Genomic DNA, 56,143 nt, shown 5'->3' with positions numbered 1-56,143 from the left:
GCGCCGCGAGGTTGGCGTCGTTGTGCACCTCCAGCGGGATGCCCAGCTCCTCCCGCATCCGGTCGAACAGGCCCGTACGGCCCGACCCCGGCAGATGCATCGCGTACCGCACCCGCCGCTGCCGCTCGTCGTAGACGCCCGGTGTGCCCACCACCCCGTGGACCACCTCGGCCGGGTCCACCCCGGAGTTGGCGACGACCTGACGGGCCGTGCCGACCAGCAGGTCGGCCAGCGCGTCCGCGCCGCGGGCCCGGTTGCGCACGTCGGAGCGGGCGACCACGGAGCCGTCCAGGTCGACGACCGCGACCCGCAGCCAGCCCCGGCCCACGTCCACGCCCAGCGCGTGGCCGGCGGCCGGGTCGGGGGCGTACAGGACGGCCGTCCGGCCGCGCTCGGGCGCCTGGGTGCCGACCTCGCGGACCAGGCCCGCCGACTCCAGGAAGGCCAGCGCGCTGGACACGGTCGGCTTGGACAGGCCCGTCTCACGGGCCAGTTGGGCGCGGGAGGCCGCGCCGAGACCGCGCAGCCGGTCGAGCAGCAGCCGCTCGTTGGTGCTGCGCAGCCGCCGACGGCTCCAGGGCCGGTCCGGCTGCTCTACGACATCACTGACGGGCATCCGCTCATTCTCGTGCATTCCCGACGCACACTTGACGGGTCTAGTAAGGCTCCTTAACTTTATCCGCCACTCGGCCCTGTCGGGCGCACCCCTCCCTGCCCTGCGTCAGGAGTCCCCATGTCCGGTAGTCCGCCACCCGAGGGTGGCTTCGTCCGGCGCGTCGGCCCGTTCCAGGCGACCGCCATCAACATGAGCCAGATGTGCGGCATCGGTCCGTTCGTGACCATTCCGCTGATGGTCGCCGCGTTCGGCGGCCCCCAGGCGGTCATCGGGTTCGTCGCGGGCGCGCTGCTCGCCCTCTGCGACGGACTCGTATGGGCCGAACTCGGAGCCGCGATGCCCGGGTCCGGCGGCAGTTACGTCTATCTGCGCCAGGCGTTCCAGTACCGCACCGGCCGCCTCGTGCCGTTCCTCTTCGTGTGGACGGCGATGCTCTTCGTCCCGCTGATCATGTCCACCGGCGTGGTCGGCTTCGTCCAGTACCTGGGCTATCTGGCCCCGGGCCTCGGCCAGACCTCCGGCGACCTGATCGGACTCGGCGTCGTCGCCCTCGTCGTGCTGCTGCTGTGGCGCGGCATCGAGCACATCGCCCGGATCACCGCGGTGATGTGGACCGTGATGATCGCGTCCGTGCTGCTGGTGATCGTCGCCGCGGCCACGGACTTCAGCCCGCACCTCGCCTTCACCTATCCGGCGCACGCCTTCGACCTGGGCAGCGACCACTTCTGGCTGGGCTTCGCGGCCGGCCTGACCATCGGCATCTACGACTACCTCGGTTACAACACCACCGCCTACATGGGCGCCGAGATCAAGGACCCCGGCCGCACCCTGCCGCGCTCCATCATCTTCTCGATCGTCGGCATCATGACGATCTACCTGCTGCTCCAGATCGGGACGCTCGGGGTCGTCGACTGGCACCGCATGACCGATCCACACGACATCGCCTCGACCTCCGTCGCCTCCGCCGTCCTGGAGCGGACCTGGGGCAGGGGCGCCGCCGACACCGTGACCGTGCTCATCCTGATCACGGCGTTCGCCTCGGTGTTCACCGGACTGCTCGGCGGCTCGCGCGTGCCCTACGACGCGGCGCGCGACCGCGTCTTCTTCCGGCCCTACGGGAAGCTGCACCCCCGGCACCGCTTCCCGACGCTGGGCCTCGCCACCATGGGGGTGATCACCGCGATCGGCTTCCTCATCGGCCGCCACACGGACCTCGCCACCCTGATCCAACTGCTCACCACGGTCATGGTGATCGTCCAGGCGCTGGCCCAGATCGTCGCCCTCACGGTCCTGCGCCGGCGCCGGCCCACGCTGCGCCGCCCGTACCGGATGTGGCTGTATCCGGTGCCGAGCGTCGTCGCCCTGGTCGGCTGGTGCGTGATCTACGGGTACGCCGACCGCAACTCGCCGGGCCGTCACCCCATCGAGTGGTCCCTGGCCTGGCTCGCCCTGGGCTGCGCGGCGTTCCTGGTGTGGGCCCGCCTGGAGAAGGTGTGGCCGTTCGGGGAGCGCGAGATCAGCGAGGACTACCTCACCGCACAGCGGCAGGACACGGCGCCCACGGGGGTCTGACCTGTGCGAACGCGGTGTCGGGGCGCGCCGGGGCTCGGGCGGGCCTTGACATGCAGGTGATTGCCTGCATAACGTTCGGTGTGCGATCGGAGGACGACACCCGGATGGACAAGGTCTTCAAGGCGCTGGCCGACGAGACGCGCAGGCGGTTGCTGGACCGGCTGCACGAACACAACGGCCAGACGCTGGCGGAACTGTGCGCCCACATCGCCATGACGAGGCAGTCGGTGACCCAGCACCTGTCCGTCCTGGAGGCCGCGAACCTGGTCAGCACCGTGCGGCGGGGGCGGGAGAAGCTGCACTACCTCAACCCCGTGCCGCTCCACGAGATCCAGGAGCGGTGGATCGACAAGTTCGAGCGCCCGCGCCTGCGCGCGCTCGGCGACCTGAAGCGACGAGCCGAGGAAGCCATGAGCGACACACCCAGCTATGTGTACGTCACCTATATCCGCAGCACCCCCGAGAAGGTCTGGGAGGCGCTCACCAGCGCCGAACTGACCGCCGACTACTGGGGTCACAGCAACGTGTCGGACTGGCGCGAGGGCTCCCGCTGGGAACACCGGCGCATCGACGGCTCGGGCGTCGCCGACGTGATCGGCACCGTCGTGGAGAGCGAACCCCCGACCCGGCTCGTGACCACGTGGGCGGCACCGGAGAACGAGGGCCGGGAGGACAAGTACTCCCGGGTCACCTACGACATCAGGCCGCACGACGACATCGTGCGGCTGACCGTCACCCATGAGGATCTCAATGACGAGGGTGAGCTGTCCGACGTGTCCTACGGCTGGCCGGCGGTCCTGTCCAACCTCAAGTCGCTCCTGGAGACCGGGAGCACGCTGCCGCAGGCGCCGTGGGAGGTGCCGGGCAGGTGACGGCGGGCACCGCGGGCCGGTCCGCGCCCTTGCGGACCGGCCCGCGTCCTCCCTTCCAGGAGTGGGGTCCGCTCAGACCTTGGACGTGCTCTTCGCCGCCGTGCCGGCGCAGATCAGCCCGAGGATCACGGCCAGCGCCCCGATGATGACGTTGTTGAGCACGACTCCGGTGTCGGGGCTGCTGCCCACGACCCATGGGGCAATGATCATCCAGATGCCCAGCGCGCACATGGCCCAGCTGAGGCCGTACATCCGCTCGGGGGCCCGGGTGAACCCCAGGGCGAGCAGGCCTATAGCGATACCCATGATCAGGTTGTGGGTCACGAGCGCGGGCTGGCTCGTCGTGTAGTGGAGTATCCACGGGGACGCCGCGCAGTACAGACCGAGGAGGAACACCGGTCCGTCCACGAGCGCCACGTCGCGACCACCGAGTACGCGGGCGTAGCGTGCCCGCATTTCGGAGACATCGGGGTGGGTCGTCATGTCACCCCTGGAGTGCGAGACGTCGGACATGATTCGTCTCCTTCGACTGGCAGGCCCGATCGGCAGGCCCCACCGCGTCCCGTCTGTGCGGTGCGCGGTCGGCGCCGCGTACGCCCATTCTGCGCTTATTTCATCCTTATGTGTAGGGCTGGGGGCAGGTGCGGGGCGCTCCGGTGTGCCGGGTGCGATCCGGGGCAGCCGGACAGGGAGCCGAACTGTCCGTGAACACCCGGGAGGAGTCCGCGTCGATGAGCACGAAGGTCCTGGAACGATTCCCGGCCGGAGCACCGCGCGGGTCGTGGCCGGCGGAGGAGTACGCGGCACGCCGCCGCGCCGAGGGCGAACCGGCCACGGTCGTCATGGATCTGACGTCCGACGCCTTCCTGGTCGTGGTACGGAGCGGCGAGGAGGAAGCGGCGTAGAGCGGTTCGGCCGAGGGTGCGCCGGGCGGCGCCGGGACGAAGGGACCGCGGGGCGCCGCCGGACGGCGTGCCGGGTTGCGGTGGTCGAGCGGCCTGCCGGGCGCGTCGCCCGGACGGTGGGCCGACCGCGGCGCCCCGGGCGGCGGGCCCTGTGCACAAACGGTTTGTGCGGCCCGGACAGCGGGGTTGGCGCGCGAACGGCTCGGTGGCCCGGGTTGCGGGCCCTGCGCACGGACGGTTCGCGGGGGCTCCGCGTCGCCTGCGGCACCGACGCGGTACGGCGGCGCGCCCTGGCCGCGCGCCGGAGCGTTGACGGCATCCTCGTGCCCGGGCACCGGCGGACGGTCGGTGGACGACCGTCCCCGGAAGCCGTGGCGGATCACCGTGCCCAACCGCCGCGAACGGCCGTCCCGGTGGCATCCCCCTGCCGGAGCATCGACGAACGACCGGTGGACGACCGTTCCCGGCTGCCGCGGCGGACGACTGTGCCGGACCGCTGCGGCGGCGTCCCCGTGCCGGAGCGTCGGCGGCCGTCGGTGGACGGCCGTGCCCGGCTGTTGCGGTGTGTCGCCTTGCCCAACCGCCGCCGTGGGCAACCGCGCAGGATCGCCCCCCCCGGTGGATCACCCGTCGTGCCGAAGCCGGGCCGCGCCGTCGTCCCCGGTACCCGTGTGACCAGCGGCGCGTGTCCGTTTCGGCGTCGGGGTCCGCGATGCGAGATCGTGGACGGGTTCTCCTTGACCGGCGTCGACGGCGGCTGACACGATCGACGCCATGACGATGCGACTGGACCTCACGCGGCGACGCCATGTCGACCTCGCGCGCGTCTCCAGCGCCTCCTGTCGCCCCGCGGCCTGATCCCTCCCGGTCCGCCGCGCTCACCCGCGTCGCACGGCGCAGCCCCGGTCGGCCTTCCTGGCCGGTGCACCGCGTCCGCCCGCGCCGCCGCGGGCCCCGTCGCACACGGCGCCCCGAAGGACAACTCCGCGGCACGAGCCCCGTGTTGCACCGAGTGCCAGTGACCCGCACCCGTCGCACCTCACCCGCACCCGCCCGGCCCACCCGGACCGTCCGGGCCCCGGCTCCCAGAAGGGGGTATCCATGCCCGCCCATGTGATCGCCGACGACGCGGAGGCCCTGGCCGTCGCCGCCGCCCTCGCCGACGAGTTCCGGGCGGGCGCCACCGCCCGCGACGCCGAACGCCGGTTGCCCCGCGAGGAACTGGACCGTCTCTCGGCCTCCGGTCTGCTCGCGGTCACCGTACCCGCCGACCACGGCGGCGCCGACGTCACCGCGCTCACCCTCGCCGAGATCTTCCGCCTGCTCGGCTCCGCCGACGGCAGCCTCGCCCAGATCCCGCAGAGCCACTTCGCCTACGTCAACGTCATCCGCCGTCAGGGCACCCCCGCGCAACAGACCTTCTTCCACGCCGAACTGCTCGCCGGCCGCCGCTTCGGCAACGCCCAGTCCGAGGCGGGCACGAAGCACGTCCAGGACATCCGCACCCGCCTGGAGCCACGGCCCGACGGCTCCTTCCTGCTCACCGGCGTCAAGCACTACTCCACGGGCGCCCTCTTCGCCGACTGGATCCCGGTGCTCGCACGCGCCGAGGACGACCGACTGCACGTGGCCTACGTGCCCCGGGACGCCCCCGGCCTGACCGTCGTCGACGACTGGGACGGCATGGGCCAGCGCACCACCGCGAGCGGCACCGTCCGCCTCGACGCCGTACCGGTGCCCGCCGACCGGGTCCTGCCCCATCACCTCACCTTCGAGGGACCCCAACTCCACGGCGCCGTAGCCCAGTTGCTGCACGCCGCCATCGACACCGGGATCGCCGGGGGAGCGCTCGCGGAGGCCGTCGAGTTCGTCCGCACCAAGAGCCGGCCCTGGTTCGAGAGCGGCCACGAGACCGCCGCCGAGGACCCGCTGCTGATCCAGCGCTTCGGCGAACTCGACCTCCTGGTACGGGCGTCGAAGGCACTCCTGCACGAGGCGGCCCGCACCGTCGACACCGCCGCCGCGGACCTCACCGACGACTCGGCCGCCGAGGCGTCCCTCGCGGTCGCCGCCGCCAAGGTCCAGGCGGCGCAGGCGGCCGTCGAGGTGTCCGGCGCCCTGTTCGAGGTGTCCGGCACCCGCTCCGCCCTCAACTCCCTGAACCTGCACCGGTACTGGCGCGACGCCCGCACCCACACCCTGCACGACCCGACCCGCTGGAAGATCCAGCACCTCGGCCGGTTCGTCCTGGGCGGCACCCGCCCGCCCCGCCACGGCCTGCTCTGACGGACACTCGCGATCGGAGGCCCCGTGCCCCTCACCTTCCACTGGTTCCTGCCCACCAACGGCGACAGCCGGGACGTCGTCGGCGGCGGCCACGGCACCCCGGCCACCGCCTTCGGCCGGGAGCGGCCCCCGACCGTCGCCTATCTGAGCCAGATCGCCCGCGCCGCCGAGGACCTCGGCTTCGTCGGCGCGCTCACCCCGACCGGCGCCTGGTGCGAGGACGCCTGGCTGACCACCGCCATGGTGAGCCGGCACACCGAACGGCTGAAGTTCCTGGTCGCCTTCCGGCCCGGCTTCGTCTCGCCCACCCTCGCCGCGCAGATGGCGTCCACGTTCCAGCGGCAGAGCGGCGGCCGGCTGCTCCTCAACGTCGTCACGGGCGGCGAGAGCCACGAGCAGCGGGCCTACGGCGACTTCCTCGACAAGGACGACCGCTACCGCCGTACCGGCGAATTCCTGCGGATCGTACGGCAGTTGTGGGAGGGAAAGACCGTGGACCTGGAGGGGGAACACCTCCGGGTCGAGGACGCGCGGCTCGCCCGGCTGCCCGATCCGGTGCCCGAGGTGTACTTCGGCGGGTCGTCGCCGATCGCGGTGGAGATCGCGGCCCGGCACACCGACGTGTACCTCACCTGGGGCGAGCCGCCCGCCCAGGTCGCGGAGAAGATCACCCGGGTGCGGGAGTCGGCCGCGCGCGAGGGGCGCACCGTACGCTTCGGCATCCGGCTGCACGTCATCACCCGGGACACCGCCGCGCAGGCGTGGGCCGAGGCGGACCGGCTGCTCGCCGGGTTCGACCCGGAGACCGTACGGGCCGTGCAGGCGGGGCTCGCCCGCAGCGAGTCCGAGGGGCAGCGGCGGATGCTCGCCCTGCACGGCGGGGACCGGAACGGCCTGGAGATCCACCCCAACCTCTGGGCCGGCATCGGGCTCGTGCGCGGCGGGGCGGGAACGGCGCTCGTCGGCAGCCACGACGAGGTCGCCGAACGCATCAAGGAGTACGAGGCGCTCGGCATCGAGGAGTTCGTGCTGTCCGGGTATCCGCACCTGGAGGAGGCGTACTGGTTCGGCGAGGGTGTCCTGCCCCGGCTCGCCGCGGAAGGGCACTGGCAGCACCCGTTCCGCGCGCGGGCCGTGTCCTCGGCGCAGGTGCCGTTCGCGGGCTGACCGGGACCGTGCCGGCCGCGGTCCTCAGCCGGCGTCGGCCGCCAGCGCCCGCAGATGGGCCGCGCGCGACTCCGGTGTCTGGCCCTGGACCAGCAGGAACAGGGCCTCCCGGGCCAGGCGCTGGGCGCGGTGCGTCATCAACACACCGCGCCCGCCCGCGGCCACCACGGCCGCCGTGGTGGCGGTGCGCAGGAGGTCGTGGGCCCGCGCCCGCAGCGCCGGTCGCTCCCCGGCGCCGTCGTGCGGACCGGAGCGGTCGGCCGCCGCGTACGCCTCGTCGCGCAGCCGGGAGAGCCGGGCGCGCAGCGGGGCCGCGGTCTCCTCGTCCAGCAGGGACAGGGCCGCCGCGGCGACGCCGAACACCGCGGGGCTGGTGGCGAGGGTCTTGGGGCGGTCCGCGGCGGCCCACCGCTCGTACGGTGTGCGCAGCGCCACCGCCTCGTCGGGCAGCCACAGTCCCGACAGCTCCAGCGACACCGTGCGCGAGGCGGTGAGCGCCGCGAGCCGCATCGGCGGCGAGGCCGTCAGCCCCGGCTGCTCACGGGCCTCGGTGAACGCGAACAGCGCCTCGTCGGCGTCGGTGACCCCGGCCAGCAGCAGCACGTCGTTCAGGCCCCACCCGGTGTACCAGGGCACCCGCCCGTCGAACCGCCAGCCGCCCCGCTCCCGGGTGACCCGCACGGGGGTGCGCGGATGCGACCGCAGATGCGCGTACGCCACCCCGGACAGCACCTCGCCCCGCGCCATCGGCCCCAACAGCCGCTCCCGCACGGGGAGTCCGTCGGCGGCGACGAGGGTCTGCACCGGCGTGTGGTGCTGCGTCTGCACGAACCACGTCGAGCAGCACGCCCCGGCCAGGATCTCCGCCGTCTCCCGCACGACGGCCACGGGCGCCGCCGAGCCGCCGTACTCCACGGGCGCGTTCAGCCCGAGCAGCCCCGAACGCCGGACCGCGTCGATGTGACTCACGGGCACACCCTCCTGATCCACCCGCTCTGCCTCGGGCACGAGCAAGGTGTCGGCGAGCCACCGGGCCCGGCCGACCAGGGAATCCACGGAGAACGTCATGCCCGCGATTCTCCCGCCACCAGGGAAAGACCACCGATCAGGGTCCGCCGTTCGCGTGGGGCGCCGCCACCAGCCCCGCCTCGTAGGCGAGGATCACGAGTTGTACCCGGTCACGTGCGTCGAGCTTGGCGAGCAACCGGGTCAGATAGGTCTTGGCGGTGGCCACGCTGATGCTGAGCCGGTCGGCGATCTCGGTGTTGGACAGGCCCGTGCCGACCAGGGTGAGCACCTCATGTTCCCGGTCGGTGATGCCGTCGATTCGCCTTCGTGGCGGTGGTGTCGGGGGACGGTGCGCGAACTCCTGGATCAGTCTGCGGGTGACGCTCGGCGCGATCAGGGCGTCACCGGCGGCGACGACACGGACCGCGGAGAAAATGTCGTCCAGGGCCATGTCCTTGACCAGGAACCCGGACGCGCCGGCGCGCAGCGCTCCGTACACGTGGTCGTCCTCGTCGAAGGTGGTCAGGACGACGACGCGGGCGGAGCCGGCGCCCGTGGCGATCAGCCGGGTGGCCTCGATGCCGTCCATGCCGGGCATCCGGATGTCCATCACCACCACGTCGGGGGCGAGTTCCCCGGTCAGCCGCACCGCTTCGGCACCGTCCGCGGCCTCGCCCACGACTTGGACGTCCGCGGTGTCGGTGGCCACCATCCGCAGGGCGGCACGGACCAGGGGCTGGTCGTCGGCGAGCAGCACACGGATGGTCATCGCACTCCGGCCCTTGTGGCGGAACCGGTCTCCACCGCTGCCGGTACCGGCAGCCGCGCGACCACCTTGAAGCCGCCGCCCGGACGGGACCCGGCGGTGAAGCGGCCGTTCAGGAGTGCGACCCGCTCCCGCATACCGGCCAGGCCGAATCCGGTGTCCGTGCGCTTCGCGTCCGTATGGACGCCCTTGCCCCGGTCGGTGACCTCGACGACGAGCTCGTCCCCGCGGTGTTCGACGCTCACCCGACAGCGATCGGCGGCCGCGTGCCGTACGACGTTGGTCACAGCCTCCTGGACGATGCGGAACGCCGCTAGGTCGACGTCCGCGGGGAGCGGGCGGTGTTCGCCCCGCCACCGCACGTCCACGCGGACACCGGCGGCCGTGGTCGTCGCGGCGAGCCGTGCCAGATCCGCCAGACCCGCGGCCGGCCGGTCCTGTGCACGTTCCCGGTCGTGGCCGGCCGGTTCCCGGTCCCCGGGGGTGGGTTCCCGACCCTGGTCGGCCTGGCGCAGTGCGACCAGCATCCGCCGAAGCCCCGCCAGCGTCTCCCGTCCCACGTGCTCCACGACGGTCATCGCCTCGCGGGCCCTGGCCGGCTGTGTTTCGGCCACTCGGGCCGCGGCTCCGGCCTGGAGCGCGATGATGCCGATGCTGTGGGCGACCGTGTCGTGCATCTCGCGGGCGATGCGCAGCCGTTCGGTGGTGACCGCCTGGGCGGCGGCCCGTGCGTGCAGTTCCTCGGTGTGGGCACGGGCCTGGTGCACCGAGTTGCCGATGAGCCAGGCGATGACGACTGTCAGGGCGACGAACGGTTCGGCGGCGGTGCCGGATTTCCCGCCCGTGATCCACCGCAGGACGAGGTATCCGGCGAGCACGCCCAGCGCACCGGCGGCCGCGGTGACCGCCGCGCGCCGGGTCCGGGTGGCCGCGACGTGGCAGAGGGCGACATCGACTCCCAGGAACTGGAGAGGCATGACCTCGTCCTGCCGCCAGGCCACCGACGAGACGACCGTGCCGGCGATCACCAGTCCGTACGCCACCGCCGGCCGGCGCCGCAGCAGCGCGCCTCCGGTCAGCACCGCCACGAAGGCGAGGCCGAGCAGCGCCCGGGCCGTCGGTGAGTCGAGGCCGTCCCGGGGATAGCTGAGGGAGTACCCGTGCCGGGGCGGCATCAGGACGTACGCGACGATGGGCTGCACCGCTGCCGCGACCCACACCAGCGCCGTCCACAGACCCGGCGGTACGCGCTTGACCAGCGGCGACGGCGGGGGCGAGGAGGTGGGCATGCCGAGATCGTAAGGGCGCGCCCGCGACGGGGCATCGGTCTGCGGTCGTACAACCGGGGTCGACACCCGCGCCCGGTCATTGTCGGCCCCGGTGCGACGACGAGCGGGGACGGTGGGCGGCACCGTGGCTGACGTGATCGAAGTCGACGAACTCACGAAGCGATACGGCGCGACGACAGCCGTCAAGAACCTGACCTTCACCGTGCTCCCCGGCCGGGTGACCGGATTCCTCGGGCCGAACGGCGCCGGCAAGAGCACCACGCTGAGGGTGATCCTCGGTCTGCACGAGCCCTGTGGCGGCACGGTCAGCATCGCGGGCCGGCCCTTCCGCGACCGTCCTCGTGGCCTGCGTCATGTCGGGTCCCTCCTCGACGCGCACGAGGTGCACGACGGGCGCAGCGCGGAGGCGCATCTGAGGGCGCTGGCGCGCGGCAACCGCATCCCGCGGCGCCGGGTGGACGAGGTGCTGGCAGAGGTCGGTCTCGCCGAGGTCGCCCGGCGCCGCATCGGCGGATTCTCGCTCGGCATGAAACAGCGGCTCGGCATCGCATGCGCCCTGCTCGGTGACCCGCCGGTGCTGATCTTCGACGAGCCGCTCAACGGCCTGGACCCGGAAGGGGTGAAGTGGGTGCGCGAACTGTTCGGTCGGCTCGCCGCCGAGGGCCGTACCGTGTTCGTCTCCAGCCATTTGATGTCGGAGATGGAGCACACCGCCGACCAACTCATCGTGATCGGCGGTGGCGAGCTGATCGCGGCGGAGAGCCTCGCGGAGTTTTCGGCCCGGGGCACCCGGCGGAGCGTCACCGTGACCACGCCCGCCGCGACCACCCTCGAAGATCTGCTGACCGCCGAAGGCGCCGCCGTGCGCAGGGAGGGCGAACAGCTCACCGTGACCGGCCTGACCGCGGTGCGGATCGGCGAGATCGTCCGACGGTACGGTCTCCCGCTGCACGAACTCAGCACCCGGTCCGCCTCGCTGGAGGAAGCCTTCATGGAACTCACGGCCGCCCGGGTCCAGTTCCCCGGTGGAGAACCACGGTGACCGCCACGACGGACGTCTCCGGCGTCGAACGGCCCATCCATGAACCCCGCGCCCGTTTCCGTGATCTGGTCGCCGCCGAGTGGCTCAAGCACCGGTCGTTGCGGTCGACCTGGATCGCCCACGGGGCCACCGCCCTTGCCGTCGTCGGGCTCAACGTCGGCACCGCCTACGACACGTACGGCCACTGGACGTCGAGGGTGTCCGAGGACCGCGCCACCTTCGTCCGTGACGGGATCGCGCTGCGGGAGGCGTTCACCCCGAACGCGGCCCTGCTCATGGCCCTCGCCCTCGTTGCCATGGGCGCCCTGGTGATCGTCGGGGAGTACAGCACGGGAACCATTCGCACGACGTTCGCGGCCGTTCCCGCCCGCCGCTCGGTGATGGCGGCCAAGGCGGTGGTCGTCGCCGCGGTGACGACCGTGTTCGGCATGGTCGTCGCAGGGGTCTCGTTCGTCTCGACGCAGGCCGTTCTCGATCGCCGGGACGCGGGCGTCTCACTCGGCGACCCGGGAGCCCTCCGTGTCGTCCTGGCCTCCGCCCTGCTCGCGCCGGTGTGCGCGCTCACCGGCCTCGCGATCGGCGCCGTCGTCCGGCACTCGGCCCCGACCTTGATCACTTCGGTGGTGGTCGTCCTGGTGCTGCCGTTGTTCCTCACCGACGACCGCCGCTGGTCGGCAGTGGTAGGGCACACCCTGCCCTACCGCGCCTGGCTCCGGCTCGTCGAGGTAGGCCACGCCCCAGTCGCCTTCCCGTGGAGCACCGGCGGGGCCTGGACCGTCTACGCGGTGTGGGTGTGCGCCGCATGTGCCGTCGCCGTCGTCGGCGTCCACCGGCGCGACCAGTGAACGGCCGAGAACGCGGCCTTGACACAGGGACACTCGCCGTTCACTCGCCCAACCTCTTCGTTCCCGACCGCAATTGGACTGGTCCACGCTCTTGACTGGTACAGACCAAGGGAGTTGAGTGTGGCATCACACCCCCCACCACGGCCGCCCCCCACCGCCGTGACCGGGATTCCCGGTGCGTGCGTGCGAGGGTCCGCTCCCTATTGCCCTTGCGGGGAGCGGCCGTGATCCTCGAAGGAGTTGATCCTTTGATCAGGCGCCGTATCGCAGCGCTGCTGGCCTCACTCGCCCTCGGAGTCGCCGCACTGGTCTTCCAGTCGGCCCCCACCGCCTCCGCCGCGGGCTTCGTGGTCAGCGAATCGCAGTTCAACCAGATGTTCCCGAACCGGAATTCGTTCTACACCTACGGTGGTCTGACGGCCGCGCTGAGCGCCTATCCGGGCTTCTCGAACACCGGCAGTGACACGGTGAAGAAGCAGGAGGCGGCGGCGTTCCTGGCGAACGTCAACCACGAGACGGGTGGTCTGGTCCACGTGGTGGAGCAGAACACGGCCAATTACCCGCACTACTGCGACACGAGCCAGCCCTATGGCTGCCCGGCGGGGCAGGCGGCGTACTACGGGCGTGGTCCGATCCAGCTGAGCTGGAACTTCAACTACAAGGCGGCCGGTGACGCGTTGGGCATCAATCTGCTCAACAACCCGTGGCTGGTGCAGAACGACTCGTCCGTGGCCTGGAAGACGGGTCTGTGGTACTGGAACACGCAGTCCGGTCCCGGCACGATGACGCCGCACAACGCCATGGTCAACGGCGCGGGCTTCGGCCAGACGATCCGTTCGATCAACGGGTCGCTGGAGTGCGACGGCCGCAACCCGGCCCAGGTCCAGAGCCGGATCAGCGCCTACCAGCGGTTCACGCAGATCCTCGGGGTCGGCCCCGGCAACAACCTCTCCTGCTGATCCGGTGACCCGGTGGCCCGGTGACCGGAACGGCCGTGGGTACGGGCCTCGCACCCGTGCGAGACTCCGCCGATGACCCATGAAACGATCACTGCGGACGCCGCGGGCACCTGGAGACTCGGCGACCTGCCCGTCAACCGCCTCGGCTTCGGTGCGATGCGGCTGACGGGCAGCGCCGCCTTCCACCTCGGCGCACCCAGTGACCGCGAGCGCTCGATGTCCGTCCTGCGCAGGGCGGTCGAGCTCGGTGTCAACCACATCGACACCGCCGCCTTCTACTTCTCCTCCCTGCGCTCCGCCAACGAGATCATCAACAGCGCCCTGGGCCCGTACCCCGACGACCTGGTGATCGTCACGAAGGTCGGCCCGTTCCGGGGGTACGACGGGGAATGGGGCACCTCGGCCAGGCCCGACCAGCTCCGCGCGCACGTCGAGGAGAACCTGCGCCAGCTCGGCCGCGACCACCTCGACGTCGTTTACCTCCGCCGGATGCGCCAGGACTCCGTCGCCGAGCACTTCGGCGCCCTCGCCGAGCTGCGCGAGGCCGGCCTGATCCGGCACCTCGGCATCTCCGCCGTCGAGCCCCGCCACCTGACGGAGGCACTCGCGATCGCGCCGGTCGTGTGCGTGCAGAACCGCTACGCGCTCGACCGGCCCGACCCCGCCGACGACGAGATGCTGCGGATCTGCGGCGAACGGGGCATCGCGTTCGTGCCCTTCTACTCCGTCGCCCGGGACGGCGCCGAGCGCGGCGCCGTCGAACGGCACGACGCCGCGGTGCTCGACGTCGCCCGCGCGCACGGTGCGACCCCCGCCCAGGTCCGCATCGCCTGGACCCTGGCGCAGGGCCCGCACGTGCTGGCCATCCCCGGCACCGGCGACCCCGGCCACCTCGTCGAGAACGTCGCCGCGGGCGCGCTGCGGCTCACCGCGCGGGAGACGGCGCTCCTGGACGCCACGCACACCACGGCCGACCGAGGCCGCCTCCCGCTCCGGGGTGCGGTGGGGTGAGGTGCGGCGTGAGGTGCGGCGCACCGGGACGCGCTGGGCTGTCCTCGTGCGGGGACAGCCCGCCGTTGTCCACAGGGCCGCCGTCGCGACGGCCCGGCCTCCCATAATGGGCGTGCGGGCGTCGCCGCACGGCGCCCGCCCGGTTGACCACGATCGCGCGGACGGTCCGCCCGACGGCGGACGAAAACGGGGTGAGGAACGTTCCCATGACCGACTCGAAGGACGAACGCCGGCCGGCCGGCGAGCTCGAAGCGAGCGTCATGGCCGCGCTCTGGGCCGCCGGCCTGCCCCAGACGCCCGCACAGGTGCAGACGAGCCTCGGCACCGGGCTCGCGCGCACCACGGTCACCACGATCCTGACCCGGCTGCACGACAAGGGCGTGCTGGACCGGCGGCGCCAGGGCCGCGGCTTCGCCTACTTCCCCGTCCAGGACGCGCAGGGCCTCACCGCCCGCCGGATGCACACCGAGCTGGACCGCGACAGCGACCGCGAGACCGTGCTCGCCCGCTTCGTCGCCCAGCTCAGCCCCGACGACGAGCGGGTCCTGCGGGACCTGCTCGAACCGGGTGAGCGATGACGGCCGCGCTGCTCCCGCTCCTGACCCTGCTGGTGCCGTTCGCGCTCCCGGCCCTGGCCCGGCGCGCGCTGGAGCGGCTGGCACCCGTCACCGCGCTGTGGACCGTGACCGGGGCGGCGGTGGCCCTCGCGGGATGCTCCCTGGCCGCGCTCGGCGCGTTCGTCCTCACCGGACTGCTCACGCTGCCCGTCTTCGCCGCGCTCGGGGAGCTCGTCCATCCGCTGGACACCGCGTCCGGCACGCTCGTGCTGCCCGCCGCGGCCGTCTCCACCGGGGTGCTCGCCGTGTGCGCCGCCGGACTCGTCCGCTCCGTGCTGCGCCAGACCCGGGCCTTCCGGGCCGCCCGCACGGAGGCCGGGCGCGGACCCGCCGCGGGTGACCTGTGCGTGGTCGACTCGCCGCGCGCCGACGCGTACGCGCTGCCCGGCCGACCGCACCGGATCGTCGTCACGACCGGGATGCTGCGCAGCCTCGACGCCGGCGAGCGGGAGGTGCTGTTCGCGCACGAGCGCGCCCACAACGAGGGCGGCCACCACTACTTCCTCGCCGCCGCCGAGCTCGCCGCGCACTGCCATCCGGCGCTCAGGCGGGTACGGGACTGCGTACGGCTCGCCGCGGAGCGCGCCGCCGACGAGGCCGCCGCGAGCGCGGTGGGCGACCGCCGGCTCACCGCGCGGGCCATCGCCCGTGCCGCCCTCGCCGGACACGCCGACCGCTCCACGCGCCCGGATTTCGCCGCCGCCGCGACGACGGGCCCCGTCCCGCACCGCGTCCGCGCCCTCCTGACCGCGCCGGGGGCACCGCCCCGCGCCGCCCGCTGGATCGCCGCCCTCCTGATCATCTGCACCGCCGCCGCCTGCGCCACCTCCGCCACGGCCGTACTCGACTTCCACCACCGCGTGGAAGTGGCCCAGGGCGAACAGCAGGACTGAACCGGGACCGAACACCGTCCCCGACCCGGACAACCGTCCCCGACCCGGACAACCGTCCCCGACCCGGACAACCGGCTCCGCCCCGGACCGCACCCCCGGCACACCCCACCCACGCGACCTTCAGCCACGCCACCGTCACCGAGGCCGACGTCACCTCCCCCCGCCCCCGAAGCCGCTGGATCCATGCGCGTTTTACGTATAACCTCTGGCGTCATCCACCCCGCCGGAAGGTTTTCGATGAGACGTCTCGCGCTGGTCACCCTCGTTGTCGACGACTACGACGAGGCCGTCCGCTTCTACACCGACGCCCTCGGATTCCGGCTGGTCGAAGACGAGGCGCGGCCCGACGGCTCGCGGTGGATCGTCGTCGAACCCGGCGACGGCACCGGCACCGGCAGCGGCACCGGCACCGGCCTGCTCCTCGCCCGTGCCAAGGACGACGGCCAGCGCGCCCGGGTCGGGGACCAGACCGGCGGACGGGTCGGCTTCTTCCTGCACACCGACGACTTCGCCCGCGACCACGCCCGGATGCGCGCCGCCGGCGTGACCTTCCTGGAGGAGCCGCGCCACGAGCCGTACGGCACCGTCGCCGTCTTCCAGGACCTCTACGGCAACCGCTGGGACCTCCTCCAGCCCGCCGCCCCCTGAGCCCCACGCACCGCACCCCCGCCCCGTCCCCACCCGCCCGATCTGCCGAGGAACCACGCCCATGACCGCGCCCGCCCTCACCGCCGACACGCTCCGCCGGCTCCCCAAGGCCGTACTGCACGACCACCTCGACGGCGGCCTGCGCCCCGCCACCGTCGTGGAACTCGCCGCCGAGGTCGGCCACACCCTGCCCACCATCGACCCGGACGCGCTCGCCGCCTGGTACTTCGACGCCGCCAACTCCGGCGACCTGGTCCGGTACATAGCCACCTTCGAGCACACCCTCGCCGTGATGCAGACCCGCGAGGGCCTGCTGCGCACCGCCGAGGAGTACGTCCTCGACCTCGCCGCGGACGGCGTCGTCTACGCCGAGGTGCGCTACGCCCCCGAGCTGATGACCACGGGCGGGCTGACCCTGGACGAGGTCGTGGGAACCGTGCAGGAGGGCCTCGCGGCCGGCATGGCGAAGGCCGCCGCCGCGGGCAGCCCGGTCCGCGTCGGCACCCTGCTGTGCGGCATGCGCATGTTCGACCGGACCCGGGAGATCGCCGACCTCACGGTCGCCCACCGCGACGCGGGCGTCGTCGGCTTCGACATCGCGGGTGCCGAGGCCGGCTTCCCGGCCGCCGACCACCTCGCCGCCTTCCGCCACCTGCGCGACGAGAGCCTGCCGTTCACCGTCCACGCCGGCGAGGCCGACGGCCTGGCCAGCATCCACCAGGCCGTCCAGCTGTGCGGCGCCCAGCGCATCGGGCACGGCGTGCGCATCACCGAGGACATCGTGGACGGCAAGCTCGGCCGCCTCGCGGGCTGGGTCCGCGACCGCCGCATAGCCCTGGAGATGTGCCCCACGTCCAACCTCCAGACCGGGTGCGCGACCTCGATCGCCGAGCACCCGATCACCGCCCTGAAGGACCTGGGCTTCCGGGTCACCCTCAACACCGACAACCGGCTGGTCTCCGGCACGACGATGACCCGGGAGATGTCCCTGCTGGTCCAGGAGGCGGGCTGGACCCTGGAGGACCTGCGCACGGTCACGGTCAACGCGGTCAAGAGCGCGTTCATCCCGTTCGACGAGCGCAGGGCCCTCGTCGAGGACGTCGTCCTGCCCGGTTACGCGGCCGGGCTCTGACCGAGCCCCCGCAGGAACGCGGCCTGTCCGACGTGCTGGAGATCGTCGGACAGGACGCTGACCAGCCGCACGCCCAGGGTGACCGGCGGGTCCCAGCGCTCGTCCACCACCCGTTCGAGGTCCTTGGCGGCGAGCGGGCGCAGCGCGGCCAGCGACTGCTCGTGCACGGCGTCGTAGTACCCCGTCAGCAGGTCGCCCGAGTCGACCCGCACCTTGGCCACCTTCGCGGGAGTGTGCCCGTAGCCGGTGTCCTGGCGGGGCAGGTCGAGGCCGAACCGCTTCTGCCAGCCCTGGCCCGTCCACACCTGTTCGAGGCCGAAGGCGTCGGCGAGGTGGTCGTCCTGGACACGGGTGAGGTGCCAGATCAGCCACGCGATCGAATTGGCGTCGGGCGTGGGGCGGGCGTTCAGTCCGTCCGGTCCGAGCCCCTCGACGACGGCGTGGACTTCTTCCTGGATACGGCCGTAGCCGTCGATGAGGATGTCCTTTGCATGCATGCCGTCCACCCTCGCGCATCGACCGCGCTCACGCGTCCGCAATCCAGCTTCCGTGGAAACCGAGCGGTACCCGCCCCGGCAGGTGCACCCGTGCCACCGGCTCGCCCGTGAAGTCCTGCGCCGAGAGGATCAGCAGGTCGGCGGCGCCCCGGTCCGGATCGTGGACGTACGCGATCGCGTAGCCGTCGTCCTCCGCCGCCCGCCGGTCGGCCGGGTCGCGCGGCACGAACACCGCCTCGCCCGCCGCCGCGCCCCTCGGCAGCCGGTGCACCTGGGCCGAGCCGCGCAGCAGGTCGTGCTTGATGAGCGCGTTGGCGAAGGCGCGGTCGGGCGGGGCGCCGTCGGCGGCCAGATAGGCGAGCGACATCTCGGCGGCGGCCGCCGAGTAGCCGTACCGGTGCCGCCGGGAGACCAACTCCTCGTTGACGCGCGGGAATTCCTGCGGCCGGTCGTCCAGCGTGCGGCGGCGCACCCGCCCCTCGCGCAGGTCGACCGTCCACCGTTCGAGCTTCGGGGTGCCCGTCGCGGACGGCCCGTCGGTGCCGCGGCCGGCGACGAAGAAGGGCGCCGGATAGGTCGTGACGTCGACGACCACGGACGATCCCTCGTCGTACGCGTTGAGCGTGTGCGAGTAGAAGACGGGGTCCACCTCGAACCAGCGCACGGGGCCGCCCGTACGGGGCATGACGCCCACGCGCGCGGGATGCTCGCGGTTCCACACGTACGGCACCGGGGCGCCCCCCTCGGCGGCGGCGAGGTCGAAGGTGACGGGGATGTCGAAGACGACGACGTGCCGCTCGGTCAGCGCGAAGTCGTGCATCATCGGCGCGTCCGGCACCGGGATGCGGGTCGTGCGCGTCACCCGGCCCGACGGGCCGACCACCAGGTGCCGCACATGGTCCCAGGTCGGGTAGTAGGTGATGGCGTGCAGCTCGCCCGCCCGCGCGTCGTACTTGGTGTGCGCGGTGAACGCGCCCTCCAGGGTGCCCCGGAAGTCGTGGGCGCCCACCGTGTTCAGCTCGCCGTCGAGTTCGTACGGCAGCGGCCCGCTCTCCTGGAGCGCGAGGATCCGGCCGCGGTGGGGGATCACATGGGTGTTGCAGGCGAAGTCGTCCGGCGGGACGGGACCGGGCCGGCTCTCGCCGAGCTTCTCCGCCACCTGCGAGGAGCGGACCCAGCGGTTGCGGTACCACTCGGCGCGGCCGTCGCGCAGCCGGACGCCGTGCACCATGCCGTCGCCGAGCATCCAGTGGTGGGCCCGCGGGTCCTCGAGCCCCAGCACGTTGGGGCCGTTGCGCAGGTACCTGCCGTTCAGCTCGCGCGGGATCCGGCCGGTGACGGGCAGGTCGAAGGCCGTGAGCTCCTCGGTGACCGGGGCGAACGCGCCCTCCAGGAAGGGGAACCGCCGCGGTTCGGCCTGCTGCCGGCCGAGGGCCGCCGCGGACGGTGCCGCCGTCCCGGCCAGGGCGCCCGCCGCCGCGATCCCGGCCGCGCCGCGCAGCACGCCCCGTCGTGTGTGTTCCGTCATCTTCCGTACTCCAGACGCTCGTCGCCGGGTGGACGACATCGAGTCTGGTGCGGCGGGACGGCCGGGTCAGGAGGGGTGGACCCCGTCCGGGGGTGGTGCCAGGTCCCCTGTTTCGAGGAGCGTCATCAGCGCGCGGGCGGCCGGGCTGGTGGCCCGCTCGGGCGGGAGCAGGGCGACCGTCTCGTACTCCGCCTCGCCCGTGCCCTTCAGCGGGAGCGCGGTCAGCGAGGGCCGCTTGTGCCGGAAGTGCCGGGGCACGGCGGCGACACCCAGGTTCTCGTCCACCAGGTCGAGGAGACTGTGTACGTCGTTCACCTCCAGCGCGACCGTACGGCGCACCCCGGCGGCGGCGAACGCGGCGTCGGTGGCGCGGCGCGGCCCCCAGTCGGGGTGGAAGTCCACGAACACCTCGCCGCCGACGTCCTCCGGCGTGAGCGCCGCCCCGGCCGACGCCAGCCGGTGGCTCGGATGGCAGAGCACGGTCATCGGCTCGCTCGTCAGCGACACCGAGCGCAGCTGGTCCGTGTCGTCCTCGATGCGGTAGGCGAACGCCAGGTCGAGCCGGCCGGCCGCGACCTCCTCCGCCAGGGCGCCCGAGCCGGTCTGCCGCAGCCGGATCTCCACGTCCGGGTGGCGGCGCCGGAACGCGGCCAGCAGCCCCGCCACGTGCACCCCGGCGATGCACTGCTCCATGCCCAGCGCCAGCGTGCCCCGCAGCACGCCCTGCACCGCCGCGACCGCCTCGTGGGCCGCCCGCACCTGGGCCAGGACGCGCTCGGCCTCCGTGAGCAGCGCCCGCCCCGCCTCGGTGAGCGTCACCCGGCGGGTGGTCCGCACGAACAGCGGGGCCCGCAGCTCCCGCTCCAGCGCGCGGATCGACGCCGACAGCCCCGACTGGGAGACCATCAGGCGTTCCGCGGCCCGGGTGAAGTGCTGGTCCTCGGCGACCGCGACGAAGTGCTGGAGGTGGCGCAGTTCCATGATTGAGAAGCGTAACCGCTGAATTCCATCGCATTCTCCGGTTGGACCCATGGCCCGTTCTGGGGGAAGAGTTGGATCGGTAGATCGTGTGCCAACCCCTCTGGAGTCGCGTTGTACACCGCACACCCCGACCGCTACGCGGAGATGCCCTACCGGCGCACCGGACGCAGCGGCCTCAAGCTGCCCGCCCTGTCGCTCGGTCTGTGGCACAACTTCGGTCCCGACCGGACGGTGGAGACCCAGCGCGCCATCCTGCGCCGCGCCTTCGACCTCGGCGTCACCCACTTCGACCTGGCGAACAACTACGGCCCGCCGCCCGGCGCCGCCGAGTCCGCCCTGGGCGACGCCCTGCGGGCCGACTTCGCGCCGTACCGCGACGAGCTGGTCATCTCCACCAAGGCCGGCTACCTGATGTGGCCGGGTCCGTACGGCGAGTGGGGTTCGCGCAAGTACGTGCTCTCGTCGCTCGACCAGAGCCTGTCCCGGATGGGCCTGGACTACGTCGATGTCTTCTACTCGCACCGCTTCGACCCGGAGACTCCCCTGGAGGAGACGATGGGCGCGCTGCACACGGCGGTGCAGCAGGGCAAGGCGCTCTACGTCGGCGTCTCCAACTACTCGGCCGAGCAGACCCGTGAGGCCGCCCGCATCCTCGGCGAGCTGGGCACCCCGCTGCTCATCCACCAGCCGCGCTACTCGATGCTGGACCGCCGCCCCGAGGACGAGGGCCTGCTGGACGCCCTGGACGAGCTCCAGGTCGGCTCCATCGCCTACTCCCCGCTGGAGCAGGGCCTGCTCACCTCCCGTTACCTCGACGGCATCCCGGAGGGTTCGCGGGCGGCGAGCGACAGCCCCTTCCTGAACTCGGACGCGGTGACCGAGGAGCTGGTGGGCCGGCTGCGCGCCCTCGACGAGATCGCCAAGGGCCGCGGCCAGAGCCTCGCGCAGCTCGCCCTCGCCTGGGTGCTGCGCGGTGGCCGGGTCACCTCCGCACTGGTCGGCGCGAGCAGCCCGCGGCAGCTGGAGGACAGCGTCGCCACCATCGGCAACCTGGACTTCGACGCCGACGAGCTGGCCCGCATCGACGCCCTCGTCAAGCGGTAATCGACGCCCTCGTCAAGCGGTAAGGGTCTCGCTGACCTCCCACAGGCGGGCGGCGGCCGCCGGGTCGACCGCGTAGCCGAACACCCCGGCGGTCGTGCCGCCCGCCAGCCAGGCGGCCTCGTCCGCCTCGGGCACCAGCGGGCTGATGTCGCAGTTCTCGCAGTAGACCCCGCCCAGGCCCGCGAGGCGAGGGCTGGTCGCGCACCACACGCCGGTGGCGGCGCCCTGCGGGACCGTCTTGAGCTGGCGGGCGGGGTCGCGCACCGGGCGGCCCTCCTCGTCCAGGGCGCCGGCCGCCCGGATCGTCTCCTCGGGGAGGTGCCTGGCGAGCCCGGTGTCGATGATCGTGCCCGGGTGCACGGAGAAGGCCCGCACCCCCTCCGCCCGCCCGCGCCGGTCCAGCTCGACGGCGAACAGCGCGTTGGCCGTCTTCGACTGGCCGTAGGCGGCGAACGGCTCGTACGGCCGGTGCTCGAAGTGCAGGTCGTCGAAGACGACGGGGGAGTAGCGGAAGCCCCGCGAGGACACCGACACCACCCGCGCCCCGCCGGCCGCGACCAGCGCGGGCCACAGCCGGGCGACGAGCCGGAAGTGCCCCAGGTGGTTGGTGGCGAACTGCGACTCGTGGCCGCGGGCGTCCCGCCGCAGCGGGACCGCCATGATGCCCGCGCTGTTGACGAGGATGTGCAGCGGCCGGCCGCCGGCCAGGAACTTCGCGGCGAACTCGTCGACGGACGCCGGGTCCATCAGGTCCAGTCGCCCGATCTCGACGCCGGGCACGTCCGCCAGCGCCGCGCGGGCCCGCTCGGGGTCCCGGGCCGGTACGACGACCTCGGCGCCCGCGGCCCGCAGGACGCGGGTCGTCTCCAGCCCGATGCCGGAGTGGCCGCCGGTGACGATCGCCACCCTGCCGGTCAGGTCGATGCCCCGGACGACGTCCTCGGCGGTGGACGCGGCGCCGAAGCCGGAGCCGATGGGCTGCTGTGGGGTGCTCATGGTGCGTGTCTCCTCGATGTGAGCCGTCCCGATCACCGTAGGTCCGCAGGGTCGAACGATGAATACTTGATAGTCCGTTCAAGTTGCGTGATAGTTCGAGACATGGCCCTCGCCCCCGCCGTCGCGTCTCCCGTTGACCCTTCCGCCGCTTCCCCCGGCGGGCCCTCCGCGCCGCTCGCCGTGCCCCTTCCCGACCCCCTCTCCGACGCCCTCACCGTCGCGGACGCCCGTGGGGTGTTCTCCGGCGGCTTCACGGCCGGCGGCTCCTGGGCCATCCGGCTGCGCGGCCGGGACAGGCTGAAGGTCAACGCCGTCGTCCGGGGCAGCTGTCTGCTGGTGTCCGAGGCCGGCGGCGAGCCCGTGCGGCTCGGCGAGGGCGACCTCGTGGTGTCGGACGGCAGGCAGCCGTACGTGCTGTGCAGCGCGCCCGGCGTCGCACCGCTGGACTCGACCGAGGTGGCCATGGACCCGGTCACCCGGATGGCGCGGCTCGGCGACGGGACGGGGGACGAGGTGGTGTGCGTCTCCGGGCACATCGACCTCAGCCGCGACAGCGGGGACCTGCTGCGCCGGGCGCTGCCGGAGTTCGTGCACGTCCGGTCCGGCGAGGCCGAGGCCGAGGCGCTGCGCTGGCTGATCGGGCAGCTCGTGGGGGAGATGAGCTCGGGCCGGGCGGGCGCCGGGTTCGCCTCGGACCAGCTGGCCCAGCTGGTGTTCGTCCAGGTGCTGCGGATCTGCCTCGCCGAGGCCGAGGTGTTGCCGCCCGGCTGGCTGCGGGCCCTCGGCGACGAACGGCTCGCCCCGGCCCTGCGGCTGATGCACCGGGACCCGGGCCACCCCTGGCAGCTGGAGGAGCTGGCACGGGCGGCCGCGATGTCGCGCACGACCTTCGCCGTGCGTTTCAAGGAGGCGGCCGGCGTGCCGCCGCTGACCTATCTGCTGAACTGGCGGATGAGCCTGGCCGCCCGCGCCCTCCGACTCGACGACACCCCGGTCGCGGAGCTCGCCCGCTCGGTCGGCTACACCTCCGAGAGCGCCTTCAGCAACGCCTTCAAACGCACGGTCGGCGTCGCGCCCCGCCGCTACCGGGACGCCGTCAGAAGCTGATCCTCACCGCCTTTCCCGGACCCCCTCCGGAACTCCCCGGCCACGGAATCATGAATTCCGTATGTCCCGGGATTTCCTCGGTCTTCACGGCCCGCCTTTGACGGGTGGGGGCGGGCGCGGCGGAAAACCCTACACCGACACTGAGCGTCACGCTATGGCCGGAACCCGGTCCGGGAAGCCGAAAATTTTCGGCCCCCGGACGGCTTCGGACAGGGCTTCCGTGCCGGAACCGGCCACCGGAAATGGCCGCCCCGCAGGGTTATTCCCGGGTGGCGGCGACCGGTGGTACAGGGGGCGCGAACATTTCCCGGTGCTTTTCCCGGAAGGTGTCTTCGCAGCTCGGGTGGCGTGTCGCCGGGCCGACGGCGACCGTGTCGACCGTGTGTTTGTCCCGTGGGCGGGACAACGGCCGAGCAATGCCGCCTCATTTCGGCCAACAAAGGCCATGAATATGCCAGGAGACTGGCCAAAAAGTCATGGTGACAGTGTTTCTGGAGTGAAGATACTCGAAGGTCAGGGACTGTTCCGCGTACAAGAGCCGCACGGAAAGAGGGCACCGCACACACTCGCGACGCGACGGGGGAGTGATCGTGCACGACGAATTCCTGTGCCATGTCACCGCGTACGGCACGTGCGACGGACGGCGCATCGGCGTACCGCTCGGCACCTACCGGGCGCCCACGCTGGCCCTCGCGCTGTGGTGGCTGCGCGACAGGGCGACCTGGATCGCCGAGCGGCTCGACCCGCTCCCCGAGAACCCGCGCTTCCCGGCCGGGTCCCTCGTCCCCGTCGCCGACTCCGTCCCCGACGTCCCGGCCGTGCTGCGCACCTGGTGCGCCGACGTCGCCCAGCAGGAACTGGTGGCCGACGAACTCGCCGGCGGCCGACTGGTGCGCATCGCCGCCCACGACGAGACCACCGAGTACGAACTGCTCGCCGAGTCCGTCGACGCCCTGCGCATGCAGCGCACCGTACCGGCGCTCGTGCTGCCCGTCGGCTGACACGTGGCACCGGGAGGCCGGCCGGCCTCCCGGTGCCACGGCGGCGGTCGGCCGCGGCACCGGGCGGCGGACACCCACGGCTCCCCGTGCCGGGTGTGCGCGGTCACCTCGCGCCCGGCGCCCGTGGGCGCCCCGCCGACCAGGCGCACGGCCCGCCAGCCAGGCGCGCAGGTGGACGAATCGGTAGAATTCTTGGCATGGCGGAGCGGACGGCGGCCCCCACGGCGCCCGAACTCGTCCTGGAGACCGACACGGGCTCCACGGTGATGAGCCCGGGACGCGACTACCACGTAGGCCGCGACCCGCTGAGCGACATCGTCCTCGACGACGCCCGGGTCTCCTGGCACCACGCGGTGCTGCGCCCCGAGCGCGGCCACTGGACGCTCGCCGACGAGCACAGCACCAACGGCACCTACGCCGACGGCCACCGGGTGCGCGAGTCCGGCGTCGGAGCGGGCAGCGTGCTGCGCTTCGGCAGCCCCGCCGACGGCCCCCGCGCGATCCTCGTGGACCGGCCCCCGCCCGCCCCGGACCGCCCCTCCGCCGTCTCGATGCCCGCCCTCACCGGCACCTTCCGCCGCCCGACCTCCGTACGGCCGCTGCCCGCCCGCGTCGTCCGCATCGGCCGGGCCGCGGACAACGACCTCGTCGTCGACGACCTCACCGTCTCCCGCCGCCACGCCGAACTGCGCGCACTGCCGGACGGCAGCTACGAGATCGCCGACCTCGGCAGCCACAACGGCACCTTCCTCGACGGCCGCCCCGTCACCCTCGCCCGCGTCCGCCCCGGCGACGTCGTCGGCATCGGGCACTCCGCGTTCTGCCTGGCCGGCGGCGAACTCCAGGAGTACGTCGACACCGGCGAGGTCTCCCTCGACGTCCAGGACCTCACCGTCACCGTCGGCCGGGGCGAGCGGATCCTCCTCGACCACGTCTCCTTCCCGGTGGCGGAGAAGTGCCTGCTCGCGGTGGTCGGCCCCAGCGGCGCCGGCAAGTCGACCCTGCTGGGCGCCCTCACCGGACAGCGCCCCGCGGAACACGGCACCGTCCTCTACGACGGCCGCGACCTCTACCGCGACTACGCCGAACTGCGCCAGCGCATCGGCCTCGTCCCCCAGGACGACATCCTGCACGTCCAGCTGACCGTGCGCGACGCCCTCGCCTACGCCGCCGAACTGCGCTTCCCCGAGGACACCGCCAGGGCCGAGCGGCGCGGCCGGGTCGACGAGGTCGTCCGCGAACTCGGCCTGGAGGAGCGGACCGCACAGCCCGTGCACAGCCTCTCGGGCGGCCAGCGCAAACGCGTCAGCGTCGCCCTCGAACTGCTCACCAAGCCCTCCCTGCTCTTCCTCGACGAGCCGACCTCCGGCCTCGACCCCGGCATGGAGCACTCGGTGATGCGCATGCTGCGCGGCCTCGCCGACGACGGCCGCACGGTCGTCGTCGTCACCCACAGCGTGCTCAGCCTCGACGTCTGCGACCGCCTCCTCGTGCTCGCCCCCGGCGGACGCGTCGCCTACTACGGACCGCCCGAGGACGCCCTCGGCTTCTTCGGGTTCGACACCTGGCCCGCCGCGTTCGACGCGTTCGAACGGGACCGCGACCGCGACTGGGCCGGCGAGTACCGGGCCTCGGCCCCCCACCGCCGGTACGTCGTGGACAGCGCCGCCCAGCCACGCACCGCGCGCGCCGGCCCCGTCGCCGTCGCACCACCGCCCCGGCCCCGCGGCTGGACCGCCCAGTTCGCCACCCTCGTACGCCGCTACACCGCCGTGCTCTGCGCCGACCGCGTCTTCCTCGCCACCATGATCGGAGTGCCCTTCGTCATGGGCGGCATGACCCGCGCCGTCGCCGGCAGCAGCCTCACCCCGGACTCCGCGATGAACGCGCTGCTCCTCCTGTGCGTGGGCGGCGTGCTCACCGGTTCCGCCAACGCCGTGCGCGAACTCGTCAAGGAACGCGTCGTCTACCGGCGAGAGCGCGCCGTCGGCCTGCCGAGATCGGCGTACCTGATGTCCAAGGTGTGCGTCCTCGGCCTCGTCACCGTGCTCCAGGCGGTGGTGCTCACCCAGATCGGCCTGTTCGGCGTGACACTGAACGCGCCGGGCGGACGGGGCGTGCTGCTGCCGCCCCTGCTCGAACTCACCGCCGCCGTGGCCCTGCTCGCCTTCACCTCCATGCTGCTCGGCCTCGTGGTCTCCGCGCTCGTGCGCAAGGAGGAGGTGACCATGCCGCTGCTGGTGCTGCTCACCGTCGTCCAGGTCGTCTTCTGCGGAGCCCTGCTGCGGCTGCACGGCGTCCCGGTCCTGGACCAGCTGTCCTGGCTGGTGCCCTCGCGATGGGGGCTCGGCGCGATGGCCGGCACCGTCGGCATGGCCCGGATCATGCCCGGCGACCTCACCGCCGACCCGCTCTTCCGGCACGCGGCCGGGACGTGGCTGCGCACCATGGGCATGCTCGTCGTGCTGTCGGTCCTCTACTGCCTCGTGGTCTCCCGGCTGCTGCGCCGCCACGAGCCCGCCGTGATGCGGAAGTAGGCGGCGGCGATGTCGACCCCCGGCTTCCGGCCCACGCACGTCGTCCCCGGCTCCGGGCTGCCCGCCTGGGAGGCCCCCGACCCCGCCCGGCCCACCGTCCCCCTCGACCCGCTGCTGCCCGTGCAGCTCCTGGAGCGCTCCGGCGACTGGGGACACGTGCGCTGCGCCAACGGCTGGGCCGCCTGGGTCGACGGCCGGCTGCTCGTCGCCGTGCCCCAGGACCCGCCCGCCGCCGACGGCCCGGCCGGCGGGGCGGCCGACCCCCGCCCGCTGCTGGCCCGCGCCGAACACGCCCTCGCCGACTACCGGGCCGCCACGGACGACCTCGCCGCCGGACTCGACGGGGAGTCCTTCCGCGCCCGCACCCGCGGACTGCGGATCGGGGTGGTCGTCGACGGGGAGTCCGTGTGGCTGTACGACGCCGACGAGGGACGCTGGCTGTACGGCGACGGCAGACGGCTGAGCACCTACGCCGCCGACCGCGTCGAACCCCGACCCGAGGAGGGCGGCCACGCCCCCACCCGGGTGGTCACGTCCGAGGGTGAACCCTGATGACACACGACCCGGGCCCGCTGCCCGGCCCGCCCGCCGGACTCGTCGGCCGGCGGATCGCCGGCTACCGCATCGAGGGCGAGATCGGGCGCGGCGGCATGGCCGTCGTCCACCGGGCCCACGACCTGCGCCTGGACCGCACGGTCGCGCTCAAGCTCCTCGCCCCGGAACTCGCCCGCAACGACACCTTCCGGCGGCGCTTCACCCACGAGTCGCTGGTGGCCGCCGCGATCGACCACCCGCACATCGTCCCGATCTACGAGGCGGGCGAGAACGACGGTGTCCTCTACATCGCCATGCGCTACGTCTCCGGCAGCGATCTGCGGCACCTCCTCGACCGCCGCGGCCCGCTGCCGCTCACCACCGCCGTGCGGATCGCCACCCAGGTGGCGTCGGCCCTCGACGCCGCCCACGACCACGGGCTCGTGCACCGGGACGTCAAACCCGGCAACGTCCTCGTGGCCCGCGGCACCGACAGCGACCACCCCGAGCACGTCTACCTCACCGACTTCGGGCTCACCAAGAAGTCGCTGTCCCTGACCGGGTTCACCACCGTCGGCCAGTTCGTCGGCACACTCGACTACGTCGCCCCCGAGCAGATCTCCGGCCGTCCCGTCGACGGCCGCTGCGACGTCTACGGCCTCGCCTGCGTCGTCCACGAGACCCTCACCGGCCGCCCGCCCTTCCGCCGCGACGACGACATGGCCCTGCTGTGGGCCCACCAGTACGACGACCCGCCCCCGCCCAGCGCGTCCCGCCCGGACCTCCCGCCGGCCGTCGACGCCGTCTTCGCCAGGGCGCTCGCCAAGGCCCCCGAGGACCGGTACGACTCCTGCCTGGACTTCGTCGCCGCCCTGCGCGCCGCCGTCAGCGGTCCGGCCGGACCGGGCGGACCGGCACCGGGGCACCCGCCGACCGCGACCGCGACCGACACACCGGACACACCCGGCACGCCCGACACACCCGGCACGCCTGACGCAGCCGGCACGTCCGAGGCACCCGGCGCACCCGGTCCGCCCCGCTGGGCCCGACCGGTGCTACGGGGCCGCGCGCCCTGACCCGGCCCCGGCGCGCGCCGCGACCTCGCCGTGCCGGTGGACACGACGCGCCGGCAGCGCGCCGAGGAACCCGCCGACCAGCCCCCACAGCGCGCCGAGCCCCACCGCCGACCAGGTCTCGGCCCGCAGGAACAGCTCTCCGGACAGACCGCCGCCCAGGTCGCCCACACCGAGCAGCGAGAGGCCGTAGTGCGCCGAGACTCGGCCGAGCACACAGACCACCAGCACGGCGAGCGCGAGCGCGACGGCGAGCCGCACGGCGTGCCGCCGGGGCGGCACCCCGGCGGGCGAGCGGGCCGCCGCCAGGAACGCCGCCGCGAGCAGCAGGACGGCGTCCACCACGACCAGCCACCACACGCGGCCGTCGTGCGCCGCGAGCGTCCGCAGGTTCAGCGTGCTCACGTCCGGAGCGCGCAGCACCTCGTCGAGGACGTGCGGCACCGGCAGACCGAACGGCCCGTCCACCCGGCCGTGCCAGGTGGCGCCCAGACCGACGGTGAACGCGAGCCAGGCCAGGTTCGGCAGCCCGAGCAGGACCAGCGCGAAGGTCTCCGCGGCGTGCCCGCGCACCGCCACCGTGACCAGGGCGACGACGGCGCCGAGCACGACGTACCCGAGGAGCAGCGCGACCACGGCGTGCGCGGCCGGGCGCACCGGCTCCTGGAACCGCAGCAGCCGCCCCGGCAGCGGGGCGGCGCGCGCCACCAGCAGGGTCAGCGCCAGCACCGCGGCGAGCCAGAGCAGACCCCACAGGACGGTCAGCGGCACATGGGCGGTGAAACCGAGCGTGGGGGAGGCGCCGAACAGGTCGGAGAGGTCGTCGAGCGTGCCCCGGCCGAGGTCCACGGCGAACGTCTGACGCGCCGCCAGGGCCAGGGCGACCAGCGCGAGCAGCCACGGCACCGCGATCCGCGCGGCCCAGCCGGCGAGTTCCCCCGCCCCGGTGACCGCGCGGTGGCGCAGCGGGCGCAGGAAGCCGCCCGCCATGACGAGCGCCCCGGCCAGCGTGACCGACAGCGGGACCACGGACAGCGCCGCGCGGGTCTCGGCGAGGTCCCCGGCGTTCCCGGACAGTTCGACCCGGCCGCCGACCGCCGTGACCACGGCCGCCGCGACGACCCTGCCGAACGCGGCGTCCGGCAGGTCGGCCGCCCCCGCCGCCCACAGTCCCAGGGCGGCCACCAGGAGCATCGTGATCAGCGATGCCAGCACCGTGAGCACGGCCTGCGGCCAGCCGTGGCGGCCGGCTGCCGGGGGAGGAGGGGAGGTTCGGGGGCGCACGCTGCCACGCTAAGCAGCCGCCGGGGCGCCCGTCCGCGTCGGCTTGCGGCGTCCACCGTTATGGAGCACACAATGGTTTGATCGCGACAAAAAGCGATAGAGCGGTCACCCCTTCGCGAGGGTCGCCGGCCGCGTCGGGAGGAGCAGCCCGTGAGCGCCGACCAGCCGTCCTCCGGCCGCCCGACGGGACCGCCCTCCGGCCCCTTGTCGGGGCAGCCCTCCCGGCCGTCCTCGGGCCCGCCGTCCCAGCCGCCCTCCCGGCCGTCGGGCGAGCGCCCGGGCGGGCCGCCGGGCAGGCCCCCGAACGAGCCGCGGGGAGGGCCCGCCGGCGGACCTCCCGACCGGCCGGAGGGCCACCCGCCGTGGTGGCGGTCGGTGCCGGCCATGGCGGCCGTCGCCGTCGTGGCCGTGGGCGCCGTGGTCGCCGCCGTGGTCCTGTCCGCCACCGGCGGGGGCGGTCCGGGGCGGGGCGGGGGCGGTGAGGTCTTCCTCCAGGCCGCGAACGAGACCGGCCCCGACCCCTTCACCGCCTCCACGGCGCGGGACAGCTCCGTACCGCCCGCCACCAGCCCGCCGCCCGGCTCCCCGCCGGCCACCGGCACCTCCGTGAACCAGGTGCGCGGGGTCGACGGCGGGGCGCCGGGCCTCTACGCGGGCACCCGCGCCACGCCCAGCTGCGACGTCGAGCGGCAGATCGCCCTGCTGCGGGAGGACCCGGCGAAGAACCGCGCGTTCGGCTCGGTCGAGGGCGTCCGGCCCGCCGGCGTCCCCGCGTACCTGCGCTCGCTCACCCCCGTGCAGCTGCGCGCGGACACCCGGGTCACCAACCACGGCTACCGCGACGGCTCCGCCACCACCTACCAGGCCGTGCTCCAGACCGGCACGGCCGTCCTGGTCGACGCGCACGGGGTGCCCCGGGTGCGCTGCGGGTGCACCAACCCGATGACCCCGCCGGTCGCGCAGCGCGCCACGCCCGTGCCGGTGGGCAGGGCGTGGCCGGACTACCGGCCGTCGAACGTCGTCGTGGTCGCCCCGTCCGCGCGGCCCGTCGACGTCTTCGTCGTCTTCGACGCCCGCCACGACGACTGGTTCCACCGCGAGAGCGGCGACGGCGCGGCACACCGGGACCGGCAGGCGCGGCCCCCGGCGCACTGGAAGGATCCCGCGCAGCCCCCGCCGCCGTGCGAGCCCGGTGACGGCACCGGTTGCCCGCCGACGCCCCGCGACTCGTCGGGCTGGGCCACTCCGCCGTCGTCCGAGCCGCAGTCGCCGCCCGCGTCCGAGCCCGGGTCCGGACGGGAGTCCGGGTCCGGACCGGCCTCGCCCGAGTCGCCCGGCTCGCGGCCCCCGTCGTCCGAGCCGCCCGAGTCGCCTGCGCCGTCGTCGCCGTCCGGGCAGTCGCCCCGGTCCGACGAGTCCGAACCGCCGTCGTCCGAACTCCCCGGGTCCCCTCCGCCGTCGCCGCCCGAGGAGCCCCCCGCCTCCGAGCCGCCGCCGTCCGAGCCCCCGCCGGTCTCCGAACCGCCCGCCTCCGGGTCGGCGCCCGTGTCACCGGCGTCCCCCGGGACCGCGTCCTCGGCCCCCGGGACGTCAGCCGAGGTCACCACCGAGTCCTCGGGCGCCGTGCGGCCGCCCGCTGTGCCGTCCGTCACCGGCGAAGCCCGGGTCTAGTCCTTTCGGGTACGGCGCCCGTCCTGAGCGGTTATTCTCCGGATGTCCAGGACTCGTACCCCCGGCGAATCCTGTGCGCGCACGGCGAACACGACACCTGGACTGCGAAGCCCCGCTCGGGGTACGAGCACTGGTGCAGAAGGAACCGGCGAGGCCGGCGGTCGAGAGAGACAAGCATGTTCGAGCACCTGGACGGGGCAGTGATACCGACTGGTTTCGACGTGCCCGTGGAACCGCTCAGGAGAGCGGCTCACTACACGGGCGAACCGGGATGCATCGGCGCGGCACGTGACTTCGCGGCGCTCTTCCTGGAGCAGCTCAGGACCGAGTGGTGCGCGGACATCGACCCGCGGTCCGACGGCGAACTGCTCCTGGTCGTGAGCGAACTGGTCACCAACGCGGACCGGCACAGCAACGGCCCGTACATCCTGGAACTGGAGGGCACGGACACCGCGGTCACCGTGTCCGTCTACGACAGCAGCGCGGCGCTCCCGCACCGGTTCCCGCGCGACCCCGAGCGCATCGGCCGGCACGGTCTGGAGATCGTGCACGCCCTCGCCGCCGAGGTCGTCGTCGAGCGCGTGCCGGTGGGCAAGCGCGTGCGCGCCCTGCTGACCCTGGCGCACTGAAGCGCCACCGGGCGCCGTCGCCGTACGACCCGCAGTCGGCTCCGCACGCCGTGGGCCGCGGGTACCCATACCTCAAGCCGCGGGCACCGCTCCCCCCGATCGTGACCGGAAGGGCGGCACCCGCGTTTCTTCGTGCCCGTCGTCTTTTTTCTTCGTGTCCGTCGTGCTCGTGCCGGAGTCCTCAGGCGCAGCCGAGTTCGCCCAGCATGCCCTGGCGCAGCCGGCCGATGATCCGCTTGATCAGCCGTGAGACGTGCATCTGGGAGCAGCCGAGCCGTTCGCCGATCTCCGCCTGGGTGGCCTCCTCCACGAACCGCAGCCGGATGATCTCCCGGTCCCGGTCGGAGAGTTCGGCCATCAGCGGCGCGAGCGCGTGGAAGTCCTCCACGAGCTGCAGCCCCTCCTCCTCGACGCCGAGGAAGTCCGCGAGGACCGCCTCGCCGTCCTCGGGTCCGTCACCGCCGAGCGCCGCGTCGAGGGACGCCGAGGTGTAGCCGTTCGCGGCGATCTGGGCCTCGATCACCTCGCCCTCGCCGAGGTTCATCAGCGCGGCCAGTTCCGCGACCGTCGGCTCGCGGTCCAGTCGGCCCGCCAACTCCTCGCGCGCCTTGGCGAGTTCGACCCGCAGCTCCTGGAGGCGGCGCGGCACGTGCACGGCCCATGTGGTGTCGCGGAAGAACCTCTTCATCTCACCGACGATGTACGGCACCGCGAACGAGGTGAACTCCACCTCGCGCGACAGCTCGAACCGGTCGATCGCCTTGATCAGACCGATCATGCCGGTCTGGACGATGTCCTCCATGTCGTCGCCGCGGCTGCGGAACCGCCCCGCCGCGAACCGCACGAGCGACATGTTCATCTCGATCAGGGTGTTGCGGGCGTACTGGTACTCCGGCGTGCCCTCCTCGAGTTCGTCCAGACGCCGGAAGAACTCCCGAGAGAGCCTCCGCGCGTCCAGCGGGGCGACGGCCGACGGGTCCTCGATGCCCGGCAGCACTCCCTCCCCCACACCACCCTCGGCGGTCTTGTCGACGACCACTGCTCCGGACCGGGTCCCGGCGGTGCTCATTTCCCTCTCCCTCACAGTCGGAAGTCCCTGCAACTCTCTGAGGCGCGGGTACCCGAAGTACCCCGGCGCATGCGCCCCTCGACAGGGGTGGCGGAAAATGGATGGCGCGCGCGGCCCCGATCGGCCGATGCTCACCCGCATGACCGACACCACCCCGCCGCAACAGGCAGAGCCGGAACGGCGTTTCGGCTGGTCCACGATGTTCGTCGGCCCCGAGGACGATCCGCGCGGCGACGGCGGGTACCGAGGGGAACGGGACACGCTCGTGGGATACCTGCGCGACCAGCGGCTGACGTTGGAGCTGAAGTGCTCGGGCCTGGACGCCGACGCCATGGCCCGCCGCTCGGTGCCGCCGTCCGACCTGTCGCTGCTCGGCCTGGTACGCCATCTGGCCGGGGTCGAGCAGTACTGGTTCGGCCACGTGATGGCCGGCATCGAGGGACCCCGGCCCTTCCGCGACGCCGACCACCCCGACGGGGACTTCGAGTTCGCGGTGCCCGACCCGGCCGTGGTCGAGGAGGCGTGGCGGACCTGGCGTGAGCACGTGGCGTTCGGTGAGCGCGTCGTGGCCGGGGCGCCGGGCCTCGACGTCGTCGGGCCCGGCCGGAAGGAGCCGATCACCCTGCGCGAGGTGCTGGTCCACATGATCGAGGAGTACGCCCGGCACAACGGGCACGCCGACTTCCTCCGGGAGCGGATCGACGGCCGCGTGGGCGAGTGACCGGCCCCGCCCTCAGTCCGCGCACCGCCGGGCCGTGATCAACTCGTGCAGATAACGCTTGGTCACGACGCCGTCGAAACGGCTCTCGAGCAGGCCGCGCACACAGGCGAGCAGGCCGCGTCGGGCGGGCGCGGCGAGGGCGCGGTGGTTGGAGTAGGTGAGCAGGACGTCCGTGTAGGCGTCGGCCGTGTACGTGATCTCCTGCGCGTGGCGGTGCACGGTGACGTCCGTGAAGTACGGCGAGTCGTCCAACTCGGCGGTGTGCGTCGCCATCTGCGCCTCCGGCGGCAGCCGCAGCCCCGGCGGGGTGCCCGGCATCCAGCGTTCGTAGCAGCCCTGCACGAGGTCGAAGAACTCCTGGGTGCCGCCCGCCACATGGAGCGTGGTCACCAGGGCGAGGTGCCCGCCCGGCCGCAGCGCCCCCGCGGCCCTCGCCACCCGGTGCACCGGGTCGAGCCAGTGGAACGCGGTCGCGCACACCACCGCGTCGTACGGCTCCGGCGGCGGCCCCCAGCGGTCGAAGTCGGCGGTCACCACCCGTGCCGCGGGGAACTCCCGCAACCGCCGCCGCGCCACGTCGGCCAGCGCGGGCCCCAGTTCCACACCCGTGATCCGGCAGCCTGAGCGGGCCAGGTCGACGGTGAGCTTGCCCGTGCCGGGGCCGATCTCCAGGACCCGGCTGCCCGGACCGATGCCCGCCACCCGCACCAGGTCCGCGACCAGCGGGCCCGGATAGCGGGGCCGGGCCCGTTCGTACAGCTCGGCGGCCTCGTCGAACGTGTCGCGCGGCACCACTCCCGCTCCCTCCCGCCGGCCGGCTCCCCCGGGTTCTCCCCAGGGCAGAATGCTGGACCCTTCCCCGCGCGTCCAGGGCTCCTAGGCTGGGGCGGTGACCAATCGAGCGCCCGACCGGGCCCCCGTCGTCCCCCCGCGCCCCAGGACCCCCGGCGCCAGGATTCCCGCTCCCGGGGCCACCGGCCCCGGAGCACCCCCGGCCGCCCGTGAGGAGCCACTGTTGCGCAACCTCGTCGGTGACGTGCTGCGGCGTGAACGCACGGCGCAGGAGCGCACCCTGAGGGATGTCGCCGACGCCGCCCGGATCTCGCTGCCGTACCTCTCCGAGATCGAGCGCGGGCGCAAGGAGGCGTCCTCCGAGGTCCTGGCGGCCGCCGCCCGCGCCCTCGGCCTGGGCCTCGGCGACCTGCTGTCCCGGACCGGGGCCGAACTGACCCGGCGCACCACGAGCGGCCGTGCCGCCTCGCCGTACGAAGGACTCTGCCTCGCCGCCTGAGCCGCCGATGAGTTTCGCCGCGCGGACCGGTCGACATCTGTGACCGCGATCCCCGCCCGCAGGAGGCGTCCATGAACACCGACGGATTCACCACGTGTCTCTGGTTCGACGGCAAGGCGGAGGAGGCCGCGCACTTCTACGTGTCGGTCTTCAAGAACTCCGGCGTCGGCCGGGTGACCCGCTACACCGACGCAGGCCCGGGGCCGGCCGGCACGGTGGTCACCGTGGAGTTCACGGCCAACGGCCAGCGGTTCGTCGCGCTCAACGGCGGCCCGGAGTTCACCTTCAGCGAGGCGATCTCCTTCCAGGTCCTCTGCGACGACCAGGCGGAAGTCGACCACTACTGGACCGCGCTGACCGAGGGCGGCGGCGAGACCGGCCCCTGCGGCTGGCTCAAGGACCGCTACGGCGTCTCCTGGCAGGTCGTGCCCCGGCGGCTGATCGAGCTGACCGGCGACCCCGACACCGCGAAGGCCGCCCGCGTCACCAGCGCCATGCTGTCGATGGGCCGGCTCGACATCGCCGGGCTGGAGCGGGCGGCGACGGGCGCGTGACCACGGCGGGCGTGTGACGGCGACGGCGCGTGAGCGCGACGGGGCGGCGTCCCGGGACGCCGCCCCGCGCCGGCGGCCGGATCAGACCCGGTCGGCCACGATCAGCAGGTACTGGAAGCTGCCGTTGCGGTACGCGGACAGGAACGTGTCCTCGATGCCCGTGACCAGGTGGTCGGCCTGCGCCCGCAGCTCCCAGTAGGGCAGGGCCGCCCGGGTCAGGTCCTCCACGTGCACCGGCACCAGCCGGTTGCGGGCCATCGCCCGGAAGTACTCCGACCTCGGGTGGATGTCGCAGATGTAGTGCGCGTTGATCTGCGACACCTCACGCGACGCCCGCCCGTACGTGTCGTTGTAGCAGCCGGTGATCACCACGTACCGCCCGCCGCGGCGCAGCAGCCGCGCGTGCTCCGCGAACAGCAGGTCCAGCTCGACGTACATGGTCGACTCGTTGTTCCACGACGCCGCGTACGCGCCCGACGCGAGGCCCGTGTCCAGCATGTTGCGGTGGTGATGGCGCACCCGCCCGTCGATGCCCCGCTTGGCGGCCTGCTCGTTGGCGAACGCCGCCTGCTTCGCCGAGATCGTGACGCCGTCCGCGTGGCAGCCGTAGCGCAGGTTCGCCGTCACGCTGCCGCCGCCGCGTCCGCAGCCCGCGTCGAAGACCCGGTCGTCCGGGGAGAGCGGCCCGAGGTGCGCGGCGAGCAGTTCCGCCTGGGCGTGCTCCAGGCGGTGCAGTTCGGCGGTGACGCGCTCCCGGCGCAGGGCGGGGTCCGACTCGTCGAGCACCGTCCAGTCGGCGTCACCGACGCCGTAGTGGTGGTGGTAGAGGTCGTCGATCCTCCCGAGGTCGAGATTGACCGGGTTCTCCTCGGCGTTCCAGTAGTCCGCGACGCGGTTCTGGTAGATGGACTGGGTCGGAACCGGTGCCGTGGTGGTCCGGGCGACGGGGGCGGTGGTCAAATGTGACTCCTCGATGTGCTGCTGACGGTGTTTCGCGGTGCGGCGCGGGGCCTCACCAGTAATCGGGCAGGTGGTACCGGTGGGTGTTGGTGGCGTGCCACTCGTGGTTGCCGGACACCCAGGCGGCCAGCCCGCGGGCGTAGCGCTCCACGAGCGGTGAGCCCGTGGCGAGCAGGGCCGACTCCTCCTCGAACGCCGTCATGATCCGGTTGTGGATCCCGACGGACTCCAGATAGGCGGCCTTCAGCCCGTGCCGCCGGTTCGCCGCGACGACCTGCGGCAGATTGAGGTGCGCCGGGTCGCTCGCGAGCTCCTTGGTGAAGGAGTACAGGTCGTTGACGATCGTGGTGGCGTTGCAGGCCAGGGCCGTGATCCGCTGGATCTCGGGGCGGGCGTGGACCTGTGCGGGCAGTTCGTAGCCGTCGACCGCGTCGACGATCGACAGACACGGCCGGAAGTTGTTGAACTGCCGCATCACCAGGTACTCCCAGACCTTCGGCACGTACCCGGTCTCCGCCCAGGCGGCCTCGGCCAGATAGCCCAGGTGCAGCCGGCCGAGGTCGTGCACGAGGCGGTCGCCCTGACTGGGCGTGGCCAGCAGCGAGAAGTCCTCCAGCGCGCAGCGGTACGAGCGCAGCGGACCGTCCGCCCGCATGCCCTGCCGCCACTCCTCCTCCAGCTCCGGGACCCCGTGGTACGGGTCGACCGCGGACTGCGCGAGGACCAGCCGGCCGCCGAGCCCGCGCCGTGCGCCGCCCCGGCCCTCGTCCTCCTCGCAGTAGCAGGAGTCCACGACGTTCTCGGCCAGCAGCAGCTTGCCCGCGGCCGTCAGCCGGTCCAGGTCGGCCGCCCCCGGGTGCTGGAGGACCACGGCGCGCCCGAACTGGAAGCCCGCGAAGTCCCCCTTCCACGCCGCGGGGAACAGGTCGAGGCCGCTCGCCCAGGTCTCCAGCCGCCGGTCGATCTCGGCGGCCCTCGCGGGGTCGGCGGGCACGGCCGGCCGGTACAGCAGTCCGGGGATCGCGCCCGTGCGGCGCCGGGGCCGCAGCCGCGCGGCGATGTCCGGCGGTCCGGGCAGCGCGAGGGAAGGGGGCGAAGCACAGGTGCGGGGCTCCGGGCCGTCACTCGGCGCTCCGGCCGGCACGGGGGCGGGGCCGGACGCGGTGTCCGGTACGGACACGTTCCCTCCTGGTGGGTGGACCGGGATGACCGGATCGGTGGTGGACGTCGGGGCGCGGATCGGTGCGCCGGGACAAGCCAAACAGCCGGGACGAAGATCCGGTACGGCGCGAAGGGGGCGGTTTCCGGCGAGACGTGAGTAAACCTGTGTTCCGGGGCGTTCGGGACCGCGCGGAACGATCACGCGCCGGTCGTCCGCTCCCGCACTCGGTGACAGCGCCGGGTTTGATCTCAGGACACGTCGTTGACCAGCACCGCCGCCCCCTCGAAGCGGCCGGCCTTGAGGTCCGCGAGGGCCCGCGGCGCCTGGGACAGCGGGTAGGCGTGCGTGGTCGCGCGCACACCGTGGCGCGCGGCGAGCGCCAGGAACTCCCGCCCGTCCGCCCGGGTGTTGGAGGTGACGCTGCGCAACTCCTTCTCGTAGAACAGGTCGGACTCGTAGCGCAGCGCCGGCACGTCGCTCAGATGGATGCCGGCGACCGCCAGCACCCCGCCCCGGTCCAGCGCGCGCAGCGCCACCGGCACCAGATCGCCCACCGGCGCGAACAGGACCGCCCCGTCCAGCGGTTCGGGCGGCACGTCGTAGGCGTCGCGCACCGACGCCGCCCCGAGGCCGAGCGCCAGCCGCCGGGCCGCCGCGCCCCGGGTCAGGACGTGCACGGTGGCGCCCTCGGCGAGCGCCACCTGGGCGCACAGATGGGCGCTGCCCCCGAACCCGTACAGCCCGAGCCGTCCGCCCGCCGGCAGCGAGGTGCGGCGCAGCGCGCGGAAGCCGATGATGCCCGCGCACAGCAGCGGCGCGAGCGCCACGTCGGTCACGGCCTCCGGCAGCCGGTACGCGAAGGCGGCCGGGACGGTGGTGTACTCGGCGTACCCGCCGTCCGCGTCCCAGCCGGTGTACTCCGAGTGGGGACACAGGTTCTCGGCGCCCCGCAGACAGTAGGCGCACACGCCGTCGGTCCGTCTGAGCCAGGCCACCCCGACCCGGTCGCCCGCGGCGAAGTCCGTGACGGCCGCCCCGGCGCCCGCGACCGTGCCGACCACCTCGTGCCCCGGTGTCACCCCCGGCCGGCGCTCCGGCAGGTCGCCCTCGGTGACATGCAGGTCGGTGCGGCACACCCCGCAGGCCGCCACCCGCACCAGCAGTTCGTCGTCCCCGGGCACGGGCACCGGGCGTTCCACGAACCGCAGCGGGTCCTCCTCGAGGGGCGCGGGCCGGACCACCGACCACGCGCGCATCGTGCCTGCCGCCACCGAGCCCGCCATACCGCGCCCCGTCCCGCCGAAGCCGCCCCCGCCCTCCCAGTCTCCGCCGGAACCCCGTGTTCGGCGCGCGGGGCGCGCGGCCGGTGACTAGCGTGAGGAGCGGACAGTCCACCGCACGGGAGAGGGCCGCACCATGGCCGTACCACCTGAAGGAACCCCCTGTTGGGCCGATGCGATGTTCACGGACGTCGAGGGAGCCAAGAGCTTCTACGGCGACGTCCTCGGCTGGACCTTCGGCGAGTCGTCGTCGGAGTACGGCAACTACACCCAGGCGTACGTGGACGACAAGGCGGTCGCGGCCGTCGTCCCGCCCATGCCCGGCCAGGAGGGCCAGTCGCAGTGGTGCCTCTACCTCGCGTCGCCGGACGCTGCCGCGACCGCCGAGAGGATCCGCGCCGAGGGCGGCGAGATCCTCATGGAACCGATGCAGGTCGGCGACTTCGGCACGATGTGCCTGGCCCGTGAGCCCGGCGGCGCCGTGTTCGGCGTCTGGCAGGGCGGCACCCACGAGGGGTTCGAGGCCACCGAGGTGCCCGGCGCCTACTGCTGGGCCGAGGTCTTCACCCGCGAGCCCGAGCGCACCGATGCCTTCCTGCCGGCCGTCTTCTCCTACACGGCCAAGCAGATGCAGGACGACGCCGTCGACTTCCGCCTCTTCGACATCGGGGACCGGACCGTCCTCGGCCGGATGCGGATGACGGACGACTTCCCGCCCGAGGTGCCGTCGTACGTCAACGTGTACTTCACGGTCGCCGACTGCGACGACGCCGTGGCCAGGGCGACCAAGCTCGGCGCCGTCCTGCGGTTCGGCCCCATGACCAGCCCGTTCGGCCGGTTCGCCGCGCTCACCGACCCCCAGGGCGCCAACTTCTCGGTCATCGACGTCACCACCACCGAGGGCGAGATGCCCAAGGTCACCCAGGTCTGAACCACCCCTGCCGGGCGGACCCCGCGGCCGTGGCATGATCGTGCTCATGCGTGAACGTGTGGTGGCCGCGTGCGACGGGGCTTCGAAGGGAAACCCCGGACCCGCGGGCTGGGCCTGGGTGGTGTCCGACGACTCGGAGGGCCCGGCCCGCTGGGAGGCGGGGCCGCTCGGCAGGACGACCAACAACGTCGCCGAACTCACGGCGCTGGAGCGCCTGCTGGCGTCGACCGACCCCGGCGTGCCGCTGGAGGTCCGGATGGACTCGCAGTACGCGATGAAGGCCGTGACCACCTGGCTGCCCGGCTGGAAGCGCAACGGCTGGCGCACGTCCGCCGGCAAGCCCGTCGCCAACCAGGAACTCGTCGTCCGCATCGACGAACTGCTCGACGGCCGTTCCGTGGAGTTCCGCTACGTCGCCGCCCACCAGGTCGACGGCGACCGGCTCAACGACTTCGCCGACCGGGCCGCCAGTCAGGCCGCGACGGCGCAGGAGCCCGCGGGCAGCGCGCTCGGCTCGCCCGAACCGCCGCCCTCGGCCCCGTCCGCCGCCCCGCGCCGCAAGGCGGCGCCCCGCAAGCAGGGCGGCGGCTCCTCCTCCCGCACCATCAAGGCCAAGTTCGCCGGCCGCTGCGTGTGCGGCCGCTCCTACGCGGCGGGCGAGTCCATCGCCAAGAACACGCAGGGCTGGGGCCATCCGGAGTGCCGCACCGCCGACGCCTGACCCGGGCGGCGGCACCGGGGCCGCCGTCACGTCACCGGGCGCACACCTCCTGTTACTCTGCGGTCGCCATCGACCACTGTCAGTGACTCCCCGAGGTGTGCGCGTGAAGGTCGTCTGCGTGGGAGGCGGACCCGCCGGTCTGTACCTCTCCATCCTGCTCAAGCGTCGGCACCCGTCCCACGACGTCACCGTCCACGAACGCAATCCCGAGGGCTCGACCTACGGTTGGGGCGTCACGTACTGGCGCGGGCTGCTCGACCGACTCGCCGAGCACGACCCCGAGTCGGCGCGCGCCGTCGAGGACGGCTCCGTGCGCTGGAGCGACGGCGTCGCCCACGTGGGCGACCTGACGACCCGTCACCACGGCGACCAGGGCTTCGGCATCGGCCGCCACCGGCTCCTGGAGATCCTCGCCGCGCGGGCCCGATCGCTCGGCGTACGGCTGGAGTTCGGCAGCGAGATCACCGAACCCCCCGCCGACGCCGACCTGGTCGTCGCCGCCGACGGTGTCCGCTCCGCCCTGCGCACCCGGTACGCCGGCCACTTCGGCACCCGGGTCGCCACCGGCCGCGACCCCTACGTCTGGCTCGGCACCACCAAGGTCTTCGACGCCTTCACCTTCGCCTTCACCCGGACCGAGCACGGCTGGATCTGGTGCTACGGCTACGGCTACAGCGGCGGGCACAGCACCTGTGTCGTCGAGTGCGGCCCCGAGACCTTCACCGGCCTCGGCCTGGACCGGCTCGGCGAGGCCGACGGCCTGGCCCTCCTGGAGAAGCTGTTCGCCGGTGTCCTCGACGGCCACCCCCTGACCGGCCGCGCCGCCGGCGAGGGGGGCGCCCCCTGGCTCACCTTCCGCACCCTCACCAACCGCACCTGGCACCGCGGCAACCTCGTGCTGCTCGGCGACGCCGCCCACACCACCCACTACTCCGTCGGCGCCGGCACCACCCTCGCCCTGGAGGACGCGATGAGCCTCGCCGACGCCCTCGACGCCCACCCCGCGCTTCCCGACGCCCTCGCCGCCTACGAACGCGACCGCACCGCGGCCCTGCTGCCCGTGCAGAGCGCCGCCCGCCTCAGCGCCCGGTGGTACGAGAACCTGCCCCGCTACATCGAGCTGCCCCCGCACCGGATGTTCGCCCTGCTCGGCCAGCGCCACTCGCCCCTGCTGCCGTACGTGCCGCCGCAGCTCTACTACGGCCTCGACAAGGCCGCGGGACAACTGGAGCCGCTGCGCAGGCTCAAGCGCTGGCTCGGCCCCCGGGCCGCCCGCGCCCTGCATCCGCGCGCCCGGCACTGAGGTGCGGTGGGGCGGGGGAACAGGGGAATTTTGGTGAATGGAAATTCACTCGATAGGGTGAATGGGAATTCACCTGATCTTCCTTCCCCCTGGAGTGCCCATGCGCCGGCCCACGATTCCGGTGCTCGCGTTCGGCGGCATCCTCATGGCGGTCATGCAGACCGTCGTCGTGCCCCTGCTGCCCGACCTGCCCCGCCTCACCGGCGCCTCCGCGGGCGCCGTCTCCTGGACGGTCACCGCCACCCTGCTCTCCGGCGCCGTCCTCACCCCCGTGCTCGGCCGGGCAGGCGACATGTACGGCAAGCGGCGCGTGCTCACCGCGGCCCTCGCCCTGATGACCGTCGGCTCCGTGATGTGCGCCATGACCTCCGACATCCGCCTGCTCATCGCGGCCCGCGCGCTCCAGGGCGCCGCCGCCTCCGTCGTCCCGCTCTCCATCAGCATCCTGCGCGACGAACTGCCGCCCGAGCGGCGCGGTTCCGCCGTCGCCCTGATGAGCTCCACGGTCGGCATCGGCGCCGCCCTCGGTCTGCCGCTCGCCGCGCTCGTCGTCCAGTACGCCGACTGGCACACCATGTTCTGGCTCACCGGCCTCCTCGGCGCCCTGGGCACCGCCGGCGTCCTCTGGGCGGTCAAGGAGTCGCCGGTGCGCGAACAGGGCCGGTTCGACGTCCTCGGCACGCTCGGCCTCGCCGTCGGACTGACCTGTCTGCTGCTCGGCGTCTCCCAGGGCGGCCAGTGGGGCTGGACCAGCCCGAGCGTCCTCGGCCTGTTCGCCGGGGCCGTCGTCGTCCTCGCCCTGTGGTGGTGGCAGCAGCTGCACACCGCGCAACCCCTCGTCGACCTGCGGCTGGTCTCCCGGCCCAAGGTGGGCCTCTCCCACGTCGCGGCCCTGCTGACCGGGTTCGCCTTCTACGCCAACTCCCTGGTCACCGCCCAGCTGGTGCAGGCCCCGGAGGCCACCGGGTACGGGCTCGGCCTGTCGATCGTCGCCACCGGCCTGTGCCTGCTGCCCGGCGGCATCACCATGCTGCTCCTGTCGCCCGTCTCGGCCCGGATCTCCGCCGCGCGCGGCCCCAGGATCACCCTCGCCCTCGGCGCCGCCGTCATCGCCTGCGGCTACGGCGTGCGCATCGCCGACAGCCGCGACCTGTGGATGATCATCCTCGGGGCCACGGTCGTCGCGACCGGCACCACCCTCGCCTACTCCGCGCTGCCCACCCTGATCCTGCGGGCCGTCCCCGCCGGGCAGACCGCCTCCGCCAACGGCGTCAACGTCCTGATGCGCACCATCGGCCAGGCCACCTCCAGTGCCGCCGTCGCCGCCGTCCTCGTCCACCACAGCAGCCCCGTCGGCGGCGTGTCGGTGCCCACCCTGCACGGCTATCTGCTGGCGTTCGCCATGGCCGGCGCCGTCGGCCTCGTCGCCTGCGCGGCCGCCCTCTCCATACCCGGCGACTCCGCCCCCGACGACCCCCGGCCGCCGCGCCCGGCCGCCGAGAGCACCCGGGGCGCGCGGGACGAGGCGTTGGAGGGAGCATGAGTGCCGTGAGCACCCGCACCGGCACCACCACCACACCCGCCCGCCGGGACGCCGAGGAGACCAGGGCGGCCATCCTCAAGGCCGCCCGCCACCTCCTGGCCCGGCACCCGCACACCGACATCACCCTCAAGGCCGTCGCCGAACGCGCCGGGGTCAGCCCGCCGCTGATCCTCAAGTACTTCGGCAACAAGGACGCCCTGTTCGCCCGTGTGATGTCCTTCGCCGCCGACGCGGACACCCTGCTCGACGCGCCCCTGCCCGGACTCGGCCGGCACATGGTGCGCCGCGTCCTGGAGAGCCAGCGCGAACACGGCTCCGACCCGCTGCTGCGCATCGTCTTCGCCCCCCTGCACGGCGACCACGGCGACGTGCTGCGCGCCAACTTCCGCGCCCAGGTGACGGAACGGCTCGCCGCGCGGCTGCCCGGGCCCGACGCGGGCCTGCGCGCCGAACTCGCCGTCGGCGCCCTCGTCGGGCTCGGCGTGATGTGGGGCCTGGCACGCGGCCCCCACGTCCGCGAGGCGTCCGTCGACGACCTGGTCGAACGCTACGGCCCCCTCGTCCAGGCCCAGCTGACCTGACCTGCGGCTCACCGACGGAGCGGCCCGTTCCGCGGGGGGCGTCCGGGGATGACAGACTGTCGCCATGGACGAACGTGTAATCGACAGGTCGGGGCAGCGGGCATCGGTCGTCGGCCTCGGGACCTGGCAGCTGGGCGCCGACTGGGGCGAGGTGGACGACAAGGAGGCCCTCTCCGTCCTGGAGACGGCCGCCGAGTCGGGAGTGACCTTCTTCGACACGGCCGATGTGTACGGCGACGGGCGCAGCGAGCAGACCATCGCCGGCTTCCTGCGCGGCAGGCCCGACCTGCACGTGCTGGTGGCGACGAAGATGGGCCGCCGGGTCGAACAGCTCCCGGAGAACTACGTCCTCGACAACTTCCGCGCCTGGAACGACCGTTCGCGCCGCAATCTCGGCGTCGACCGCATCGACCTGGTGCAGCTGCACTGCCCGCCGACCCCCGTGTACTCCTCGGACGAGGTGTTCGACGCGCTCGACACCCTGGTCGAGGAGGAGCGCATCGCGGCGTACGGCGTCAGCGTGGAGACCTGCCAGGAGGCGCTGACCGCGATCGCCCGGCCGAACGTGGCCAGCGTGCAGATCATCCTCAACCCGTTCCGCATGAAGCCGCTGACGGAGGTGCTGCCGGCCGCCCGCGCCGCCGGGGTCGGCATCATCGCGCGGGTGCCGCTGGCCTCCGGGCTGCTGTCGGGCAAGTACACCAAGGACACGGTGTTCGCGGCCGACGACCACCGCACCTACAACCGGCACGGGGAGGCGTTCGACCAGGGCGAGACCTTCTCCGGCGTCGACTACGCGACCGGTGTCGAGGCCGCCGCCGAGTTCGCCGCGCTCGCCCCCGAGGGCTGCACCCCGGCCCAGCTGGCCCTGCGCTGGATCATCGGCCGGCCCGGTGTGACCACGGTCATCCCCGGCGCCCGCAACCCGGAGCAGGCCCGCGCCAACGCGGCCGCCGCCAAGCTGCCGGAGCTGTCCGCCGAGACCGTCGCCGCGATCGGCGACCTCTACGACCGCCGCATCAAGGACCAGGTCGAGAACCGCTGGTAGCACGCGCCGGCAGGGGCGGCCCACCGCGGGCCGCCCCTGCCGTCCCCGCCGTCACGCGGGCCCGGCCCCGTCACACGGCCGGTGCCGTCAACTGCCGGTCGTGCGCCCGGCCGAGCAGCAGCAGCGAGACGACCGCGCCGATCAGCGCGCAGAACATGTCCCACTGCGTGTCCCACACATCGCCCTGGGTGGCGAGGAACGCGTCCGCGCCGTGGCCGCCGATCACGGCCGCCGCCCATTCGAGCAGTTCGAAGCAGGCGCTGAAGGCCAGGCAGGCGCACACGGTCAGCGGTGCCAGCCAGCGGCTGCCGCGCAACGGCGAGGTGCGGACGAGCAGTTCACGGACGAGGATCGCCGGCACGAATCCCTGCACGAGATGGCCGAAGCGGTCGTACGGATTGCGGTCCAGGCCGAACGTGTCGCGCACCCAGTCGCCGAGCGGCACCTCCGCGTAGGTGTAGTGGCCGCCCACGGCGAGGACCAGGGCGTGCCCGGCGAGCAGCACGCACAGCAGCCCGGTCGGCGGGAAGCGCCGATGGACCAGCACCACCAGCGGCAGCCCGATCAGCACCCAGAACGTCTCCAGGAACCAGGTCGTACGGTCGCGCGCGCCCCACGCGGACACCGCCATGCCCGCGACCACCAGGGCCACGAGCAGGACGCGCGGGGAGGGCCGCGGGGCGCGGTGCGGGGCGGGCCGGACTGCGGTCATCTCGGTGCTCCTTGTCGGGGAGCCCCATCGTGTCGGGACCGGGCGGCCCGGACATGAGTACGGCTACTCAGCCACCCGCGGGCCGTCACTCACCCGGCGCAGGGCGTCGAGGCAGGTACCGATCGCGTGCTGGAGCTGCTCCAGGCGCTGGACCATGTCGTCCTCGTAGAACTCCCGCGCGTCGTCGAAGGTCAGCTCCTCGAACGCCTTCGTCGCCCTCTGGAGGCCGCTGTAGAACCTGGTCCGCCGCTCCTGGACGCGGAGTTCGGGGTCGGCCTCGACGGCGTCGGCGACCAGGGCCCGCAGGGTGCCGTACGCTTCGCCGGCCCACTCGCCGGTGTCCTCGTCGTCGTCCAGTTCGTCGATGAGCGAGAGATGGCGCTCGGCCTCCTCGCGCACCCCGGCGGGCGCGTCCACGGTCTGTCCGGCGGGGGTCTTGACGAGGCCCGTCTCGACGATCTGCCGGACGTAGCCGATCCGGTCGGCCGAGCGGCTCTCGGTGGCGACGGCCTTCTTCAGGTCGTCCGTGCGCACCACGTCCCGCGCCAGCTCGGCCTGGAGCTCCGGGTCCTCGCGCAGCCGGTCGAGCAGCGCGGTGCGGGCCGCGCGGGCGGTGGAGGGGTCGGCGAGGATCGCGGCGCGCAGCGCGATGGGGTTCTCGGCGACTTCGAGGGCCTTGGTCGGCCGGATGCCCTCGGCCTCGGCTGCCTCCGCGATGGCGGTGCCGCGCTCGGAACCGGCGCTGGAGCGGGCCGAGTAGTAGGCCGACCAGGCGTCGGCGTCCGGGAGTTCGGTCTCCTGGCCCGGCGCCAGCACCTCGAACTGCGGGACGAGACCGTCGTCGGCGGCCCGGTCCCACGCCTTGTAGTGGCGCAGGACCCGCTCGGGCGAGCACCCGGCGAGCCGGGCGAACTCCTTCGCCGACACCTTCGGCGTCTCCCCGGCGGCCTGCCCGCCGGGCCGGACGCTGCGCGCGACCATCAGCGCGAACGCCCACCCTCCGGTCCGCGCGTACACCCCGAACTTCCGTGCGTCGCGCGCGACGAGGTCGGACAGCGGCGCGGGCGAGTCCGGGGACTCCGGGGATTCGGGGGCGGTCTCGGCGGGGTCGATCGCCAGGGGCACGGCTGACTCTCCAGGAGGTGCGGTTCAGTGGGGCGTGGTTCAGTTCACCGGCTGCCGGAACGTCGCCAGGACGGTCTTCAGCGCCAGGGTGTCGGCCGGTGAACCCCAGGCGTCCGCCGGGGCCGTGAAGCGCAGCGAGAAGCTGCGGTGGCCGCCGATGAGGAAACCCCGCCCGAAGGTGCGCAGGGTCCCCGTGCCGGAGTCCTCGACCCATTCCATGTCGGCGGCAGCGTACCCCTGGTAGGTGGTGGCCCGGATGTCGCCGATCCGCCGGAAGCCGGGCAGCCGTTCCAGACCGGGCTGGACGTCGTCGCGCCACACGGCGACCGGGTCCGGGCCGGTCTGGGTGCTGTAGGTGACGGCCAGGGTGCGCGGGTCGTCGCCGCCCGGACCGAAGGTCACCCGGTAGGCGTCCGCCGTCCGCTCGGTGTTCAGCCGCCGCCAGCCCGCGGGCAGGGCGACGGAGAAGCCCTCCGGGGCGGTCAGGCGGCGGAAGCCGGCCGGCAGTCCGGTCGCGGTGGCGGACGGGGAGGGCGGGGGCGTGGCGGACCGGGAGGGCGAAGGCGAGACCGAGGGCGTGGGGGAAGGGGAGGGGGAGGGCGGGGGAGTCGGCACGGGTACGGAGGCGCCGCCCGCCGGGGCGGCCGCCGAGCCCGGCGCGGGCGTCGTGCCGGTCGCCGTGTCGGTGCCGGCCGGTCCCCGGACCGCCGCGAACGCGGCCACCGACACCGTGACGGCGGCCAGCGCGGCCCCCGCGACCGCCAGCCGCCGGCCGCCGCGCCCACGGGGAGCGGGCACGTCCCGTACGCCCTTCCCGGCCGGAACCCGCGCCAGTTCCTCGCGGATCATGGAGCGGGTCGGCCGCCGCCGGGCGTCCTTGTCGAGCAGCCCGAGCACCGTGGGGGCGAGCGGACCGGCGTGCACGGGGGTGCGCAGCGGCAGCCGCTCGATGCTCTTCAGCGTGACCTCGGGCCGGCCCCGGTCGCGGAACGGGGGCCGCCCCTCGGTCATGGTGTAGAGCAGCGCGCCCAGCGCCCACAGGTCGTCGCCCGGCCCCGCGCCCTCGCCGCGGGCCTGCTCGGGGGAGGCGTACGAGGGGGCGGTCACCCGGGAGGCGGGGGTCGCGCCCGCGAGCCCGAACCCGGTCACCACCACCGGGCCCTGGTCACGGACGTACACCTGGCCGGGGCTCAGCTCCCCGTGGGTCGCGCCCTCGGCGTGCGCCGCGTCGAGCACGTCGAGCAGTTCGAGGCCGATGCGGGCCGCCTGCGGATACGGCAACGTGCCCTGCCGGCCGAGGAGTTCGCCGAGCGGGGTGCCGTCGATCCACTCGACGACCGTCCACAGCGCGCCCGACTCCTCGGTCACGTCGATGACCGTGCCCACCCGGCCGGGCCGGCGCAGCGCCACGGCCCCGGTGGTGCGCAGGACCCGCTCGGGGGTCCGGACCGGGCCGCGCGCCGGGACCCCGGGCAGGGCGACCCGGGTCACCAGCCGGGGCCGGCCCGCCTCGGCGTCCTCCGCGTACCAGCACACGTGGTTCGTCTCCCGGTGGACGACCTCCAGCAGCCGGTAGCGTCCGGCGACCAACTCGTGTGCGGAGACGTGCGCCTTGACCATGGTCATCCCTCGCTGGAACCCCTGCCTCGTCTTGCCCAGGAGTACGACGGCCGCGACACGCGGTGTTCAACGGGAGCCGACTTCGCCGCCGTTTCTGCCTTTCGTTCAACGGCGGGGGCGCCGGACCGGCCGGGAGCGGGCGTGTCAGTGCAGGCCGAAGCGTTCCGCCCAGCCCAGCATCTCCGCGGTCGTCGTGTTGCCGCCGCACACCACCAGGCCGAGGCGGGCGTCGTCGCCGACCCGGTCCAGGACCTGGCGGGCGGCCGGCAGCAGACAGCCGGCCGCCGGTTCCGTCCACACCTTGGCGTGGTCGGCGAGGTCGAGACAGCCCTGCACGGCGTCCTGGTCGGCGACCACCAGGACCTCGGTGACCAGCGCGGACACATGGTCGTAGGTCAGCTGCGACACGGAGGGCGCGCTGAGCGTGGTCACCACCGACGACAGCGCGACCGGCAGCGGTCCGCCGGCGGCCAGCGCCTGGGACATCGCCTCCGCGCCCGCCGTCTCCACGCCCCACACCCGGACGTCCGGACGGCGGGCCCGCAGCGCGGCGGCCACCCCGGCGATCAGTCCGCCCCCGCCGACGCTGACCAGGACGTCCGTCAGCTCACCGGCGTCGTCCGCGAACTCCAGCCCCACGGTGCCCTGTCCGGCGATCACCACCGGGTCGTCGAAGGGGTGGACCAGGGTCAGGCCCTCCTCGCACAACTCGTCGACCAGCGCGAACGCGCTGCCCATGCCGTCCGTCAGCCGCACCAGGGCGCCGGCCTCCTGGGCGAGCGCGATGGACCGCGCCGGCGCCTTGCGCGGCATGACCACGGTCGCCTTCACATCGAGGGCGGCGGCCATCACCGCGACCGCGATCCCGTGGTTGCCGCCGCTCATCGCCACCACACCGGCCGCCCGCTCGGCCTCGGTCAGCGACAGCAGCTTGGCCGTCGCGCCGCGCGCCTTGAACGAGCCGGTGCGCTGGAGCAGTTCGAGCTTGGTGATGACCGGGACGCCGAGCAGCGCGGACAGGCCGTGGCTCGGCACGGTCGGGGTGCGTACGACGTGTCCGGCGATGCTGTCCGCCGCCGCTTCGATGTCCGAGAGGCCGATCAAGGCTGTCACCCTTTCCGGCGCGGGGGACCGGGGGGACCGCGCCGTCTCGCACCTTGTCCCGCCCGGCCCGTGCCGGTCAACCCGATCTCAGTGCTGCTGGGCGCGCTGCGGGGTCGCCTCGCTCGGACGGACGACCACATGGCCCTCGCCCTGGAGCATCAGCTGCACCGCCTCGCCCGAACCGCCGCGCAGCATCGAGCCGATCGACTGCGACCGGTGCAGGGAGGTCTGGAGGTGCGCCGTCCAGCCCACTACCGCGTCCGTGTCCACGTACACCGGGGCCTGCGGGGTGACCGGAATCACCAGCGGGTTGCCCTCGCAGACCAGTCCCAGTCTGCCGTACCCGGAGAAGAGGCTGTTGAACAGGCCGCCGCCGGTGATGCCCGCGCCCTTGACCGTCTTGATCTCGTACGACAGTGACGCGTCGAAGCACAGGACGTTGCGGCCGTTGACCGTGAACTGGTCGCCCGCCTCCACCTCGACGACGAAGCAGTTCTGCGCCTCGTGCGCGAACCACGCCTCGCCCTGTCCGCGCACCGTCATCAGGGGCAGTCCCTCGCCGGTGACCGCGCGCTTGAGCATGCCGCCCATGCCCTGGCCCTTGCGCTCGAACGCGAGATCACCGCGGTAGGCGATCATCGCGCCCTGGCGGGCGAACATCTCGCCGTTCACCGTGTACTTGACGCACTTGGCGTTCTCGACGGTCATACCCGGTGCGGCGGACGGCTGCACCACGTGCTCACTGGAAAAGAGATCACCCTTCATGCGGGCATGGTGGCCCGGAAGGCGTCGTTCCGCCAAGATCACGGACGAGATTCCGGCCGAACGCCGTCAGGCGCCGAAGAGCTGGGTCCAGTACGTGCCCGCCCGGCCGCCGCCCACGAAGCCGATGCCGATGTGGGTGAAGTCGGGTTTGAGGATGTTCGCGCGGTGGCCGGGGCTGTTCATCCAGCCGTCGACCACCTCGGCCGGGGAGCGCTGCCCGCAGGCGATGTTCTCGCCGATCGTGCGCCGCCGGGAGCCCGCGGCGGCGGCCCGGTCCCAGGGCTGGGAGCCCTCGGGCGAGGTGTGCGCGTAGAAGTCGCGGGCCACCATGTCCGCGCTGTGCGCCTGCGCGGCGGCCGTGAGCAGGGGGTCGACGGCCAGCGGCGGCAGGCCCGCCGCGCGCCGCTCCCGGTTGGTGAGGTCGACGACCTCGGCGCACGTCCGGGCCAGCGCGTCCGGGGTGAGGGGCCGCGCCCACAGCGCCGTCCAGTAGGTGTCGCCGCCGCGCGGGCCGGTGACGTACGCCAGCCCCGCCTGGGTGAAGGCCGGGTCCTGGAGCGTGCGCCGGGCCCGCTCGGTGCGCAGGCAGTAGTCGATGAACTCGGCGGGTGTCCGGGGGCCGGAGACCAGGTGCTCGCCGACGGTGACGTACGTGTATCCGGTCGCGCCGACCCGCTGGTGCAGGGACGTCCCGTCGCGTCCCTCGCTCCCGAGACGCCCGGCGGCGGCCATCTCGGCGGCGTGCGCCCGAGCCGCCGCCACCAGCCGCCCGTCCAGCACCACAGGAGCCGAACCGACCTGCGCCCGCGCCGAGTTGACGAGGGGAAGAAAACCGTCGGGGTCGGGAGACGCCAAGACGCGTCCCCCTCCACCACGGACACCGGCCGACCCCGCCGCAGCCCCACCGCCGACGGGCGTCCGCCCCGGCGCCGCCGCGCGGCTGCTCGGTATCCGGCCCGGTCCTGGCCCGTGACCGGTGGACGCTCGCCCCGCCGCTGCCCCGCCGAGGTTGGGCGTCCGCCCCCGCGCTGCCTCGCCGCCGTTGGGTGTCCGCCCCTGCGCTGCCGCGCGGTCCGTCGGCGTGCGTCCCGGTGTCGCTCCGTGGCCGGAAGGCGGTCGGGTCGGGATCGGACCCGGCCCCGAGGGGTGTGGTGGGGCCGGTTCGTCGAGGACGTCCACGCCGAAGTCGCGGGCGAGGCCCGCGAGGCCGTCGGCGTAGCCCTGGCCGAGGGCGCGGAGTTTCCAGTCCGGCCCGCGTCGGTAGACCTCGGCCAGCAGCAGCACCGTCTCGCCGCCCGGCCGGGGCGGGGCGAACCGGGCGACGGTGCGGCCCCGGCCGTCGGAGACCTGGAGCGCGGGCGCGGGCAGGGTGCCGAGCGGGGTGCCGGGGTCGGCGGCGCTGACCACCAGGGTGACCCGCGTGGCGCCCGCCCGCAGCAGCCCCGGGTCGACGGTCAGCGTGTCACCGCGCAGCCGGACGCCCGGCGCGGCCGGCTGGTTGTAGAACACGAAGTCCGCGTCGCCGCCGACCGTGCCGCTCCCGTCGGTGACGAGCGCGGACACGTCGAACGGCCCCGGCACCCGCAGCGTCAGCGGGCCGCCCGGAAGGGGCAGATTGCCCCCGGGAACCAGCTCGCTCATCGCACCGCCGCTCGTGAGGGGACCTCGGGCCCGGTGGGGCCGCCCGGAGAACGTCCGGGCCGAGCGGGATGGTTCCCGGGGCGCCCCCGGAGGGGCCGGCGCGGGAGGGGTCAGCCGCGCGGCACGCCCGGAGCGATGTCCTCGTGCCGCTCCACCGACGCCCCGCGCACGCTCTTCGCCCGCTTGCCGCAGAACGCCGACTCCAGGGTGCGCCCCATCGTGGTGAGCACCGTCGTGTTGTTGGAGGTGGTGGCGAGCGCCGCGACGCTGCGTGTGCCGTCCTTGGTGGCGAAGGCGTACGTGTAGTAGCCCTGCACGGTGCCCGTGTGGCCGTACACCGAGACACCGCAGGACAGGTCGCGGCGGCGCAGCCCCAGCCCGTACGCCGTGGTGGCGTCGACCTTGCGCATGCTCTCCATCTCGGCGAGCCGCGCGGACGACATCAGCCGGCCGCCGAGCAGGGCCGACAGGAACGTGTCCAGGTCGCGGGTGCTGGAGACGATCGCGCCCGCGCTCTGCGCCCAGGACACGGTCTGCTCGGTGGAGTCGACCAGGGCGGCGCCCTTGGTGTCCGGGGTGAGGTAGCCACGCGCGTACCGCCCGGGAATCCCGGTGTCGGGGTGGATGTAGAACGTGTCGCGCAGGCCCAGCGGTTCGAAGATGCGGTTCTGGTACGCGGTGCGCACGGAGTGCCCGGTGAGCTTCTCGATGAGCATGCCGGCGACGACGAAGTTGGTGTTGGAGTACGCGTAGGCGGCGCCCGGCGCGTCGGTGGGCCGCTTCTTCAGGGAGAGGTCCACCAGCTGGCGGTAGGTGAAGACCTTCCTGCGCACGGACTCGAAGCCGGACACCGACTTGGCGAACATGTCGTTGGTGTAGTCGTACAGCCCGCTGCGGTGGCTCAGGACGTGCCGCACGGTGATGCGGTCGTCCGGGAGCAGCCCCGGCAGATAGCGGTCGACCGGTGCGTCCAGGGACAGTCGGCCCTCGTCGGCCAGTTGCATCAGCACGACCGTCGAGAACGTCTTGGTGACGCTGCCGACCCGGAAGCGGTCGCCCGCGCCGATCGCCCGCCGGGTGGCCCGGTCCGCGACGCCCTGGGTCACCTCGTGGACGGTGCCGTGGTCGTCGATCCGCGCGATCGCGCCGGGTGCGCCCTGGGCGAGCGCCATGCGCAGCACGTCACGCACACCGGTGGTGTCGGGCGCCGGCAGCGCGACCGCCCCGGCCCCGGCCCCGTCCTCCGCGTGCGCCCCGCCCGTCGTCGCGTGCGCCGGGACCGTGAGCAGCGACAGCGCCACCGCCCCGAGCACCGCGCCCCTGCCCACCGTTGCCGAGACCATACGATCTCCTTCCATTCATGCTGATGTACTGTCGAATCGGCCGTCTTCCGGCGAGGGAACCTACTCGCACCCCACCCCCTCGCCCCGGCTGACACACAGTCGGACCCCCTGTGATCACCCGCACGGCCAACTGCCTCTTCAACAACCCCTGTTTCTTTCATTGACAGCGGAAAATAATGGCCTTAGGTTCCCGGCCATGCGCTCGCCCTCCCGCACCGAGACGTTCCCGGCGCACACCCCGGCCGCCTCGCAGGTCTTCACCACGGTGCTGTCCCACGGACCCCTCACCCGGTTGGAGGCGGCCCGTCGGGCGGGGCTGTCCGCGGCGGCCGTCACCAAGGCGGTGCGCCCGCTGCTGGAGGCGGGCTACCTGGTCGAGGACGTCGACGAGGAGGCCCGGCCGGCGCTCGGCCGGCCCGCGAACCTGGTGCGGGTCGACGGCGGACGGGCCCTGTTCGTGGGCGTCAAGGTCACCGGCGACGAGGTCATCGGGGTGCTGACCGACCTGTGCTGCCGCATCCGGATCGCCCGGCGCCTCCCCCTCACCGACCGCGGCACCAAGGCCGTCCTGGCGCTGACGGCCGAACTGGTGCAGGAACTGCGCGCCGGAGCCGACGACTTCGGTGTGCCCGTCCTCGGCCTGGGCGTCGCCGTCTCCGGCGACGTCGACCGCGCCGAGGGCGTCGTGCGCTACTCGCCCTTCCTGGAGTGGCACGACGTACCGTTCGCCGAACTCGCCGCCATGACCACCGGGTTGCCCGTCACCCTGGACAACGACGTGCGTGCCCTCACCGTCGCCGAGCAGTGGTTCGGCGCCGGGGTGGGCCTGTCGAACTTCGCCGTGGTCACCGTCGGCGCCGGCATCGGCTGCGGGCTCGTCGTCCACGGCCAGGTGATCGCCGGCGCGCACGGTGTGGCCGGTGAGATCGGGCACGTGGCCATCGACCCGGCGGGGCCGCCGTGCCACTGCGGCAACCGGGGCTGCGTGGAGGCGATCGCGGGCGACGCCGCCATCGTCGCCCGGCTGCGCGAGGTGACCGGCCGCCCGGTGGCCGACACCGCCGAGGCCGTCGCCCTCGCCCACGAGGGCGTCACCGGGGCCCGTGAGGTGTACGCGAGGGCGGGGGAGGCGATCGGCCGCGGCATCGCGACCGTGGCCAACCTGCTCGGACCCGAACGCGTGATCATCTCCGGGGAGGGCCTGGCCGCCTACGACCTGTTCGCCGAGCAGATCCGCGACTCCTTCACGGCGGCCGCCTTCGGCTCGGCCGCCCGCTGCGACGTACAGACCCGTCCGCTTCCGTTCGAGGAATGGGCACGCGGGGCCGCGGCCGCCGCGATCCAGTCCTTCATCACCTCAACCCACACCACGGGCAAGGGCTGAGCCGCCCCGACCCTGAACCCCTGGAGGTACGGCCCATGCGGTCATCCTCGTATTCCGTCCTGCCCGCACGCGGGCTCAGAACAGCAGTCGTCCTGGCCCTCACCGCGGGCCTGGCCACCGCCGTCCCGGCCGCCCACGCCGCCGGCACCACCACCCCGGCCGCCCCGGCCGCGACCGCCCCCGTCGCGGCCAAGCCGTACATGGGCTGGTCGAGTTGGAGCATGCAGTCGTCGAAGTATCCGGGTCTGAACCCGGACGGCGACTACAGCTATCTGACTGAGGCGAATGTTCTGAAGCAGACGGATGCGTTGGCGTCGAAGCTGAAGAGGTTCGGCTACGAGTACGTCAACATCGATGCCGGCTGGTGGCGTGACAACGCCTGGAAGCCGGAGTTCGACCAGTATGCCCGCCAGACGACGGATCCCGTCCGTTTCCCGCACGGGATGAAGTGGATGGCGGACCGTATCCATGCGAAGGGTCTGAAGGCGGGTATCTATCTGCCGGTGGGGTTGGAGAAGGAGGGGTACAACGACGGCAGGTCGCCGATCTGGAACGCTCCTGGCTGTACGACGGCGGATGTCGTGTACGGCGATCTGCGGACGACGAACGGCTGGGACAGCGCGTACAAGCTGGACTTCTCGCGGCCGTGTGCGGAGAAGTACATCGAGTCCCAGGCGCAGTTGATAGCGGGGTGGGGGTACGACTTCCTGAAGCT

54 protein-coding genes and 1 pseudogene (1 of these 55 cut by a window edge) are annotated in these 56,143 nt (G+C 73.4%); 33 read left to right on the top strand and 22 right to left on the bottom strand.

The features are described 5' to 3' along the window. Positions 1-616 carry the 5' portion of an ROK family transcriptional regulator gene (locus AB0F77_RS11630; RefSeq protein WP_361945297.1) on the bottom strand. The gene continues 566 nt to the left of window position 1, outside the view, so 616 of the gene's 1,182 nt are visible here — the first part of the coding sequence; its start codon is at positions 614-616; the stop codon falls past the left edge of the window. Positions 617-733: 117 nt separating this feature from the next. Here AB0F77_RS11630 and AB0F77_RS11625 point away from each other — a divergent pair, with 117 nt between their 5' ends. Continuing rightward, positions 734-2,188, top strand: coding sequence for an APC family permease (locus tag AB0F77_RS11625; protein ID WP_361945294.1), 1,455 nt, complete (start codon positions 734-736; stop codon positions 2,186-2,188). Between the two features lie 104 nt (positions 2,189-2,292). Then, positions 2,293-3,060, top strand: coding sequence for a metalloregulator ArsR/SmtB family transcription factor (locus AB0F77_RS11620; RefSeq protein WP_361945844.1), 768 nt, complete (start codon positions 2,293-2,295; stop codon positions 3,058-3,060). 72 nt (positions 3,061-3,132) lie between these two features. On the opposite strand, the gene AB0F77_RS11615 is transcribed toward AB0F77_RS11620, so the two are convergent. Continuing rightward, entirely contained in the window at positions 3,133-3,573 is a 441-nt protein-coding gene (locus AB0F77_RS11615) for an SPW repeat protein (protein WP_361945291.1), read from the bottom strand. Between the two features lie 218 nt (positions 3,574-3,791). Here AB0F77_RS11615 and AB0F77_RS11610 point away from each other — a divergent pair, with 218 nt between their 5' ends. The 4 genes from AB0F77_RS11610 to AB0F77_RS11595 all read left to right on the top strand — a co-directional run bounded on the left by AB0F77_RS11610 (position 3,792) and on the right by AB0F77_RS11595 (position 7,418). Beyond that, on the top strand, positions 3,792-3,965 hold the full coding sequence (locus tag AB0F77_RS11610) for a hypothetical protein (protein ID WP_361945288.1): 174 nt from the start codon (positions 3,792-3,794) through the stop codon (positions 3,963-3,965). A gap of 774 nt (positions 3,966-4,739) precedes the next feature. Next, the gene (locus AB0F77_RS11605) at positions 4,740-4,823 is read left to right on the top strand and encodes a putative leader peptide (protein ID WP_361374499.1); all 84 of its coding nucleotides are present in this window, start codon (positions 4,740-4,742) and stop codon (positions 4,821-4,823) included. Between the two features lie 243 nt (positions 4,824-5,066). Continuing rightward, positions 5,067-6,251, top strand: coding sequence for an SfnB family sulfur acquisition oxidoreductase (locus tag AB0F77_RS11600; protein ID WP_361945285.1), 1,185 nt, complete (start codon positions 5,067-5,069; stop codon positions 6,249-6,251). A 24-nt stretch (positions 6,252-6,275) separates the two neighbouring features. Beyond that, positions 6,276-7,418, top strand: coding sequence for an LLM class flavin-dependent oxidoreductase (locus tag AB0F77_RS11595; RefSeq protein WP_361945282.1), 1,143 nt, complete (start codon positions 6,276-6,278; stop codon positions 7,416-7,418). Between the two features lie 24 nt (positions 7,419-7,442). Here the strand turns inward: AB0F77_RS11595 and AB0F77_RS11590 are convergent, their stop codons facing one another. The 3 genes from AB0F77_RS11590 to AB0F77_RS11580 are packed head-to-tail and all read right to left on the bottom strand — an operon-like array spanning position 7,443 to position 10,481. Continuing rightward, the gene (locus AB0F77_RS11590) at positions 7,443-8,486 is read right to left on the bottom strand and encodes an acyl-CoA dehydrogenase family protein (RefSeq protein ID WP_361945279.1); all 1,044 of its coding nucleotides are present in this window, start codon (positions 8,484-8,486) and stop codon (positions 7,443-7,445) included. Between the two features lie 37 nt (positions 8,487-8,523). After that, positions 8,524-9,195: a response regulator transcription factor gene (locus AB0F77_RS11585; protein WP_361945276.1), complete on the bottom strand. Its 672-nt coding sequence runs from the start codon at positions 9,193-9,195 to the stop codon at positions 8,524-8,526. Beyond that, positions 9,192-10,481, bottom strand: a complete 1,290-nt coding sequence (locus tag AB0F77_RS11580; protein ID WP_361945273.1) for a sensor histidine kinase — start codon at positions 10,479-10,481, stop codon at positions 9,192-9,194. Before AB0F77_RS11580 ends, AB0F77_RS11585 begins: the two co-directional genes overlap by 4 nt. Positions 10,482-10,614: 133 nt before the next feature. Here AB0F77_RS11580 and AB0F77_RS11575 point away from each other — a divergent pair, with 133 nt between their 5' ends. The 8 genes from AB0F77_RS11575 (at position 10,615) to AB0F77_RS11540 (ending at position 17,628) form a co-directional block, all read left to right on the top strand. Then, positions 10,615-11,523, top strand: coding sequence for an ATP-binding cassette domain-containing protein (locus AB0F77_RS11575; RefSeq protein ID WP_361945269.1), 909 nt, complete (start codon positions 10,615-10,617; stop codon positions 11,521-11,523). Continuing rightward, a complete protein-coding gene (locus tag AB0F77_RS11570; protein WP_361945266.1) occupies positions 11,520-12,368 on the top strand; it encodes an ABC transporter permease subunit in 849 nt (282 codons plus the stop codon). Before AB0F77_RS11575 ends, AB0F77_RS11570 begins: the two co-directional genes overlap by 4 nt. 248 nt (positions 12,369-12,616) lie before the next feature. Next, on the top strand, positions 12,617-13,327 hold the full coding sequence (locus AB0F77_RS11565) for a chitinase (protein ID WP_361945263.1): 711 nt from the start codon (positions 12,617-12,619) through the stop codon (positions 13,325-13,327). A gap of 72 nt (positions 13,328-13,399) precedes the next feature. Continuing rightward, positions 13,400-14,338: an aldo/keto reductase gene (locus tag AB0F77_RS11560; protein WP_361945260.1), complete on the top strand. Its 939-nt coding sequence runs from the start codon at positions 13,400-13,402 to the stop codon at positions 14,336-14,338. Between the two features lie 206 nt (positions 14,339-14,544). Beyond that, on the top strand, positions 14,545-14,916 hold the full coding sequence (locus tag AB0F77_RS11555; RefSeq protein ID WP_361945257.1) for a BlaI/MecI/CopY family transcriptional regulator: 372 nt from the start codon (positions 14,545-14,547) through the stop codon (positions 14,914-14,916). Continuing rightward, positions 14,913-15,848, top strand: a complete 936-nt coding sequence (locus AB0F77_RS11550) for a M48 family metalloprotease (RefSeq protein ID WP_361945254.1) — start codon at positions 14,913-14,915, stop codon at positions 15,846-15,848. Before AB0F77_RS11555 ends, AB0F77_RS11550 begins: the two co-directional genes overlap by 4 nt. A 237-nt stretch (positions 15,849-16,085) precedes the next feature. Then, on the top strand, positions 16,086-16,496 hold the full coding sequence (locus AB0F77_RS11545) for a VOC family protein (RefSeq protein WP_361945251.1): 411 nt from the start codon (positions 16,086-16,088) through the stop codon (positions 16,494-16,496). A 61-nt stretch (positions 16,497-16,557) separates the two neighbouring features. Further along, a complete protein-coding gene (locus AB0F77_RS11540; RefSeq protein ID WP_361945249.1) occupies positions 16,558-17,628 on the top strand; it encodes an adenosine deaminase in 1,071 nt (356 codons plus the stop codon). On the opposite strand, the gene AB0F77_RS11535 is transcribed toward AB0F77_RS11540, so the two are convergent. From AB0F77_RS11535 to AB0F77_RS11525, 3 genes are all read right to left on the bottom strand, one after another. Continuing rightward, complete coding sequence (locus tag AB0F77_RS11535; RefSeq protein WP_361945246.1) at positions 17,610-18,125, bottom strand: DUF664 domain-containing protein; 516 nt, start codon at positions 18,123-18,125, stop codon at positions 17,610-17,612. The genes AB0F77_RS11540 and AB0F77_RS11535 overlap by 19 nt on opposite strands. Before the next feature lie 28 nt (positions 18,126-18,153). Then, on the bottom strand, positions 18,154-19,653 hold the full coding sequence (locus AB0F77_RS11530; RefSeq protein ID WP_361945243.1) for a carotenoid oxygenase family protein: 1,500 nt from the start codon (positions 19,651-19,653) through the stop codon (positions 18,154-18,156). 66 nt (positions 19,654-19,719) lie between these two features. After that, on the bottom strand, positions 19,720-20,634 hold the full coding sequence (locus AB0F77_RS11525; RefSeq protein ID WP_361945240.1) for a LysR substrate-binding domain-containing protein: 915 nt from the start codon (positions 20,632-20,634) through the stop codon (positions 19,720-19,722). 111 nt (positions 20,635-20,745) lie between these two features. Between AB0F77_RS11525 and mgrA the strand changes: the two genes are divergently transcribed. After that, positions 20,746-21,738 (top strand): L-glyceraldehyde 3-phosphate reductase, encoded by a 993-nt coding sequence (gene mgrA, locus AB0F77_RS11520; RefSeq protein ID WP_361945237.1) that lies wholly within the window; start codon positions 20,746-20,748, stop codon positions 21,736-21,738. A gap of 12 nt (positions 21,739-21,750) precedes the next feature. Here mgrA and AB0F77_RS11515 read toward each other — a convergent pair whose 3' ends face one another. Continuing rightward, the gene (locus AB0F77_RS11515; RefSeq protein WP_361945234.1) at positions 21,751-22,734 is read right to left on the bottom strand and encodes an oxidoreductase; all 984 of its coding nucleotides are present in this window, start codon (positions 22,732-22,734) and stop codon (positions 21,751-21,753) included. Positions 22,735-22,836: 102 nt separating this feature from the next. Between AB0F77_RS11515 and AB0F77_RS11510 the strand changes: the two genes are divergently transcribed. The 5 genes from AB0F77_RS11510 to AB0F77_RS11490 all read left to right on the top strand — a co-directional run bounded on the left by AB0F77_RS11510 (position 22,837) and on the right by AB0F77_RS11490 (position 28,989). Next, the gene (locus tag AB0F77_RS11510) at positions 22,837-23,841 is read left to right on the top strand and encodes an AraC family transcriptional regulator (RefSeq protein WP_361945231.1); all 1,005 of its coding nucleotides are present in this window, start codon (positions 22,837-22,839) and stop codon (positions 23,839-23,841) included. 590 nt (positions 23,842-24,431) lie between these two features. Beyond that, on the top strand, positions 24,432-24,842 hold the full coding sequence (locus tag AB0F77_RS11505; protein WP_361945228.1) for a hypothetical protein: 411 nt from the start codon (positions 24,432-24,434) through the stop codon (positions 24,840-24,842). 197 nt (positions 24,843-25,039) lie between these two features. Then, positions 25,040-27,379 (top strand): FHA domain-containing protein, encoded by a 2,340-nt coding sequence (locus tag AB0F77_RS11500; protein ID WP_361945225.1) that lies wholly within the window; start codon positions 25,040-25,042, stop codon positions 27,377-27,379. A gap of 9 nt (positions 27,380-27,388) precedes the next feature. After that, complete coding sequence (locus tag AB0F77_RS11495; protein WP_361945222.1) at positions 27,389-27,931, top strand: hypothetical protein; 543 nt, start codon at positions 27,389-27,391, stop codon at positions 27,929-27,931. After that, the gene (locus tag AB0F77_RS11490) at positions 27,931-28,989 is read left to right on the top strand and encodes a serine/threonine-protein kinase (protein WP_361945219.1); all 1,059 of its coding nucleotides are present in this window, start codon (positions 27,931-27,933) and stop codon (positions 28,987-28,989) included. Before AB0F77_RS11495 ends, AB0F77_RS11490 begins: the two co-directional genes overlap by 1 nt. Here AB0F77_RS11490 and AB0F77_RS11485 read toward each other — a convergent pair. Further along, on the bottom strand, positions 28,969-30,180 hold the full coding sequence (locus tag AB0F77_RS11485) for a streptophobe family protein (protein WP_361945840.1): 1,212 nt from the start codon (positions 30,178-30,180) through the stop codon (positions 28,969-28,971). The two genes, AB0F77_RS11490 and AB0F77_RS11485, sit on opposite strands and share 21 nt — an antisense overlap. 474 nt (positions 30,181-30,654) lie before the next feature. On the opposite strand from AB0F77_RS11485, the gene AB0F77_RS11480 reads away from it, so the two are divergent. Then, positions 30,655-31,941 (top strand): DUF6777 domain-containing protein, encoded by a 1,287-nt coding sequence (locus AB0F77_RS11480; RefSeq protein WP_361945216.1) that lies wholly within the window; start codon positions 30,655-30,657, stop codon positions 31,939-31,941. A 176-nt stretch (positions 31,942-32,117) separates the two neighbouring features. Then, positions 32,118-32,570 (top strand): ATP-binding protein, encoded by a 453-nt coding sequence (locus tag AB0F77_RS11475; protein WP_361945213.1) that lies wholly within the window; start codon positions 32,118-32,120, stop codon positions 32,568-32,570. 181 nt (positions 32,571-32,751) lie between these two features. Here the strand turns inward: AB0F77_RS11475 and AB0F77_RS11470 are convergent, their stop codons facing one another. Beyond that, positions 32,752-33,639 (bottom strand): RNA polymerase sigma factor SigF, encoded by an 888-nt coding sequence (locus AB0F77_RS11470; RefSeq protein WP_361945210.1) that lies wholly within the window; start codon positions 33,637-33,639, stop codon positions 32,752-32,754. A gap of 139 nt (positions 33,640-33,778) precedes the next feature. Between AB0F77_RS11470 and AB0F77_RS11465 the strand changes: the two genes are divergently transcribed. Then, complete coding sequence (locus tag AB0F77_RS11465; protein ID WP_361945207.1) at positions 33,779-34,360, top strand: DinB family protein; 582 nt, start codon at positions 33,779-33,781, stop codon at positions 34,358-34,360. A gap of 12 nt (positions 34,361-34,372) precedes the next feature. Here the strand turns inward: AB0F77_RS11465 and AB0F77_RS11460 are convergent, their stop codons facing one another. Next, entirely contained in the window at positions 34,373-35,152 is a 780-nt protein-coding gene (locus tag AB0F77_RS11460) for a class I SAM-dependent methyltransferase (RefSeq protein WP_361945204.1), read from the bottom strand. Between the two features lie 97 nt (positions 35,153-35,249). Between AB0F77_RS11460 and AB0F77_RS11455 the strand changes: the two genes are divergently transcribed. Together AB0F77_RS11455 and AB0F77_RS11450 are read left to right on the top strand one after the other, a co-directional pair. Beyond that, complete coding sequence (locus AB0F77_RS11455) at positions 35,250-35,651, top strand: helix-turn-helix transcriptional regulator (protein WP_361945201.1); 402 nt, start codon at positions 35,250-35,252, stop codon at positions 35,649-35,651. Positions 35,652-35,722: 71 nt separating this feature from the next. Further along, positions 35,723-36,205, top strand: a complete 483-nt coding sequence (locus AB0F77_RS11450; protein WP_361945198.1) for a VOC family protein — start codon at positions 35,723-35,725, stop codon at positions 36,203-36,205. Positions 36,206-36,286: 81 nt separating this feature from the next. Here AB0F77_RS11450 and AB0F77_RS11445 read toward each other — a convergent pair whose 3' ends face one another. The 3 genes from AB0F77_RS11445 to AB0F77_RS11435 all read right to left on the bottom strand — a co-directional run bounded on the left by AB0F77_RS11445 (position 36,287) and on the right by AB0F77_RS11435 (position 39,583). Beyond that, a complete protein-coding gene (locus tag AB0F77_RS11445; RefSeq protein WP_361945195.1) occupies positions 36,287-37,165 on the bottom strand; it encodes a geranyl diphosphate 2-C-methyltransferase in 879 nt (292 codons plus the stop codon). Between the two features lie 52 nt (positions 37,166-37,217). Further along, positions 37,218-38,243 (bottom strand): family 2 encapsulin nanocompartment cargo protein terpene cyclase, encoded by a 1,026-nt coding sequence (locus tag AB0F77_RS11440; protein WP_361945837.1) that lies wholly within the window; start codon positions 38,241-38,243, stop codon positions 37,218-37,220. Positions 38,244-38,575: 332 nt separating this feature from the next. Further along, positions 38,576-39,583 carry a zinc-binding alcohol dehydrogenase family protein gene (locus AB0F77_RS11435; RefSeq protein WP_361945834.1) on the bottom strand — a complete coding sequence of 336 codons (1,008 nt, stop codon included), beginning with the start codon at positions 39,581-39,583 and terminating at the stop codon, positions 38,576-38,578. 160 nt (positions 39,584-39,743) lie between these two features. Between AB0F77_RS11435 and AB0F77_RS11430 the strand changes: the two genes are divergently transcribed. The 6 genes from AB0F77_RS11430 (at position 39,744) to AB0F77_RS11405 (ending at position 45,734) form a co-directional block, all read left to right on the top strand. Then, complete coding sequence (locus AB0F77_RS11430; RefSeq protein WP_361945192.1) at positions 39,744-40,538, top strand: VOC family protein; 795 nt, start codon at positions 39,744-39,746, stop codon at positions 40,536-40,538. Between the two features lie 34 nt (positions 40,539-40,572). Next, positions 40,573-41,259 (top strand): ribonuclease H, encoded by a 687-nt coding sequence (locus AB0F77_RS11425; RefSeq protein WP_361945189.1) that lies wholly within the window; start codon positions 40,573-40,575, stop codon positions 41,257-41,259. 103 nt (positions 41,260-41,362) lie between these two features. Beyond that, positions 41,363-42,562 carry an FAD-dependent monooxygenase gene (locus AB0F77_RS11420; RefSeq protein WP_361945186.1) on the top strand — a complete coding sequence of 400 codons (1,200 nt, stop codon included), beginning with the start codon at positions 41,363-41,365 and terminating at the stop codon, positions 42,560-42,562. 100 nt (positions 42,563-42,662) lie between these two features. Further along, positions 42,663-44,105, top strand: coding sequence for an MDR family MFS transporter (locus AB0F77_RS11415; protein WP_361945183.1), 1,443 nt, complete (start codon positions 42,663-42,665; stop codon positions 44,103-44,105). Continuing rightward, on the top strand, positions 44,102-44,686 hold the full coding sequence (locus AB0F77_RS11410; protein WP_361945180.1) for a TetR family transcriptional regulator: 585 nt from the start codon (positions 44,102-44,104) through the stop codon (positions 44,684-44,686). The genes AB0F77_RS11415 and AB0F77_RS11410 overlap by 4 nt, the downstream gene beginning before the upstream one ends. Positions 44,687-44,750: 64 nt before the next feature. Further along, positions 44,751-45,734, top strand: coding sequence for an aldo/keto reductase (locus AB0F77_RS11405; protein WP_361945177.1), 984 nt, complete (start codon positions 44,751-44,753; stop codon positions 45,732-45,734). Positions 45,735-45,804: 70 nt separating this feature from the next. Here the strand turns inward: AB0F77_RS11405 and AB0F77_RS11400 are convergent, their stop codons facing one another. The 7 genes from AB0F77_RS11400 to AB0F77_RS11370 form a co-directional block, all read right to left on the bottom strand. Continuing rightward, positions 45,805-46,446 carry a DUF2238 domain-containing protein gene (locus AB0F77_RS11400; protein ID WP_361945174.1) on the bottom strand — a complete coding sequence of 214 codons (642 nt, stop codon included), beginning with the start codon at positions 46,444-46,446 and terminating at the stop codon, positions 45,805-45,807. A gap of 63 nt (positions 46,447-46,509) precedes the next feature. Further along, on the bottom strand, positions 46,510-47,571 hold the full coding sequence (locus tag AB0F77_RS11395; RefSeq protein WP_361945171.1) for a hypothetical protein: 1,062 nt from the start codon (positions 47,569-47,571) through the stop codon (positions 46,510-46,512). Between the two features lie 39 nt (positions 47,572-47,610). Then, positions 47,611-49,197, bottom strand: coding sequence for a serine/threonine-protein kinase (locus tag AB0F77_RS11390; RefSeq protein ID WP_361945168.1), 1,587 nt, complete (start codon positions 49,195-49,197; stop codon positions 47,611-47,613). Between the two features lie 138 nt (positions 49,198-49,335). Next, positions 49,336-50,295: a threonine/serine dehydratase gene (locus AB0F77_RS11385; protein ID WP_361945165.1), complete on the bottom strand. Its 960-nt coding sequence runs from the start codon at positions 50,293-50,295 to the stop codon at positions 49,336-49,338. A gap of 87 nt (positions 50,296-50,382) precedes the next feature. Next, positions 50,383-51,060, bottom strand: coding sequence for an AIM24 family protein (locus tag AB0F77_RS11380; protein ID WP_361945162.1), 678 nt, complete (start codon positions 51,058-51,060; stop codon positions 50,383-50,385). Positions 51,061-51,126: 66 nt separating this feature from the next. Next, entirely contained in the window at positions 51,127-52,701 is a 1,575-nt protein-coding gene (locus AB0F77_RS11375; RefSeq protein ID WP_361945160.1) for a CAP domain-containing protein, read from the bottom strand. Between the two features lie 110 nt (positions 52,702-52,811). Continuing rightward, positions 52,812-54,044: a serine hydrolase domain-containing protein gene (locus AB0F77_RS11370; protein ID WP_361945157.1), complete on the bottom strand. Its 1,233-nt coding sequence runs from the start codon at positions 54,042-54,044 to the stop codon at positions 52,812-52,814. 196 nt (positions 54,045-54,240) lie between these two features. Between AB0F77_RS11370 and AB0F77_RS11365 the strand changes: the two genes are divergently transcribed. Then, positions 54,241-55,428 (top strand): ROK family transcriptional regulator, encoded by a 1,188-nt coding sequence (locus tag AB0F77_RS11365; RefSeq protein ID WP_361945154.1) that lies wholly within the window; start codon positions 54,241-54,243, stop codon positions 55,426-55,428. Positions 55,429-55,463: 35 nt separating this feature from the next. Then, positions 55,464-56,143 (top strand): annotated as a pseudogene (locus AB0F77_RS11360) (carbohydrate-binding protein); the annotation flags it as partial.

Origin of the sequence: Streptomyces sp. NPDC026672 (assembly GCF_040638185.1) — a bacterium.
GTDB lineage: Bacteria > Actinomycetota > Actinomycetes > Streptomycetales > Streptomycetaceae > Streptomyces.
This window is presented reverse-complemented; position numbering and strand designations above follow the sequence as displayed.

Coding starts and splice junctions, on each gene's coding strand:
- AB0F77_RS11625 (WP_361945294.1), top strand. CDS start 734: ATGTCCGGTAGTCCGCCACCCGAGGGTGGCTTCGTCCGGCGCGTCGGC.
- AB0F77_RS11620 (WP_361945844.1), top strand. CDS start 2,293: ATGGACAAGGTCTTCAAGGCGCTGGCCGACGAGACGCGCAGGCGGTTG.
- AB0F77_RS11615 (WP_361945291.1), bottom strand. CDS start 3,573: ATGTCCGACGTCTCGCACTCCAGGGGTGACATGACGACCCACCCCGAT.
- AB0F77_RS11610 (WP_361945288.1), top strand. CDS start 3,792: ATGAGCACGAAGGTCCTGGAACGATTCCCGGCCGGAGCACCGCGCGGG.
- AB0F77_RS11605 (WP_361374499.1), top strand. CDS start 4,740: ATGACGATGCGACTGGACCTCACGCGGCGACGCCATGTCGACCTCGCG.
- AB0F77_RS11600 (WP_361945285.1), top strand. CDS start 5,067: ATGCCCGCCCATGTGATCGCCGACGACGCGGAGGCCCTGGCCGTCGCC.
- AB0F77_RS11590 (WP_361945279.1), bottom strand. CDS start 8,486: ATGACGTTCTCCGTGGATTCCCTGGTCGGCCGGGCCCGGTGGCTCGCC.
- AB0F77_RS11585 (WP_361945276.1), bottom strand. CDS start 9,195: ATGACCATCCGTGTGCTGCTCGCCGACGACCAGCCCCTGGTCCGTGCC.
- AB0F77_RS11580 (WP_361945273.1), bottom strand. CDS start 10,481: ATGCCCACCTCCTCGCCCCCGCCGTCGCCGCTGGTCAAGCGCGTACCG.
- AB0F77_RS11560 (WP_361945260.1), top strand. CDS start 13,400: ATGACCCATGAAACGATCACTGCGGACGCCGCGGGCACCTGGAGACTC.
- AB0F77_RS11555 (WP_361945257.1), top strand. CDS start 14,545: ATGACCGACTCGAAGGACGAACGCCGGCCGGCCGGCGAGCTCGAAGCG.
- AB0F77_RS11550 (WP_361945254.1), top strand. CDS start 14,913: ATGACGGCCGCGCTGCTCCCGCTCCTGACCCTGCTGGTGCCGTTCGCG.
- AB0F77_RS11545 (WP_361945251.1), top strand. CDS start 16,086: ATGAGACGTCTCGCGCTGGTCACCCTCGTTGTCGACGACTACGACGAG.
- AB0F77_RS11540 (WP_361945249.1), top strand. CDS start 16,558: ATGACCGCGCCCGCCCTCACCGCCGACACGCTCCGCCGGCTCCCCAAG.
- AB0F77_RS11535 (WP_361945246.1), bottom strand. CDS start 18,125: ATGCATGCAAAGGACATCCTCATCGACGGCTACGGCCGTATCCAGGAA.
- AB0F77_RS11530 (WP_361945243.1), bottom strand. CDS start 19,653: ATGACGGAACACACACGACGGGGCGTGCTGCGCGGCGCGGCCGGGATC.
- AB0F77_RS11525 (WP_361945240.1), bottom strand. CDS start 20,634: ATGGAACTGCGCCACCTCCAGCACTTCGTCGCGGTCGCCGAGGACCAG.
- AB0F77_RS11515 (WP_361945234.1), bottom strand. CDS start 22,734: ATGAGCACCCCACAGCAGCCCATCGGCTCCGGCTTCGGCGCCGCGTCC.
- AB0F77_RS11510 (WP_361945231.1), top strand. CDS start 22,837: ATGGCCCTCGCCCCCGCCGTCGCGTCTCCCGTTGACCCTTCCGCCGCT.
- AB0F77_RS11500 (WP_361945225.1), top strand. CDS start 25,040: ATGGCGGAGCGGACGGCGGCCCCCACGGCGCCCGAACTCGTCCTGGAG.
- AB0F77_RS11495 (WP_361945222.1), top strand. CDS start 27,389: ATGTCGACCCCCGGCTTCCGGCCCACGCACGTCGTCCCCGGCTCCGGG.
- AB0F77_RS11490 (WP_361945219.1), top strand. CDS start 27,931: ATGACACACGACCCGGGCCCGCTGCCCGGCCCGCCCGCCGGACTCGTC.
- AB0F77_RS11485 (WP_361945840.1), bottom strand. CDS start 30,180: ATGCTCCTGGTGGCCGCCCTGGGACTGTGGGCGGCGGGGGCGGCCGAC.
- AB0F77_RS11480 (WP_361945216.1), top strand. CDS start 30,655: ATGGCGGCCGTCGCCGTCGTGGCCGTGGGCGCCGTGGTCGCCGCCGTG.
- AB0F77_RS11475 (WP_361945213.1), top strand. CDS start 32,118: ATGTTCGAGCACCTGGACGGGGCAGTGATACCGACTGGTTTCGACGTG.
- AB0F77_RS11470 (WP_361945210.1), bottom strand. CDS start 33,639: ATGAGCACCGCCGGGACCCGGTCCGGAGCAGTGGTCGTCGACAAGACC.
- AB0F77_RS11465 (WP_361945207.1), top strand. CDS start 33,779: ATGACCGACACCACCCCGCCGCAACAGGCAGAGCCGGAACGGCGTTTC.
- AB0F77_RS11450 (WP_361945198.1), top strand. CDS start 35,723: ATGAACACCGACGGATTCACCACGTGTCTCTGGTTCGACGGCAAGGCG.
- AB0F77_RS11435 (WP_361945834.1), bottom strand. CDS start 39,583: ATGCGCGCGTGGTCGGTGGTCCGGCCCGCGCCCCTCGAGGAGGACCCG.
- AB0F77_RS11430 (WP_361945192.1), top strand. CDS start 39,744: ATGGCCGTACCACCTGAAGGAACCCCCTGTTGGGCCGATGCGATGTTC.
- AB0F77_RS11425 (WP_361945189.1), top strand. CDS start 40,573: ATGATCGTGCTCATGCGTGAACGTGTGGTGGCCGCGTGCGACGGGGCT.
- AB0F77_RS11415 (WP_361945183.1), top strand. CDS start 42,663: ATGCGCCGGCCCACGATTCCGGTGCTCGCGTTCGGCGGCATCCTCATG.
- AB0F77_RS11410 (WP_361945180.1), top strand. CDS start 44,102: ATGAGTGCCGTGAGCACCCGCACCGGCACCACCACCACACCCGCCCGC.
- AB0F77_RS11405 (WP_361945177.1), top strand. CDS start 44,751: ATGGACGAACGTGTAATCGACAGGTCGGGGCAGCGGGCATCGGTCGTC.
- AB0F77_RS11400 (WP_361945174.1), bottom strand. CDS start 46,446: ATGACCGCAGTCCGGCCCGCCCCGCACCGCGCCCCGCGGCCCTCCCCG.
- AB0F77_RS11390 (WP_361945168.1), bottom strand. CDS start 49,197: ATGACCATGGTCAAGGCGCACGTCTCCGCACACGAGTTGGTCGCCGGA.
- AB0F77_RS11380 (WP_361945162.1), bottom strand. CDS start 51,060: ATGAAGGGTGATCTCTTTTCCAGTGAGCACGTGGTGCAGCCGTCCGCC.
- AB0F77_RS11375 (WP_361945160.1), bottom strand. CDS start 52,701: ATGAGCGAGCTGGTTCCCGGGGGCAATCTGCCCCTTCCGGGCGGCCCG.
- AB0F77_RS11370 (WP_361945157.1), bottom strand. CDS start 54,044: ATGGTCTCGGCAACGGTGGGCAGGGGCGCGGTGCTCGGGGCGGTGGCG.
- AB0F77_RS11365 (WP_361945154.1), top strand. CDS start 54,241: ATGCGCTCGCCCTCCCGCACCGAGACGTTCCCGGCGCACACCCCGGCC.